We start from the raw sequence: 57,671 nt of genomic DNA on the forward strand, positions 1-57,671 counted from the left end.
GCGGGCTCTGCCGCTCGGGCTGAGTGGAGTGGGATATCGGTATCACCGGACTCACCATCCTCGGGATCACGATTGCGGCCCGGTCTACCCTGCCCAGTCTGCTACGGAGCATGCGGGGACGCTCCGCAAATATCGGGTGAACGTTCGTTTCCGCAGGTCAGGGGTGTGGCGATCGGGTGAATCCGGGATTCCGGGCGGTTCGCGGCAGGCCCGCGGCAGGCCCGTGACGGGCTGCGCGCCGGGTTTCGCGCCGGGGTTCACGGCAGGTCCGCGACGGGTTTCGCGCCGGGTCCGCGTTGGGGCTCCCGGCCGCTCACAGGCGGTCCAGCCGCTCCAGCACCTCGTCCAGCACCGGCCCCGGCAACGCGTAGTTCAGCCGCAGCGAGCCCTGCCCGCCCGTGCCGAACTCGGCGCCGTCCGAGGCCTCCAGGCCGCAGCGCTCCAGCAGTGCCCGCCGGGCCCCCTCGGGCGGCAGGCCGAGGGCGGCGGCGTCCAGCCAGAGCAGGTAGGAGGCCTGCGGCGCCGACCGGACGGCCGGGCCGAGCCGCTCGGTCAGCCGGGCGCGGGCGGCCGCCAGGTGGGCGAGCAGCGCGTCCAGCCACGGGCCGCCCTCGCGCAGCGCCGCCTCCTGCACCGTCTGCTCCAGCAGACCGCCCTCCCAGAGCCCGAACCCGGCCAGGGTGTCGGTGAAGCGGGCGCGCAGTGCCGGGTCCGGGACGAGCGCGAAGGCGGACGGGATCCCGGAGCAGTTGAAGGTCTTGCCGACCGAGTTGAGCGAGACGACGTGCCGCCGGTCCCAGGGGTGGGCGGTGGTGACGGCCACCGGGTGGTGCCGGCCCGGATGGGTGAGGTCGCCGTGCACCTCGTCCGAGACCAGCAGGGCCCCGCACCGCGCCGCCCAGGCGGCCAGGCCGCGCACCGCGGCGCCCGGCCACACCCGGGCGGACGGATTGTGCGGGCTGCTCAGCAGCAGGGCCGAGGCGGGGCGCGGGAGCTGGCCGGCCTCAGGCAACCGGTAGCCGTCGCCGGTGACGGTCAGGGCGAGCTCCCGGTACGCCACCCCGGCGGCCCGGCAGATCTGCGCGAAACCGCCCCACTCCGGCGTCGGGAACAGCACCGGCGCCTGTGGCCGGACGGTCTCCAGCAGCAGGCGCAGCGCGGTGCGCGGGCCGCAGGGCAGCAGCAGGACCCAGTCCGGATCCACCTCGACGTCGTGCCGCTCCCGGTACCAGCGGGCCACCAGGGCCCGACCGGCCGGGTCGCACACCGTGTACCCGTACGCCCGGTGAGCGGCCCGGCTCCGCAGGGCCGCGGCCACGGCCGGCGGGCCGGGCAGGTCCATGTCCGCCAGACCCATCGCGATCACCCCCGGTGCCCCGGCGCGGGCCCATTTGCTGCTGCCCGTCCCGGCCCGGTCGAAGGGGGCGTCGAAGCCGAAGTCCTCGGGCGGGGCGGTGCTCATGGCGGACCTCCGGTGGGGTGGGGCGCGGCCGGCGTCGGGGCCGGACTCCTGGATTCTGTCGGGCCCGGCGGAGATCCGGGGCGATTCCCGCCCGGCGGCGGCGCCGCGTCCCACGGTTCGGGCGCGGCGGACGGCAACGGCGGGCCGCCCGTAGGCTGCCCGGCGGCTCGCGACCGGGGGAGCCGGACCGGCCCGCGCACGGCGGAGCCGCACGGGGAGAAGGGTGCAGGCATGGCGACGACGGCACGGGGGACGGCCATCGGGCAGGCCGAGGAGCACGACGAGGTGACGCTGTTCGTGGCGCGCCGCGTGGAGCCGGGCTACGAGGAGACGTTCGAGGTCTGGGCGAAGAACATCCTCGCCGCCGCCTCCGCGCACGACGGCAACCTGGGGACGGGGCTGCTGCGCCCGGCCGGGCCGGACGAGCCCTGGCACCTGCTGCTGCACTTCCGGGACGCGGCGGCCTTCCGGTCCTGGCAGTCCTCCCCGGCCCGGGCGGCCTGCTTCGAGAAGGCGGACGGCCACCACCACGAGGTGCACCGGCACGAGATCCTCGGCATGGAGGGCTGGTTCGCCACCACCCCGGGTGCGGCGCAGCGCCGGCCGCCGGTCCGCTGGCGGATGGCGGTCGCCTCCACCGTCGCCATCGCCCCGCTGACGGTGGCCTCCGCGGTGTGGCTCGGCCCGCACCTTGCGGCGCTGCCGGTGGCCGTCCGGCCGCTGGTCACCGCACCGCTGATCAGCGGGCTGATGACGTACGCGGCGCTGCCGCTGGTGACGCGGCTGCTGCGGCGGTGGCTGTTCCCGCGGGGGGACGGCAGGTAGCGGCCGACGGCTGACGACCGATGGCGAACAGATGACGGCGAACAGATGACAGCCGACAGATAACAGATGACAGATAACAGATTTCGAAATCTGTCAGCTGTCATCTGTTCGCTGTTCGCCGTTCGCCCCGCCCGCCGCCAGGTACGCCGCCAGTCCGCGCCGGCCCCGGCGCATCATCACCGCGTGGTTGGCGCGGAAGAGCGGGTGCAGCGGGAGGGCGAGGCGGCGCAGCAGGGGCCGGCCGGGCCGGGCGTCCTCCTCGAAGAGCACCCGGGTGCCGTCGCCGACGGCGGTGACGGTGAACCGCGACCGCCCGTCGAGGTCGCCCCGCATGGTGGCCTCCAGCACCCCGGCGGCCGGGTCCCGCCGCCGCGCCTCCAGGTGGATCACCAGCCGGTACGGCAGCAGCGCGCGCACCACGACCTCCCCGGACCGCTCGTCGACGGGCCGCACGTCGAGCACCTCCGGCCACCACCGAGGGTAGCTCCGCACGTCCTCCAGCGCCGCGTACACGGCCGGCGCCGGCGCCGCGAGCCGCCACACGCCGCGGAACCGGTAGTGGTTGGGGTCCACGCGCAAACCTTAGCGGTGCCCCGCCGCTACCGTCCCCGGGTCGACTCGGCCAGGGTGAAGGCGGTGTTGACCAGGGCCACGTGACTGAACGCCTGTGGGGTGTTGCCGAGTTGGCGTCCGGCGTGCGGGTCCCACTGTTCGGCGAGCAGCCCCAGGTCGTTGGCGAGCGCGACCACCCGGGCGAACAGGGCGCGGGCCTCGTCGACCCGCCCGGTGGCGGCGAGCGCGTCGGCGAGCCAGAACGAGCAGGCCAGGAAGGCCCCTTCGCCGCCCGGCAGGCCGTCGCCGTGCGGCCCGGCCCGGTAGCGGAGCACGAGTCCGCCGTGGTCGAGTCCGTCCCGGACGGCGTCCACGGTGCGCACCACCCGGGGGTCGTCCGGGGGCAGGAAGCCGCTCTTCACCACGAACAGCGTGGCCGCGTCGAGGCCGCGCCCGCCGTAGTGCTGGACGAAGACGCCGCGGCGCCGGTCGTAGCCGTTGGCGCAGACGTCCGCGTGCACGGCGTCCCGCAGGGCCCGCCAGCGGTCGACCGGGGCGGGCAGCCCGGTGCTCTCGGCCAGCCGGACGGCACGGTCGGCGGCGACCCAGCTCATCACCTTGGAGTGCACGAAGTGCTGCCGCCCGCCGCGTACCTCCCACAGCCCCTCGTCCGGTTCGCGCCAGTGCTGTTCGAGGTGGTCCATCAGCGCGCGCAGCAGGGTCCAGACGTGCCGCTCCATCGGCAGTCCGGCCTCGACGGCGAGGTGCAGGGTGTCCACCACCTCGCCGTAGACGTCGAGTTGGAGCTGGTCGACGGCGGCGTTGCCGAACCGGACGGGACGCGAGCCCTCGTACCCGGGGAGCCAGTCGGCGGTGGTCTCGCCGAGCACCCGCTCCCCGGCGACCCCGTACACCGCCTGGAGGTCGCCGCGCCCGCCGGCGATGGCGCGCAGCAGCCAGCGGCGCCAGGCGGCGGCCTCCTCGCGGAAGCCGCCGCGCAGCAGGGCGGAGAGCGTCATGGAGGAGTCGCGCAGCCAGCAGAAGCGGTAGTCCCAGTTGCGGGCCCCGCCGATCCGCTCGGGCAGGGAGGCGGTGGGTGCGGCGACGATGCCGCCGGTGGGCGCGTAGGCGAGGGCCTTGAGGGTGATCAGCGAGCGCAGGACGGCGGCCCGCCACTCGCCGCGGTAGCGGCAGTCGGAGGCCCAGGTCTGCCACCGGGCGACGGTGGCGAGCAGGGCCTGTTCGGGGTCGGCGCGCGGGGTGGTGGTGAGGTGGGAGGGCTGCCAGGTGAGGACGAAGGGGACGCGCAGCCCGGCGGTCACGGTGAAGTCCGAGACGGTGACGCCGTCCAGGCCGTAGGTGTGGACCCCGGCGGGCACCCGTAACCAGGCCGAGTCGGGCCCGGCGACGGCGACCCGGTGGTGTCCGGTGCGGCGGACCCACGGGTCGATGCGGCCGTAGTTGAAGCGCAGCCGCAGCGTGCCGCGCATCGGGACGGTGCCCTCCAGGCCCTCGACGATCCGGATCAGCTGCGGGTCGCGGTGCCCGCCCGGGCCGGGGCGGCCGTCCTGCTCGCCGTGGTGCACCGGGCCGGGGCGTCCGCCGGGGCTGCGCTGCGGCATGAAGTCGATGATCCGGACCTTCCCGCCGGCGGTCTGCCATTCGCTCTCCAGGACGAGGCTGTCGCCCCGGTAGCGGCGGGCGTGGCACTCGGCGGCGCCCGCGGGGGCGATCCGCCAGGCGCCGTGGCGCTGGTCGCCGAGCAGTCCGGCGAAGCAGCTGGGGGAGTCGAACCTGGGCAGGCAGAGCCAGTCGACCGATCCGTCCCGGCCCACCAGGGCGGCGGTCTGCAAGTCACCGATGAGGGCGTAGTCCTCGATGCCTCCGGCCATCACGTCCATTCTGGGCCGGGAACCGGTGGTTCGGCAGGACGAGGGGCGAACAGGGTGCGAACGCCGCGTGCCGGGAAGGGGGCACTCCGCTTGCACCCGTTCGGGGTGCAGAGGAGGATCTTCTGTGCTTGTAGTCTCAGCTGTCACAGCAGTCGTCGTGAGGCGCTGCAGCCCCACAACCGGAGTGAAGGAGTCACAGGCATGCGGCGACCGAGCTGGGTACCGGAGGGCACGGACCTGGACAAACCGAACGCCGCGCGGGTCTACGACTACTACCTGGGGGGTTCGCACAACTTCGAGGTCGACCGCGAGATGGCCCGCCGGGCCATGGAGCTGTGGCCCGAACTGCCGCAGATCATGCGCTCCAACCGCGCCTTCCTGCGCCGCGCGGTCTCCTTCCTCGCCGAGCGCGGCGTGACCCGTTTCCTGGACATCGGCTCCGGCATCCCGACCTTCGGCGCGGTGCACGAGGTCGCCCGGGCGATCCGGCCCGGGGCGGAGGTCGTCTACGTGGACCGCGACCCGGTGGCCGTGGCGCACAGCCGCCTGCTGCTGGCGGACGACCCGGAGTGCTCCGTCGTCCAGGCCGACCTGCGCGACGTCGACGACCTGCTGGGCCGCCCCGAGGTGGCCGGACTGCTGTCGGCGGGCGAGCCGGTGGCCGTGCTGCTGGTGGCCGTCGCGCACTTCGTCACCGACGACGAGGACCCGTGGAAGCTGATCCGCACCATCCGCGACGTGCTGCCGTCCGGCAGCGCGCTGGTCCTCTCGCACGCCTCCCTGGAGGGGCGCCCGGACCAGGCGGAGGACCACCAGAAGCTGTACCGGATGACGCCGACCCCGCTGACCATGCGCACGCACGAGCAGATCACCGCGATGTTCGACGGCTTCGAGCTGGTCGAACCGGGCGTGGTCTACCTCCCGCAGTGGCGCCCGGACCAGCCGGAGGCGGTCGGCGAGCACCCCGAGCGGATGACCGGGGTGGCAGGCATGGGGTTCCGCCCTTGAGCGGACGGACCGGACGAGGAGCCGACGGTCGCGGAGCGGGCACAGCGGCCGCCGGTCGCACCGGTCCGCACGCGGCCCCGCCGGCCGCGGGCCCCGCGCGTCCCGCCCCGCCGGTCACCGCCGCACCCACCGCCGCTCCCGCCATCGCGCCCGCCATCGCGCCCGCCATCGCGCCCGTCATCGCTCCGGTACCCCCCGCCTCGCCCACCCGGGTGGACCGATGAGCGCCGCCCCGGTGTCCGACAGCGCCGAGCGCTTCCACGAGGCCTGGGCGCGGCTGCTCTCCGCCGACCACGGGATCGCCATCCACCCCGGGCTGCTCGGCCGGCTGGTGGCCCGGACGGCGGGGCTGCTGCACCGCGCCCAGCAGGAGGAGCCGTTCGAGCCCCGGCTGGCCGCGCAGGCCGGCGCGGAGCTGGTCGACGCGCACTTCACCGACCCGGTGCTGCTGGCCCGGGCGGTGGAGCTGCTGCAGGCGCAGCCGTCCGGGGACGAGCGCGGCCCGGCGCTGACCGGAGCCTTCGCGGCCGGCTGGGCCGCGGCCCTGCGCGAGCGCACGCTGCGTGAGCAGGAGGCGATCCGCACCGCCGCCGACGCGGCCCGCAAGGAGGCCGAGCGGGCGCTGCGCGCCTCCGAGGCGCGGTTCCGCGCGCTGTTCGAGAGCGCGGCGATCGGGATCGGCATCGGGGACACCGACGGCAACATCCTGGCCGTCAACAAGGCGCTGCAGGAGCTGTTCGGCGCGGGGCCGGAGGACATGACCGGCCGCCGGGTCGGCGACCTCGTGCACCCCGAGGACACCCCGGGCGTCTGGGAGGCGTACGAGGACCTGATCAGCGGCCGGCGGGAGTACTTCCAGATCGACAAGCCGTACTACCGCCAGGACGGCGAGGTGGTCTGGACGCACCTGACCGTCTCACTGATCCGGGACGACGACGGCGTCCCGCAGTACCAGGTGGCGATGCTGGAGGACATCACCGACCGCTACCGGCTGCAGGAGCGGCTGCGCCACCAGGCCACCCACGACCCGCTGACCGGCCTGCCCAACCGGGCGGCGTTCTTCGAGCGGCTGGAGAAGCTGTTCGAGGAGCCGGAGCCGGGCGCCAGGTTCGGCCTCTGCTACGTCGACCTGGACGGCTTCAAGGTGGTCAACGACAGCCTCGGCCACGACACCGGCGACCAGTTGCTGGCCGCGGTGGCCGCCCGGCTGAAGGCCGCGCTCACCCCGCTCGGCCACCTGGTGGCCCGGCTCGGCGGCGACGAGTTCGTGGTGCTGCTGGAGAACTGCCGGGGCGAGCAGGAGGCCGTCGCGGCCGCGAAGACGGTGCTCAAGGCGCTGGCCGGGCCGGTGCTGATCGGCGATCACAAGCTGGCGGTGGGCGCTAGCGTCGGCGTGCTGGAGCGGCGGGTCTCCACCACCACCCCGGGCGCCGCCGTCCGGGCCGCGGACCTGACGCTGTACCGGGCCAAGGAGGCCGGCCGCGGCCGCTGGACGCTGTTCGACCCCAAGGAGAACGCCCGCGCGGTCAGCCGCTACGCGGTGTCGGTGCGGATGCCGGCGGCGCTGGACCGCGGCGAGTTCTTCATCGACTACCAGCCGCTGTACGCGCTCGCGGACGGCCGGCTGGCCGCGGTGGAGGCGCTGGTGCGCTGGCGCCACCCGCAGCTGGGCGTGCTCGGCCCGGACGAGTTCGTGACCACCGCCGAGGAGACCGGGCTGATCATGCCGCTCGGCCGCTGGGTGCTGGAGCAGGCCTGTGGTCAGGCCGCGGACTGGATCAAGCGGTTCGGCGACGCCGCCCCGCAGCTGAACGTCAACCTGGCGGTCCGTCAGGCGCGCAGCGCGGCGCTGGTCACCGACCTCGCCCGGATCCTGGACGGCACCGGGCTGGACCCGGCCAGGCTGCAGCTGGAGATCACCGAGTCGACGGTCGTCGGGCCGGAGGACGAGGCGCTGCGCACCCTGCACGGGCTGGTCGACCTCGGCGTGTCGCTGGCCGTGGACGACTTCGGCACCGGGTGGTCCAACCTGGCGTACCTGCGGGACCTCCCGGTCTCCGGGCTGAAGATCGCCGGGTCCTTCGTGGGCGATCTGCACGATCCGGCGAAGGACGAGTCCACCGGGTGGCGGATCGTCAGCGGCCTGGTGTCGATGTCGCACGCGCTCGGACTGACCGTCACCGCCGAGGGTGTGGAGACCTTGAAGGACGCCGAGCGCCTGCGCACCATCGGCTGCGACTGGGCGCAGGGCTGGCACTTCGGACGGCCGGTGCGGCCGGGCGAGATCGCCCGCCGGATCGCGGAGGAGCCGCAGGGCCGCCCGGTGCAGGGTCGTCCGCTGCGCGGCCGTCCGGTGCAGGGCTGACGGGCGCGAGGCTGGCGGATGCGGGGCCGACGGGCGCCGGGCGGGCCCGCGCCGCCGGGGGCGCCGGGCGGCCTGGTCGCGCCGCGTGACGGCGCAGGATCGGGTCCGGTGACTCGGTGTCACCACGGGTCATGGGAAGTTACGGTAAAAAGCGGACAAAGCCCCCTTGACGTGACTGTCCGTGCCGACGGACGATGAGGCCCTGGCACACTCCGCACCCGAAGGTGCGGTGGTTCATAGGCCAGTTCGTACGACCGGCGCCGCAGGCGCCGGGGAGGGCCCGGGCGGTGCGCACCCCCATCCGGCCGCCACGGAGCCCCTCCCTCGTTTCGGCAGCCCCGAGGCCTCCCCGAGGTCCTCGCTCCGGGCTTCCCCACCGGGCCCCGCCCGCGCGTATCCGTCCGCGCCCAAGGCCCGTTCGCCACCGTTAGGGGCCCGCGCCGTGCCCGGCGTCCGCCCGTCGCCTCCCTCCCGAGAGGCCGCCCCCGATGAGCACCACCCTGCCCTCCACCAACCACGCCTCCGTGGCCCAGGACCCCGCCGTGCCCGCCGTGGCACCGCCGTCCGCCGGGCCGCCGTCCGAGACCAGGCCGTCCGATAGCAGGACCTCCGAGACCAGCCCCTCCGAGACCAGGCCCTCCGAGACCAGCCCGTCCGAGAACGGACGGCACGAAGACCGGCGGTCCGAGACCAGGCGGTCCGAGGACCGGCCGTCCGAGCGGCCCTACCAACCGCCCGTCGACCGGCCCGTCAACGGCGAGGCCCACCCGCAGCGCCGGGCCACCGACCGCGCCACCGCGCACCACCCGATGCGCCGTGCCGACGACCCGCCCGCCACCGCCCGCTCCGCCCGCCCGGCCGCCCAGGCCCAGGTGGCCGCCCGGCACTCGGTGAGCCTGGTCGTCCCGGCCCACAACGAGGCCCGCAACATCGCCTGGGTCTTCGAGCAGATCCCGTCCTGCGTCGACGAGGTCATCCTGGTCGACGGAGCGTCCAGTGACGCCACCGTCCCGATGGCCCGGCACTGCCTGCCCACCGTCCGCAGCGTCCAGCAGAGCGGCCCCGGCAAGGGCAACGCCCTGCGCACCGGCTTCGCGGCCGCCACCGGCGAGTACGTCGTGATGATGGACGCCGACGGCTCCATGTGGCCCGGCGAGATCCCGCACTACCTGCACTTCCTGGACAACGGGTTCGACTTCGTCAAGGGCTCGCGCTGCATCGCCGGCGGCGGCTCGCTCGACCTCACCCGGATCCGCTCGCTCGGCAACCGGGCCCTGCTCGCCGTCGTCAACCGCCTCTACGACGCGAGCCTCACCGACCTGTGCTACGGCTACTGCGCCTTCCGCCGCTCCTTCCTGAGCGCCCTCGACCTCCGCTCCACCGGATTCGAGATCGAGGCCGAGATGATCGCGCACGCGCTTCGCTCCGGACTGCGGATCGCCGAGGTGCCGAGCCTGGAACTCCCCCGCCGCAGCGGTCGCTCCCACCTGCACGCCGTCTCCGACGGCCGCCGGGTGCTGAGGACCCTGATCGCCGAGCGTCCCGGCGCCCGGTCCCCGGCGACCGCCTCCGTGGGGGAGCACTGATGAATGGCACCGACCGGCGCACCGCAGCAGCCTGCCCGCGCCCCGCCGCCCGTGACTCGCTCCACACCCCCGTCCGCGTCGTCGAGCTGGACCTGGACGAACCGAGCGGGCTGCGCTCGCCCGGCGGTCTCGGTGCCGTCGACCCGGCCGGACGCGTGTTGGCGTTGGTGCGGCTGCACGGACACCCGCTCGGCTTGGTCACGGCCACCGGAGCAGCCGGCGGGAGCGCCGAACTGCGCCGGGCGCTGGTCGACGCCGCCCACCGGGAACTGCGCGTTCCCGCACTGTCCACCGCGACACCCGCGGCGCGTCCCGGTCGGGTCGGCCGCGCCCGGGTGCCCGCGGGCCCGGTCACGGTCAGCGTGGTCGTCGCCACCCACAACCGGGCGGGCCTGCTGCGACCCTGCCTCGACTCCCTGCTGCGGAACGGCTATCCGCGCACCGAGGTCATCGTCGTGGACAACGCCCCCGCCGACGACGCCGCCGAACGGCTGATCCGGGACCGGTACCGGGGCCGGGTCCGCTACCTGCGCGAGCCGGTGGCGGGCCTGGCCCGGGCCCACAACGCCGGGCTCGCCGCCGCGACCGGGGAGATCACCGCCTTCACCGACGACGACACCCTCGCCGACCCGGACTGGATCGGCGCCCTCGCCCGGACCTTCGCCGAGGACGAGCGGATCGGCTGCGTCACCGGCCTGATCCTGCCCGCCGAACTCGACACCCCCGCCCAGGTCGCGCTGGAGAACCACGGCGGCTTCGCCAAGGGCTTCGCCGCCCGCACCTGGAGCCTCGCCGACCGCCTCGGCGACCCGCTCTTCCCCTTCGCCGCCGGCCGCTTCGGCTCCGGCGCCAACATGGCCTTCCGCACCGCCCCGCTGCGCGCCCTCGGCGGCTTCGACCCCGCCACCGGCACCGGCACCCCCGCCCGCGGCGGCGACGACCTGCTCGCCTTCTTCCGCATCCTGGTCGCCGGCCACGCCCTCGCCTACGCGCCCGACGCCATCATCTGGCACCGCCACCGGCGCACCATGGACGCCCTGCCCGCCCAGGCCTTCGGCTACGGCGCAGGCTTCGGCGCCTACCTCGCCGCCGCGCTGCACCACGAACCCGCCATGCTGCCCGCCCTGTTGCGCCGCCTCCCCGGCGGCCTCCGTTACGCGGCCCGCCGCGCACGCACCCGGCCGGACCCGGGCGCGGCGGGCCGCCGCCCCAGCTGGCACCTCGCCCGGCTGGAGCTGCAGGGCATGCTGTACGGACCGCTCGGGTACGTGCGCAGCGTCCACCGGGACCGGGCCACCGCCCGGGCGACGGGGTGACGGGCCGTGTTCGCGCGGACCGCGGCCGCCGCCGCCCCCGCCCGGGGGCGCGGGACCTGCTCCTGCCCGCTGCCGCTGCCCTGCGAGTGCTCGTACCCCGCCCTGTTGCGGGCCCGGCTGCGGGCCGCCGTGGTGGCCGGTGGACGGCTGCTGCGCAACGGGCGCGTGCCGGCCGCCCCCGGCCGCACCGCCCCCGGTCGCACCGTCGGTCGCCGCTCCGCCCTCGGCCTCACCGTCGCCGGCCGCACCGCCCCCGGTCGCACCGTCGGTCGCCGCTCCGCCCTCGGCCTCACCGTCGCCGGCCTCACCGTCGCCGGTCTGACCGCCGCCGGCCTGACCGCCTGGCTGCTGTCGGCGATCGGCCTCGCCGACGCCGCCCTCGCCTGGGCGACCGCCGCCACCGCCCTCGCCGTGCCACTGCTGTGCACCCTGCCGCGGTGGCTCCCGACACACGAACGGAGACGGCCGTGAACCCCCCGGGCCTGTCCGTCATCGTCTGCGCCTACACCCTCGACCGCTGGGACGACCTGCGCGCCGCGATCGGCTCGCTGCACGGCCAGCACCGGCCGCCCGACGAGGTCCTGCTGGTCGTCGACCACTGCCCGGAGCTGGTGCGCCGGGCCGGGGCGGAGTTCCCCGGCGTCCTGGTGCTGCCCAACCACGAGCGGCAGGGCCTGTCCGGCGCCCGCAACTCCGGCGTGGCCGCCGCCTCCCAGGAGGTGGTCGCCTTCCTCGACGACGACGCCGCCGCGGAGCCCGGCTGGACCGGCCACCTCCTCGCCCCCTACCGGGACCCGCGGGTCCAGGGCGTCGGCGGCCTCGTCCTGCCGCGGTGGGACGGCGGGCGCCCGTCCTGGTTCCCCGCCGAGTTCGACTGGGTGGTCGGCTGCTCCTACCGCGGCCTGCCCACCCGCCGCAGCGCCGTGCGCAACTTCATCGGCGCCAACATGTCCTTCCGCCGCGCCGAGGTGCTCGCCGCCGGCGGCTTCCGCACCGACCTCGGCCGGGTCGGCACCCGCCCGCTCGGCTGCGAGGAGACCGAGCTGTGCCTGCGGCTGGCCGAACGCGACCCCCGGGGCCTGCTGCTCCACGAACCCGCCGCGGTGGTCCGCCACCACGTGCCGGCCGGCCGGTCCACCTGGGCCTACTTCCGCGCCCGCTGCTTCGCGGAGGGCCGCTCCAAGGCCGCCGTGGCCCGCAAGCGCGGCAGCCGCGCCGCCCTCGCGAGCGAGCGCCGCTACCTCACCGCGACCATCCCGGCCGCGCTCGCCCGCTCCCTGCGGGCCGCCGGCGCCGATCCGCGCCGGGCCGCCGCGCTGCTCGCCGGCGTGTCCGTCACCGTGCTCGGCTACGCCGCCGGCCGGATCGCCGCCGCCCTGCCCGGCCGCCCGGCAACCGCCCCGGACGCGCCGGTGCGCGCCGTCCCCGCGGAGCGCGCGTCATGACCGCCGTGCCCGTGCTGCTCTACCACTCGGTCTCCGACGACCCTCCCGGCTGGATCGCCCCGTACACCGTGTCGCCGCGGGTGTTCGCCCGGCAGCTCGACGCGCTGGTGGAGGGCGGGCGCCGGATCGTCCCGCTGCGCCGGCTGGTGTCGGCCCTGCGCGGCGGCCCCCCGCTGCCCGAGCACTGCGCGGTGCTCACCTTCGACGACGGGTTCGCCGACTTCTACTGGACGGTCGCCCCGATGCTCAGCGACCGGGACCTGCCGGCCACCCTGTTCGTCACCACCGGCGCCGTGCACATCCCCGGGCACGCGGGCGAGGGCACCCTGCTGCCGCCCGCCGAGATGCTCACCTGGCGCCAGGTCGCCACGCTGGACGCGCTCGGCGTCGAGATCGGCGGCCACACCCGCACCCACCCCCAGCTGGACACCGTGCGCGGCCGGCAGGCATGGGACGAGATCCGGGGCTGCAAGCACGAACTGGAGGACGCGGTGGGCCACCAGGCCGCCTCGTTCGCCTACCCGCACGGCTACTCGAGCGCCGCCGTCCGGCAGAAGGTCCAGGCGTCCGGCTGGACGTCGGCGTGCGCGGTCGGCAACGCGTTCAGCTCGGACGGGGACGAGCCGCTGCGGATCTCCCGGCTGATGCTCCGGGCGGACACCCCGGCGGCGGAGTTCCGGCGCTGGGTGCAGGGCGTCGGCGCCCCGGTGGCGCCGTACCCGGAGCGGATGCGGACCAGGGGCTGGCGGGCGTACCGCCGGGGCCGGGCGCTGCTCGGCCGCCCGGCGGGCGGGCCGCCCCGGGCCTGACGGGTGCGGCCTCCCGGGGCGGCCCCGGGGGGCTCAGTGCTGCCAGACCCGCACCCAGTCCACCGTCATCCGCGCCGAGGAGACGTTCTGCGGCGGCGAGCTCGGGTACCCGACGGCCAGGTTGAGCAGCAGCTCCATCGGCTCGTCCGGGATCTTCGACGGGTCGGTGACCCGGTAGCGCTGGACGCCGTCGACGTACCAGGTGAGCGAGTCGCTCTCCCAGTCGAGCGCGAACACGTGGTCGCCCGCGGGGAAGTCCTGCGGGCCCCAGCGCTGCCACTGGTCCCTGGGGCTGCCGTCCGGCCCGGTGAAGTGCACGGTCATCTGCACGTACTGGGTGGTGGAGATGAACTCGGCGACGTCGAGTTCGGGCGGGGTGGTGCGGGAGGCCGGCAGGAGCCAGAAGGCGGGGAACATGCCGGCCTCCGGGGGGATGCGCACCGCCGCGGCGAAGTAGCCGCGGGTGAAGGTGTGCCGCGGTTGCGCGTTCCAGGAGTCCCGGCCGGTCGAGACCATGCCCGAGGTCCACGGGTAGTCCTTGCCGTCGCTCCCGCGGGTGTCCGAGCGGTCGGCGCTCAGGGTCAGCCGGCCGTCGCCCACGCCGACCTGCTGCGGGAGGTACCACTGCAGCTCGTGGTTGCCGGCGTTGGTGCAGCCGTCCTGGTTCCAGTCGTAGCAGGTGGCCCACTTCGCGTGGTCGAGCGTCGTGCCGTCGAAGTCGTCCTGGAAGGCCAGGTGCCAGGCGCCGGGGGCCGCCGGGGCGGTCGGGCCGGCGGTGGGGCTGCTCGCCCCGGCGCCGCTCGGCGGGGTGGACACCGTCACCGTGGCGGCCGGGCCGCCCCCGGCGCACGCGGCGACCAGCAGCAGCGCCGCCGCGCCCGCGCCGGCCCCGCCGACGCGCTTGCGCCACCGCCATCGTCGGCGCCGCCTTCCGGCCGTGCGGTCGCCGTCCGTGCCGCCGCCCTGGTCGTCCGGGTCGCCCTGGTCGCGTGCGGGTGTGCCGCGTCCGCCCCGGTCGGGGTCGCCCGGACCGCCGTCGCCGTCCGGGCCGTCCGGGCCGTCCGGGGGAGGTCTGCGGCCGCGCGGGCGGCACTGCGGCAGCGCCAGCAGCGTGGTGGCGGCGGCCACCGCCCCCAGCGCCCAGCCGCTGATGAGCCCGCCGGCCAGGTAGAACCCCACGATGATCACCGTGTCGACGGCCAGGCTCAGCGCCACCGCCAGCACCCAGTACTCCAGCGGGTCCATCGGCGCACCGCGCGCGGCCAGCGCCGGCCGGGCCGACCGCACCGCGGCCAGGCCCGGGCACAGCAGCAGGAACGCGCCGGCCACGGCCACCCGGACGGGGTCGGCGTCGGCGAGCGCGTAGACGGTCAGGGCCGCCCACCCGGACAGCGCCAGGGCCCACCCGGCCCGGGCGGCGGTTGCGGACGAGGTGCCGTTCACGGCCCGCCTCCTGGCTGGGGGACGGCACCGCCCGGGAGCTGCGGGGCCGGCGACGGGCCCGCAGCCGGCTCCTGGCCGGGCAGCGGGTTGGGGACGAAGCGGTACACCACGGCGTCCTGGTTCTGGTACACCAGGTCGAACCCGGGGGTCCGGGACACCACCTCCGCGAGCCGGTCCTCCAGGTCCGCCGGGCAGATGCCGGTCAGCCGGCACTCGGCGGCCTGCGCCCGGCTGAGGACCAGGTACGCGGGCACACCGGGGTGGGTGAAGCCCACCGCGGCCTCCAACCCGCCCAGCGGGTCCTGGTTCAGCAGCTCCCGGGTCTGCGGGGTCGTCTCGGCCAGCCGCACCCCGGGGTGCTGGTCGTAGCCCTCGTAGATGCCCGGCACGCTGCCGGTCATCGACACCACCACCGAGTACGGTGGCGCGGCCTTGAGGAGCTGTTCGGTCGCGGCGACCTCGCGGTCGTCGTACCAGTTCATCCGCTCCTTGCTGTCGTAGCCGAAGAAGAGCCCGCCGAGCAGGGCCAGGAACAGGACCAGCGAGCAGGCCGCGCGCAGCCGGGGCCGCGGGGAGGGCCGCAGCACGAGCGCCGCCAGCATGAACGCGCAGGCGGGCAGCGCGAACAGGTAGGTGCGGAAGATCATCTCCCCGCCGTAGCTGTTCGCGGCAAGCAAGGGCACCGGGGCCAGCGCCAGGTAGGGCAGCGGGGTGCGCCGCAGCCACGGCCGGCGGACGAAGGCGATCACGGCCAGCAGGACGACCGTCGCGGACAGCCCGCGGTCGATCCAGTCGACCGTGACCTGCTGCGGCGCGGCGATCCCGAGGTTGGCCAGACCGGCGCTGATGTTGGAGTCCGGTGTGGTGAGCGCCTTGGTGAACTGGCCCAGGTTCGCGGACAGGTACGGGCGCGCCACGGTGGCGTCCCACACCACGGTCATCGCCACGGCGGCCGCCAGGGCGGGCAGCACCACCCGGCGGTTGCGGCGGGGGATCGCGAGCGCGGCGAGCGAGCTGATCAGCATCAGCGGGGTCAGCTGGTGCGAGCAGACGATCGCGGCCTCCAGCACCAGGACCATCAGGAACCGGATCGGCATCCACCCGTCGCCCGCGGCCGTGCCGGCCGCGCCGGCCGCAAGCCCCGTCGCCGGTGCCGGGGCGGCCGACCGGTGCGAGCCGCCCGGTGGCGCGGGGCCGGGCGCCCGGCCCGCCCGGTCCGTCCGGTCGGGCAACTGGCGGACCACCACGGCGATCACCGCGAGGAAGAGCACCAGGGCGAAGGCCTGGGGCGAGAAGTAGTCCTGCCCCACCCAGGAGCAGGAGTAGTAGACCCAGGCCGCGCCCCACACCAGCGTCCGGTCGGTGCTGATCGCCCGGTAGAGCAGCAGCAGCGGGGCGAGCAGCAGCGCGTTGAACAGCGGCGGGCCCCAACTCGCGTACCCGAGCGCCGAGTGCAGGCCGGTGAGCCGCAGCAGCAGCCCGTTCAGCACGAAGAAGCCCGGCCACTGGTTGTACGGGTCCAGCGTCCCGGCCTGCGGGACGGGGCCGCCGTGGCGCAGCATCGCGTCGATCACGGCGACGTGCTTCCACGCCCAGGAGTACCGCAGGTTGGCGTAGAGCAGCGTGGGCGTCGCGTGGACGACGGCGATCAGGGCCAGGACGTACCCGGCGAGCCACCACTGGCGGAGCCGGCGGTCGCGCAGCACGAGCAGGAAGCCCGCGGTCAGCAGGCCGGCCGCCGTCCAGTACAGGACCGGCAGCACCTGCAGCAGGCCGAGGTCGCCCATCCGCTCCAGGTGGACGTGGCGCAGCGAGAGCAGCCACAGCAGCAGCGAGACCGGCAGCAGCGCGCGGCCCGTCAGCGAGGGCAGCCGGCCGAACCGGCGGGGGCGGCGCTGCGTCGCCCCGGCGGCGGGCGGCCGCCCGGGCGCCGACACCGGCGTCACGGCCGGGTCGCCCGCCATGTGGCGGCCTCCTCCAGGAGCGGGGTCACGTTGCGCGAGACCCACCAGTGGCTGCGCGCGTAGCGGGGGGACTTGGTCACGTTCGAGACGACGTGCCACAGCCAGGTCAGCAGGGGCAGCACCGCGTCGTCCGGCGGTCCGGCCGGGCCGCTGCGGCGCAGGTCCACCAGGTCGTCGCGGGTGCCGTCGATCAGGGCGAGGTCCGGCCCGGGCAGTGCGCCGTGGCGCACCATCTCCCGGACGGCGCTGCCGAGCTGGCGGCCCTCCCGGCGGCAGGCCAGGGCTATCACGAAGGTGTAGGCGTCGATGGCGCAGGGGCCGTCCGGGCGGGCGCCGCCCCAGTCGAGGATCCCGGTGACCCGGCTGCCCCGGCCGTCGAACAGGACGTTGCCGGCGTGGAAGTCGCCGTGGGTCCAGGCGACGGTGGTCTCGGCGCCCGCGAGGCCGGCCCGCAGCCGGTGGCGCAGGGCCGCCAGCCCGGCGGCCCCCTTCCCGGTGCGGCACCAGGGGATGTCGGTGCCGAGCACGCCCAGCGGTTCGTCGACCCAGGCCACCAGCCGGCCGGTGGCGGTCTCGGTGCGCCCGGTGGCCCGGTGCAGCTCGGCCACGGCGGTGAGCGCGCGCTCGGCGACCCCGTCGTCCGCGCCGGGGGCGGCCAGCAGCTCGTCGGCGGTGGTCCCGGGCAGCCAGCTCTCGGTGATCAGCGGCAGCGGCCCGGTCAGCTCCTGGTGGACGGGCACGGGGACGAGGGCGCGCCAGCCGCCGAGCCGGGCGTCGGCGGCCAGGGTCTCCAGCACCCGCCACTCGTGGTCGAGGGAGGCCACCGCGTGGCCGGTGCGGGCGTGCTTGACCGCCAGCCGCTCCCGGCCGGGGGCGTCGAGGGAGAGCACCAGGACGTCGGCCAGCCCCGGGGGCCCGGGCCGCAGGGTGCAGGTGCCGTCCAGGCCCAGCCGGCGGGCGATCCTGCGGGACTTCCAGTGGTCGGTGACGCGGTAGACCAGCCGGGCCCGGCGCAGCGGAAGCAGCGCCCGGGGGGAGGACCGCAGCCGGGGGGCGTGCCCGCCCGCGCCCGGGTGCCCGGGCGGCAGTCGGCGGGCCCGGCGCAGCACCAGTTCCGCGGCGAGTGCGCACTGCGCGGCCAGCACGGACCGGGCCCGTGCCCGGTACGGCTGCGGGGCGCGGCGCAGGCGCTGGACCGCCGGGCTCATCCGGCCCGGCCCGGGCGGTTCGGCGCGGCCGGTGCGGCCGCGGCAGGGGGTGCGGTCCGGCCGGCCCGGGCGGGCGGCGCGGTGCGGGTGGTCCGGGGGGCCCCGGCGGCCCGGACGGTCCGGGTGGCCGGCGTCGTGCGCGCGGCCGCCACGGCCAGCCGGGCCAGCCGCAGCGGCGCGCCGGAGCGGCCCGCCTCCGGCACGGCGAGCACCGCCAGCAGGGCGCGGGCGTCGGCGGGCGGGCGCGGAGCCCGGCACAGCGGGCAGCCGCCGGGCCGGTGCCCGATCAGCCGGCCCACCGCCTCGGCGAGGCCGGCCTGGTAGGCGCGCCGCGTCACCGGGACGCCGGCCGCCCGGACGGCCCGCTCCGCGTTCGCCGGGGCCGCGCCGCGCCCCGCCCAGCCCAGCAGCTCCACGTCGGCGACGCCGTCGCCGACCGCCAGCGCGGGCGGCCCGTCCGCCCCGAGCCGGGCCAGCAGGGCCCGCGCCCCGGGGGCCTTCCCGCAGCCGCGCGGGACGAAGTCGGTCTGGGCCTGGCCGGGCACCGTCGTGAACAGCCGGCCGAACGGCTCCTCGGCGAGCAGGGCTGCGACGGCCTGCGGCGCTGGCGCGTGCCGCCGGCCGTCCCGGGGCGAGCGGACGGAGGCCCGGACGCACCAGCGGGAGAGCGGGTCGGCGGCGGCGGGCTGGTCGAGGGCGGCCAGCCGGGCGCGCAGCCCGCCGTCGCCGGCCCGGCGGCGCTCGTGGTCGAGCAGGACCTCGGTGCTGCCGGACACCGCGTCCACCAGGACCGCCCCGTACTCGGCCACCCCGCCGTCCAGCCGGTAGGCGGCGCAGCGGTCGGCGACTTCGGGGCCGGAGCGCCCGGTGGCGAGCACCGTGCGGTAGCCGTGCGCCCGCAGCGCGCGCAGCGCCAGCGCGCCGGCGGGGGAGGAGGCGGGGAAGCCGAGCACGTCGGACTCCAGCACCCCGTCCACGTCGAGGACGCAGCACGGCCCCCGCGGCTCGGTGTCCAGGTCCGCCAGGTAGACGGCGGAGAGGAAGCGCTGCACGGCGCGCGCCTGGGCCCGCCGGGCGTCGGCCCGGGTCCGTTCGGAGGGCGGCAGGCCGTCCTGCACGGCGGCGTGCCGGGCCTGGACCAGCCGCAGCAGGCACCAGCGGGCGTCCGACACGTCCTCGCCGGTGAGGCGGCGGTACTCGGCGAGCAGCTCGGCGTCGTCGTCCGCGGGGCGGTCGGGGGCCTGGTCCGCGGGGGTGTCCGTCGTGGTGTCCCTCGTGGCGTCCGCGGGGGTGTCCGGGGCGGCGTCCCGGGCGGGGCCCGGGGCCGGGGCGGGGTCCGTGGTGCCGGGCGCGGGGCGGTGCGCGGCGCCGGCGAGGTCGTAGACGGCGTCGTAGCTCGCCAGGTTGAGGTGGCCGAAGGCGCCGTCGGCGTAGGCGGTCTTGCGCCAGCCGCCGCCGCTCCCGTGCCCGCTGCTGCCACCTCCGCTGCCTGCGCCGTCCGCGCCGTCCGCCGTCCAGCGGTGGCGCGCGGTCAGGCCGTCGGTCACGCAGGGGCGGGCCGGGGTCAGCAGGGTGCGGGTCAGCCGGTCCAGCAGCAGCGGACGGAGCAGCGTGTGCAGCCGGCCGACCACCGGCGCCAGCTGGCGGGCGGAGGCCTCCCAGACCGGGTCGCGACCGGCCAGCAGCAGGCTCCGGTCGGCGGGTACGGCCAGCAGCCGCTGCCGGGCGGCGACGTAGCGGGCGACCTCGGCGGGCGGCACGCCGTGCCGGTCGGCCGGCCGGTGCTCCGGCCGGGGGCGGACCAGCACGCCGTCGGCGATCCCGAGCGGCTCCGGGACCAGTCCGGCGAGCGCACCGGCCACCGTCGCCGCGTACGACCCGAAGTAGCCGACCCCGGCCCACTCGGCGAGCAGCGGCAGGCTGCGCACACCGCCGTCCGGGTCGACCACGCGGGCCGAGCAGGGCACCGCCAGGTGCGCGCGGCGGGAGAGCGGCCCCGGGGCGTCGGCCGTCAGGTCCAGCAGGCGCCGGCCGGGCGGCAGCAGCCGGGCGACCGCCGCGGCCAGTGCGGTGGGCCCGAGCAGCGTCCGGACGTGCCAGTCGCGGCCCGGGAGGGTCACGCAGGGCAGGCCGCGCAGGGCGGGCGGCAGGGCGCCCGCGTCGTCGAAGGACGCCAGGACGGGGACGACCGAGTCCGGTGCGAAACCGCCGCGGACGGCCAGACCGGCGAGGCCCGCCAGGGAGCCGCCGGTCACCGGCGGGTCGTCGACCAGCAGCACCAGCCCCGACCTGCGGCGCAGCTCGCGCACCAGCGCCGCCCGGCCCGGCAGCAGGGCTGCGCCCGGACGGGTGGTGCCGACCACCACCTCCCGGTGGCCGAGGCCGCGCAGCGCCGCCGCGAGCAGCGGAGCCAGGTGACTGCCGGAGGTGCGTACGCCCAGGACGAGCAGGGGGCGGTGACGGTCCGGGTGACGCGCGGTGACCAGCCGGGCCAGGGCGACGCAGTCCTGCGGGTGCTGGTCGAAGCTGCGGAAGCAGGCGGGCGGGCGCTGCACCGCCCCGGCGAGCAGCCGCCGGGCGCCGGGCAGTCGGCCCAACGCGGCCACCGCGGCGCGCAGTTCCGCCACCAGGTCGACGGCGTCCGGGCCGACGGCGTCCGGGCCGACGGCGTCCGGGTCGGCGGTGTCCGGGTCGGCGGCGTCCGGGCGGGTGGGGCCGGGGTCGGCGCCGTCCGGGCCCTCCCCGTGCGGCCAGCCGGTGGCCGCCCCGTCCTGGAGCGCCAGTTCGGCGAGCCGGTCGCGCAGCGTCGCGAACCGCCCGCACCAGGCGCGCAGTCCACGGGCGGGCGGTACGGCCAGCCAGAGCCCCGTGGCCCCGCGCAGTCCGGCCCGGGCCGCCCCGACCGCGCCCGGCCGGGCGCCCTTCGCCAGGTGGTCCAGCAGCCGGCGGGGCCGCCACGCGGTGCCCTCCAGCACGTCCTCGACCACCTGGACCACACCGGCGCTCAGCAGGAAGGCGTCGAGCCACTGCCCGTCGGCGGCGCATCCGAGGAGACGGCCGGTCAGCTCCGGCACCGTCAGGTGCAGGTCCACCGGTGCCGGTGCACCGTCGGCCGCCGCGGTCCGCACATCGTTCATTCGTGGACTCCCGTAAGCTCCCGAAAGCGGGGAAGCGCCCTCGGGACCGTGCAGGCGCTGTGCCTATCCACTCTAGGCACCAGGCGTCCAGGCTGCCCCCTCAGTCACCCCTCGCGGCCGCGCGCGGCCGCCGCCGGACCGGTCGGGGCGCCCCCGCCCCCGGGCGGCGGAGCGGGGAGCCACCAGGAGCGCCGCCACAGCAGCACGGCCGCCACCAGGGTCTGCCCGATCAGCCAGGCCGCGCCCGCGCCGTCGATGCCGAGCACCGGCAGCAGCAGCGCGGTCAGCGCCAGCACCGTGACCGAGAGCGACGCCAGCACGCCCACCACCACGCTCATCCGGCGCCGGGCCCGGGACAGGGCGACGACGGTGGTGGTGAGCAGGTTCGGCAGCGCGGAGAGCGCGAGCAGCCAGAGCACGACCGTGCCGTGGCGGGCGTAGTCCGCGCCGAACACCCGCAGCGCCCACGGCCCGACGGCGATCAGCAGCACCACCGCCGCCACCAGCACCCGACCGGAGTGGCGCAGCACCCGCCGGTAGTCGTCGAGCCGGGTGATGTCCCGGGCGGACTCCACGACCAGCGAGTAGCCCATGTTGGAGCTGAAGCAGTACAGCGCGAAGGGCGCCGTCCAGGCCAGCGAGAAGTACGCGCTGTCGGCGGCGCCGAGGCGGTTGAGCACCATCACGGGCGGCAGGTTGACCGCCGCCAGCCAGCACATCGCACCGGCGTAGTCCGCGGCCAGGTAGCCGAAGGTCGGTCTCGAGGTGTCCGCGGCGGCCTGCGGTGCGGCGCGCTGGTGCCGGGGCAGGGCGCGGCGGAAGACGAAGGCGTTCGTCACCACGAGGGCGAGCGCGAGGCCGGCCATCCAGGACACCAGGATCCCGTTCTCCGCGCCGAAGGCGACGAGGACGGCCAGCAGTCCGATCTTCTCGACCGCGAACAGCCCGTTCTCCAGGGCCACCCAGTCCGCCCGCCGCAGGCCGGTCAGGACGCCGTCCTGCAGGTTGAACACGGCGTAGCCGGCGGTCGCCACGACGAAGAACAGCCCCAGGCCCCAGCTGTGCAGGAAGTCCAGCCCGGGCGAGAGCCAGGGGATCAGCAGCACGAACCCGGCGGCGAGCACCAGGGTGACCGACGAGGCCACGGCGTAGGCCAGCCCCACGAGGCGCCCGGCGCGCCGGCCGGCGGAGGGCACGAAGCGCACCATCGCGTTGGCGAGGTTCAGTTGGCCGATTCCGCCGAGGAACATCATGGCCGAGACGGCGGCGACGTTGCGGCCGACGGTGGCCGCGTCGTACCAGTGGGCGGCCAGCGCCCAGTACAGGGCGCCGAAGGCCGAGGTCAGGAGTGAACTGACGGTCAGCAGATGGGCGTTGCGCAGCAGCGGGTCGTAGTTCCTGGCGGCGGTGAGGACGGCCCTGCCCCGCGACCGCAGGGACCGGGTGGCGGCGGGCGGGCCGCCGGATCCGTTGCTCACCACCAGCAGCTCCCGTCCTCGGCCTCCCCGGCCCGGTCGCGGCGCTCTGCCGGTACGGCCGGCCTGCCCATCCTATGACCGGGGGCCCGGCCGCCGCCCGGCCGCCGCCCGGCCACCGTGCTCCCCCGGGGGCGGGTTCGGGGGCGAGGAGCGGGCGGACCGGCGGGAACGCCCGGACGTCCCTAGCCTGGGAGGCGGGACCCCGGCCCGACGACCGGAGAGGAGCCCCCGTGCCATGCCCAGGAATCCGCCCGCCGGTGTGCGGGTGACCAGCCCGGTGCCGCGCGCCCTGTGGTGGGAGCTGCTCGGGCGGGACGGCGGCGCACTGGTGACGCAGACCCCGACGTGGCTCGACTGCCTCTGCGAGGCCTGGCCGCTGGAGGACGCGAGCCGGCTGTACCGCTTCGACGGCGGCCGCCGGATCCTCGTCCCGCTGGTGCGTCACCGGCGCCGGGGCACCCGGCTGCTGGCGGAGGAGTCCTGGCCCGGCTGGGGCGTCGGCGGGGCCCTCGTGCCGGACGGGGCACCGGACCTGCGGGAGGCCAGGGCCGTCCTGGAGGACCTCGCGCACCGGCCGGCCGTCCGGGTCGCCGTGCGGTTCAGCCCCCGGGCCTCCCCGGTCTGGGGCGAGGCCGCCCCCGGCGCCTTCGCGGCCTACGACCGCACCACCTTCCTGCTCGACCTCGACGGCGGGTTCGAGGAGGTCTGGGCCCGCCGCTTCCACGCCCGGGTCCGCCGGGGCGTGCGGCAGGCCGAGCGCGCGGGGGTGGAGGTGGAGGTCGACCGGACCGGCCGGCTGGTTCCGCTCTTCCAGCGCCTCTACCGGGAGTCGGTCGAGCGGTGGGCGGCGCAGCAGCACGAGCCGCCCGCCCTGGCCCGGTGGCGCCACCGCCGGGAGGAGCCGCCGCGCCTGCTGGAGGCGGTCGCCGAACGCTTCGGCCCCTCCTGCGCGATCTGGCTGGCGCGCTGCGGCGGGGAGCCGGCCGCCGCGATCGTCGTCCTGCGGCACGGGGACCACACCAAGTACTGGCGGGGCGCGATGGACCGGGCCCTGGCCAACCCGGTCCGCGCCAACCACCTGCTGCACCGCCTCGCCGTCGAGGACGCCTGCGCGGCCGGGAGCCGCTGCTACGACATGGGCGACGCCCGGCCGGACTCCTCGCTGGCCGAGTTCAAGGAGAGCTTCGGCGCCCGCGCGGTGCGCAACCCGGCGTACTACCGCGAGCGCCTGCCGCTGACGGCGGCCGACCGGCGGGTGCGCGGCGCGGTCAAGCGCGTCATCGGCTTCAGGGACGCCTGAGGCCCGGGCGGTTCGGCGGTGCCGGAGGAGCTCCGCCGGGCGGCAGCGCTTGCCGCGCCCGCCGGGGGCGACCAGGCTGGAGAGGTGATCCGGGCGGTGCCGCGGGCCGCCGGCCGGCGCCGCCGAACGGGCGGGGCCGTCGGCGCGGCCGCCGCCGCCCTGCTGCTGGCGGGCTGCGCGGCCACCGTCTCCCCGTCGGCCACCGTCTCCCCGTCGGCCACCGTCTCCTCGCCGGCCACCGTCTCCTCGTCGGGCCCGGGCGCCGCCCCGGGCGCGGCGGCCCCGTCGGGCGCCGGGGGCGCGGTGCCCCGCCCCGACCACGTCGTGGTCGTGATGGAGGAGAACCGGTCCTACCCCGACGTCATCGGCCGGACCGACCAGGCGCCCTTCATCAACGCGCTCGCCGACCGCGGCGCCCTGTTCACCGGCTCCTTCGCCGTGGCGCACCCCAGCCAGCCCAACTACCTGGCGCTCTTCTCCGGTTCGGTGCAGGGCGTCACCGACGACTCCTGCCCGCAGACCTTCGGCGGCGCGAACCTCGGTTCCGCGCTGCGCACCGCCGGACTGTCCTTCGCCGGCTACTCCGAGGGCCTGCCGGCCGCCGGCTCCACCGTCTGCGACAGCGGCGGCTACGCCCGCAGGCACAACCCGTGGGTGGACTTCGCCGACCTGCCGTCCGAGGTCAACCAGCCGTTCTCCGCGTTCCCGCACGACTACGCGGCGCTGCCGACGGTGTCCTTCGTCGTCCCGGACCTCACCCACGACATGCACGACGGCACCGTCCGGCAGGGCGACGACTGGCTCCGGGACAACCTGGCCGGCTACGCCGACTGGGCCGCCACCCACAACAGCCTGCTGGTGGTCACCTGGGACGAGGACGACGGGAGCCCGGCCAACCACATCCCCACCGTCGTGGTGGGCGGGCCGGTCGCCCCCGGGCACTACGGCGAGCGGATCGACCACTACCGGCTGCTGCGCACGCTGGAGGACGCCTACGGCCTGCCGCCGACCGGCGCCGCCGCGGCCACCGCCCCCATCGGCGACGTCTGGCGCCACGGCGGCGCGTAACGGCTTGGCCACAGGCCCGGTGAAAAGCGGTAACCGCTGTCCCGAAGCCGCGACATGATGATGCGTCAAGGTTGCGGCGGCGGGCGGGAGAGTGGCGGATGGCCGATGGCGTGCCGACGGGGACGGGGACGGGCCCGCGGACGAGGGTGGACCGGCGGCCCTGGGGCGGCCGGGAGGACGGCGCACCGGACCCGCCGACCAGGCTCGGACGCTTCCGCACCCCGCCCGACGCGCCGACCAGGGTCACCCCGCCACGCGGCGCCACCCCGCCGACCGTCACCCGGCGCCCGGCCCCCGCCCGCGGCGGCCACTTCGGCGGGGCCTTCCCCGCGGCCCTGCTCAACCGCTACGAGCCCTACGAGGTCGCCGGATCGGGCACCGAGGGGACGGTCTGGCACGTACGGCGCACCGACGGCGGCGGCGACGCCGCGGTGAAGGTCACCCGGGCCGGGCAGGGCATGGACGCCGAGCTGCTGGAGCACCTGCGCGACCCGGCCCACCGGCGGCACGTGCCCGAGATCGTCGACTACGGCCAGGTCGAGCACGCCGGGGTGGGCTGCGCCTGGGTGGCCATGGAGTACCTGCCGGTCACCCTGGCCGACCACGTCGCCGAGCTGCACCGGCAGGGCCGGCACACCGACGGGCGGGAGACCGACCGCATCGTCCGCGAGCTCGTGGACATGCTGGACTTCTGGCAGCGCCGGATCGAGCGCAACCCGGTGGACTTCAAGCCCTCCAACATCCTGGTCCGGCCCGGCGGCGTGGGCCCCGGGGAGTTCGTGATCGCGGACTTCGGCGGCATCGCCCGGCTCACCGCCAGCCGCAGCTTCACCCCCGAGATGCAGGTGACCGTCGCCTACATGGCGCCCGAACAGCTCGCCGGCGCCAACCACCCCGCCGGGCCCTGGTGGGGCCTGGGCAACGTGCTGTACGAGCTGTACTCCGGCCGGCCCCACTACCTCGACGCGGACGGCCTGCTGGTGAGCGACGAGGTGCTCCAGTACGACCTGGTCTTCGGCGAGGGGACGGACCTGTCCGCCGTCGCCGATCCGCGCCGGCTGCTGCTGCTCCAGGGCCTGCTGACCAGGAACCCGGCGCACCGCTGGCGGGCCCCGCAGGTCACCCGCTGGCTGGCGGGCGAGAGCCCGGTGGTGGTGCGGCCCCAGCGGCCCGCCCCGGGCCCCGGCGGCGGCCCCGCGCACCGCCCGGTGACCTTCCTCGGCGACCCGTACCACGCCCCGTCCGTCCTGGCCCGGAGCATGCTGAACCGCTCCGGGGAGGCGGCGGAGTGGCTCGTCGACGGCGGCGCGCAGCAGCTGCTGGCCTGGCTGCGCGACGAGGTCCGGGACACCCTCTTCGACCTGCACTACCTGCGGGCGGTCGACACCGCCCGCGGTGCGCGCCGGGCGGCGGCGGCCGCGCTCGCCGTCCTCGCCTTCGGCGCCGCCTTCGCGCCGTCCGCCGTCCCGGTCTACCGCGAGCGGCCGGTCGACGCGGACGGCCTCACCCGGATCGCCGCCGGGCCCGACGGCGTCGCCTTCGTCGACGAGCTGCTCGCCGCCTCGGTGCCGGCCGTCGCCGCCCGCTACGACTGCGACCACGCCGAGTGCTCCGGCGAGCACTGCGGGCGGCTGCTCGGGCTCGGCCGGGTCCCTCAGGTGGTGGCCGAGGCGGACCGCGCCGCCCACGAGCTCGGCGGCGGCCGGCGCAGCGGCGACGGCCTCGGCGCGGACGAGCGGGCCGAGGCGTACCGGCTCGCCGTCTGGCTGACCGTCCAGCCCCAGGAGCACGCCCGGCTGCTGGCCCGGCTCTCCCCGCTGCCCGGCGCGCTGCACCGGCTGCCCCTGCCGGGCCGGCTCTCCGTGCTGCTGGCCGTGGTCGCGGCCGCCGTGGCGGACGCCGTGCTGGCCGCCTGGACGGCGGTGCGCGGCGGGCGGGCGGACGACGTGCGGCGCCGCTGGTCGCTGCTGCGCCGGCGCGCCGTGGCGGCGGACCCGGGGGAGGTGTCCGGATGCGCGGCCCTGGTCGCCGCCGAGGCGCTGCGGGCCCGGCGCGGCACGGTCGGGGCGGGCGCGCCCGGGCCGGCCGGCGCGACCGAACGCGGCGCAGCGGCGACCCGCACGGGCGGAGCGACCCGGACCGACCGGGCGGCGGCCGCCGCCCGCCGGCTCCGAGACCGGGCGGCCCCGCGGGTCCGCGCCTGGTGGGCGGACGCCCGCTCCGGCCTGCCCCGCCGGGCCGCCGCGGCCCTGCTGCTGCTCGTCGCCCTCGCCCTGCTGCTCTGGGCGGGCGCGCTGGCACGGCTCAGCGTGGACGCCGGGAACCAGCTGAAGGTCTTCCCGAACAGCCTCTTCGGCGGCCACCTGCGCACCGCCGGCGACCACGCGGCCCGGTCGGTGGCCCCGCAGCTGGGCGCGGCGCTCGCCGCGGCCCTCATCCTGGTCGCCTTCCCCGCCCGGGTCGGCCGGGGCACGGTCGCGCTGGTCGCCGCCGGGGCCGCGGCGATCGGCTACCTGCGGTTGGGGCCGCCGATGACGGTGCTCAAGCCGCCGCCGGCGGTGGTCGACCGGGTGGTGACCTTCGAGGGCGGGATGGGGAGCTGGGCCGGGGTGGCGGCCACCGTCGGCGTCGTGCTGGCGCTGGTGCTGGCCGAACGTGCCACCCGGCTGATGCGGGCGGCCCGGACCGCCCGGGACGACGGCGCCGGGCGGGCGCCGGGGCGGGCCCCCCGTCCGTCCGGCGCGACGGGCGGGGCGACGGGACGGGCGACGGGCGGGGCGGCGAGTGGCGCGCCTCGCGGCGCGGGGGGTGGCGGCGGGGGCGCCGCCGGCCGGCCGGCGGCCTCCCGGGACTGGCGGCCAGGCCCGGCCGGGGTGCGCGACCGCGTCCGGTTCGCGCTCGGCGGCACGGTGGTCCTGGTGCTCCTGCTCGGGTCGGCCGTCGAGGTGCGGCTGGCCGCCGTCGGGCACCACACCACCCCGGCGTCCTGGGGAACCGGCCAGGTCGGCGCCGCCTACCAGGCCGGCTTCACCCTGCTGCTGGCCGCGGTGTCGATCGCGTCCACCCTCGCCCGCGCCCGGACGGCCCGTTGGCTCTTCGCCCTCTGGGTGCTCGGCACGCTGCTGCTCGGGGCGCTGCCCCCGCCGCTCGGACCGATGGAGGCCCTGCGCATCCCGGTGGCCGGGCCGCTGTACCGGTCCGTCGCGGAGCTCTGGGGGCACGGCGCGTTCTGGGCGGCCGTCCTGGTCGCGCTCCCGCTCGCCTGCCTCGGCATCCAGCGGGCGGTGCTGCGTACGGGGCGCTGACGGCGGTTGCGGTCCTCGGGCCGGCGCCGCTGCGGGGGTGCTTCCCGGGGACGCTTCCCGGGTGGGGGTCCGGGCGGGTCCGGGCGGGGGGCCGGGCGGGTCGGGTCCGGGCGGGGGGCCGGGCGGGTCGGGTCCGGGCGGGGCCGCGGGGTCAGCCGACCAGCAGGGAGAGCTCGATCGAGTGCCCGGTCCGCTCCGCCTTGGCCCGCAGGTAGCGGACGTTGCTGGCGTTCTGGTGCACGCCGGTCGGCACCCGGTGCCGGACGGTGACGCCGAGGTCGGCCAGCTGGGCGGCCTTGTCCGGGTTGTTGCTCAGCAGGTCGACGGTTGCGGCGCCGAGCGCGGCGAGCATCTGGGCCGCCGCGGTGTAGTCACGGCCGTCCTCGGGCAGGCCGAGCGCGGTGTTGGCGTCGTAGGTGTCCAGGCCGGAGTCCTGCAGGGCGTAGGCGTCGAGCTTGTTGTAGAGGCCGATGCCCCGGCCCTCCTGCCGCAGGTACAGCAGGAACCCGCCCGCCTCGGCGATCCGCTCGACGGACTCGCGCAGCTGCGGGCCGCAGTCGCAGCGGTCGGAGCCGAAGACGTCCCCGGTCAGGCACTCCGAGTGCAGGCGCACCAGCGGGGTGCCGCCCTCCGGCACCTCGCCGAACGCGAGCGCCAGGTGCTCGGCGCCGTCGGCGAGGCCGTGGAAGGTGAAGACCTCCGCCTCGGCGCGGTAGCCGTCGGGGAAGGACAGCGGGATGCGCACGCGCGAGCGCACCGTGGCGGGGCCGGGCTGCGGCATGGGTGGGCCTCCGTCGATGAGGGGTGGACCGGGCGGCTCCGGGTGAGCCGGGTGTCGACCGTACTCGGTTGTTCCAATTTGAACAACTGGGTACCGTCCGTGCCCACCGGGTGCACGCAGGCGCACAACAGCGCCCGCGCCCCACCTGTTCCCGACCTGTTCGCGACCCGTTCCCGTCGGCGTGAGCCCTTCCCGGACGCCGGGGTTCAGCCGGGCTCCATGCGGACCCGAGGGCGCTGCCGGATCGTACGGTCCGCGAGGTGAGGGGGTTTCAGCATGTGGATGTCCCGGGAGCCGGGTCCTGGACACTGCGAGACTTCCCCCGTTTCCTGGGCACGGGAACGCCTCGCGCACGACCACCGACGACCACGGAAGGTCCTGATCTGATGCCCACCAACCCTCACGCCGCCGCCTCCCCGCACCCCTTCGACGCCGAACAGCGCGTCATCGAGGCGCTCTACGCGGAGGTCGTCCGCCGGAACAGGGGCGAAGCGGAGTTCCACCAGGCCGTCCACGAGGTCCTGGAGACCCTCGGCCCGGTCCTCGCCCAGCGCCCCGAGCTCGTCGACGCCCGGATCATCGAGCGGATCTGCGAACCCGAGCGGCAGCTCATGTTCCGGGTGCCGTGGACGGACGACTCCGGCGCCGTCCACGTCAACCGCGGCTTCCGGGTCGAGTTCAGCAGCGCCCTCGGCCCCTACAAAGGCGGGCTGCGCTTCCACGCCTCCGTGAACCTCGGCATCGTCAAGTTCCTGGGCTTCGAGCAGATCTTCAAGAACGCGCTCACCGGGCTCGCCATCGGCGGCGGCAAGGGCGGCTCCGACTTCGACCCCAAGGGCCGCTCGGACGCCGAGATCATGCGGTTCTGCCAGTCCTTCATGACCGAGCTGCACCGCCACCTGGGCGAGCACACCGACGTCCCGGCGGGGGACATCGGCGTCGGCGGCCGGGAGATCGGCTACCTCTTCGGCCAGTACAAGCGGATCACCAACCGTTACGAGAGCGGCGTCCTCACCGGCAAGGGCCTCGGCTGGGGCGGCGCACAGGTCCGGACCGAGGCGACCGGCTACGGCTGCGTGATGTTCACCGCCGAGATGCTGCGCAGCCGCGGCGAGGGCCTGGACGGGCGGCGGGTCGCCGTCTCCGGCTCCGGCAACGTGGCCGTCTACGCCATCGAGAAGGCGCAGCAGCTCGGCGCGACGGTGCTCACCTGCTCCGATTCCTCCGGCTACGTGGTGGACGAGAAGGGCATCGACCTCGACCTGCTCAAGGAGGTCAAGGAGGTCCGGCGCGGCCGTGTCGCCGACTACGCCCGGCTGCGCGGCGGGCACGTCCGGTTCGTCGAGGGCCCGGGCGTGTGGAGCGTGCCCTGCGACGTCGCGCTGCCCTGCGCCACCCAGAACGAGCTGACCGAGGCGGACGCGCTGGCCCTGGTCCGCAACGGCGTGCAGGCGGTCGCCGAGGGCGCCAACATGCCCACCACGCCGGAGGCGGTGCGGGTGTTCCAGGCGGCCGGAGTGGCCTTCGGCCCCGGCAAGGCGGCCAACGCGGGCGGCGTGGCGACCAGCGCGCTGGAGATGCAGCAGAACGCGTCGCGCGACTCCTGGACCTTCGCCGCCACGGAGGAGCGACTCGCCGGGATCATGAAGCACATCCACGACTCCTGCTTCACCACCGCCGAGCGCTACGGCCACCCGGGCGACTACGTGGTGGGCGCCAACATCGCCGGCTTCGAGCTGGTCGCGGACGCGATGCTGGCCCAGGGCCTGGTCTGAGCCACCCCGCCGCACTGCTGCCGCTCCGGTCGGGTCCTGCCGTACCCGACCGGAGCGGGCACCGATCGTCGGGTACGGCAGGGTGGGTCCTTCCTACGGTGGAGATCAGCAAGGGAAGGACGGGGGCAGGAGTGCTCGAACACCTCAACCGGGCGATGGACGAGATCGACCGGAACCTGGACCGCGAGATCGACGTGGGCGCCCTGGCGCGGATCGCGATGACGTCGGAGTACCACTTCCGGCGGCTGTTCTCGATGCTCGCCGGGATGCCGCTATCGGAGTACGTCCGCCGTCGGCGACTCACCGTCGCCGGGGCGGAAGTCCTCGACGGCGAAAGGACGTTGCTCGACATCGCGGTCAGGTACGGCTACACCTCGGGCGAGGCGTTCGCCCGGGCCTTCCGGGCGATGCACGGGGTCGGCCCCGGCGAGGCCCGGCGCAGCGGTGCGGTGCTCACCTCCCAGCCCCGGATGTCCTTCCGACTCGTCGTGGAGGGAAGCAGCAGCATGGAATACCGGATCGTCGAGAAGCCGGACTTCCGGATCGTCGGCAGGAAGGCCCGGGTCACCCTGATCTACCAGGGCGTCAACCCGGGGATCGCCGAGTTCATCAGGGGGCTCGGCAAGGACACCGTCGAGCGGATCGCGGAGCTCACCGGCCGGGATCCGGTCGGCATCGTGTCGGTGAGCGACGACTTCTCCGCCAACCGGGAGGAGGGCTCCGAACTCGACTACTGGCACGCGGTGGTGGCGCGCGAGGACGCCGTCGTCCCGGACGACCTGGACGTCCTGCACGTCCCGGCCGGGATGTGGGCCGTGTTCACCAACAGCGGGCCGTTCCCGCAGGCCCTGCAGGAGATGTGGGGGGACGTGGCCGCGCAGTGGTTCCCGTCCAACCCGTACGAGGCCCGGCCGGGCCCGGAGATCCTGCAGACCCGTTTCGTCCCGGGGTCGCCCGACGCCGAGGCGGAGCTGTGGATCCCCGTGGCCCGGGCCGTACGGAGCTGACGGCCGGCGGGTGCGGGTGCGGGTGCGGGTCGGCCGACAGCTGACGGATAACAGGTAACAGATGACAGCAGACAGCGGACAGATGACAGATTTCGAAATCTGTTATCTGTCTGCTGTCATCTGTTCGCCGTCTCGGCCCCTGCCCCCGGCTCGCGCCCGCGGCCCCCGTTCGGCCCACCAGCGCCCGCCCCCGCCCCGCCCGCCCCCGCATGCTGGCCTGGGGCCCCGGGGGAGCAGGAGCCGCGACCGAGGAATGGGATCAGCGATGGCCAAGGCGTTCGGCTTCGTCGACTACGGCGGGCCGGAGACACAGGAGTTCATGGAGCGCCCGGTCCTGGAGGCCGGCCCCGGACAGCTGGCGATCGCGGTCCGCGCCGCGGGCGTGAACCCGGTGGACTGGAAGATCCGCCGCGGCCTGCTCGGCCGGGAGCGGACCCTTCCGGCCGTCATGGGCCAGGAGGCCTCCGGGGTGGTGCAACAGGTCGGCCCGGGCGTCACCGGGTTCACCCCCGGCGACGAGGTGTTCGGCCTCGCGGCCGCCGGCGCGTTCGCCGAGCAGACGCTGCTGCGCGCCGACGCGAGCGCGCTCAAACCCGGCGGCGTCGGCTTCGACCGGGCCGCCGTACTGTCCGTCTCGGTGGCCACGGCGGACGACGCCGTGCGCGACCTCGGCCTCGGGGCGGGCCGGACGGTGCTCATCCTCGGCATCGCCGGTGGCGTCGGCAGCGCGGCCGCCCAGATCGCCCGCAGTCGCGGCCTGACCGTCATCGGCACGGCGAGCGACGCCAACCGGCAGCACGTGGAGTCCCTCGGTGCGGTCCAGGTGCGCTACGGCGAGGGTGTCGCCGAGCGGATCGCCGCTGCCGCGCCCGACGGCGTCGACGGCGTCCTGGACCTGGTCGGCGGTGTCGCCCTCCGGGAGGCCGCCGGCCCGCTCAAGGGCCGGGTGGAGCTGGTCAGTACGGCTGACCCGGTCACCGTCGCGGAGCTCGGCGGCCGTTACGTCACCCGCTCGACCACCCCGGAGACCCTCGCCGATCTGGCCGCCCTGGTCGCCGCCGGCGAGCTGGACCCGCACGTCACCGGCCGCTATCCGCTGGACCGGGCGGTCGAGGCGGTCTCCGCCGTCGAATCCGGGCACGCCCGGGGCAAGGTCGTTCTTGAAATCGCTTGAAACACAAGATTCGTGACGATTCATCAGATCCCGTCGAAGAACGTTCAGAGAGAGTCGAGAGTAGAGGCCATGAAGCAGAATTCAGTGACCATGGACGGCCCCTGCTGGGTCGAGCTGGGCACCTCGGACCCGGCCGCCGCCAAGGCCTTCTACCGCGAGCTGTTCGGCTGGCGTGCCGAGACCGACCCCCGGCCCGAGGCCGGCGGCTACACCCAGATGTTCCTCGGCGACGCCCCGGCCGCCGGACTCACCCCGCTGTTCACGCCGGACCAGCCCACCGCCTGGACGGTGTCCTTCGCCGTGCCCGACACCGACGTCGTCGTCGCCCTGGTCAAGGACGCGGGCGGCCGGGTCCTGATGGAGCCGGCCGAGGTGTTCGACCTGGGCCGGTTCGCGGTGGCAGCGGACCCGTCCGGGGCGGTCTTCTCGCTCTGGCAGGCCCGCGCCTTCCAGGGCGCCGGGGTGCTCAACGAGCCCGGTGCGCTCGGCTGGGTGGAGCTGCTCACCCGCGATCCGGTGACCTCCGCGGCGTTCTACCCGGAGGTGTTCGGCTGGTCCGTGAGCCGCTCCGACCAGTACACCCAATGGGGCGTGCACGGTGGGGACTTCGGCGGCATGCTGGTGATGGACGACCGCTTCCCGCCGGAGGTGCCGCCGCACTGGCTGCCGTACTTCTCGGTCGCGGACGTCGACAACACCGTCACCCGGGCGAGCGGCCTCGGCGCGGACGTGCTGATGCCCGCCACCGCCGTACCGGAGGGCCCGCGGATCGCGGTGCTGCGCGATCCGCAGGGCGCGGCGTTCGGGGTCTACCTGGCCGGCACCGAGGGCTGAGCCGGCCCCGAGGGCCGATTCGGCTCCTAGGGTCGATTCGGCTCCTAGGCCCGGACGGGCGCGCGGGGCGGCCGTACCGCGCACCGCCCCGCGCGCCGGGCGCCCAGGCGGCGCCGGGCTCGCCGGCGGCCCGGCGCCCACCGGGGCGGCCCGGTTCACCGGCGGCTCAGGGCCTACCGGCGCCGCCGCCGGGGAGAGGAGCGCCACACGCCCACCGCGGCCGCCGCCGTGACCAGCAGCGCTGCCGCCGGCACCACGTCGCCGACCCGGTCGTACCAGGTCAGCGTCCCGGGCTCGGTGAGCGGCACCCGGACGGTCAGCGCACCGGTGCCGTCGGTGCCGAGCCGGGCGAGTTCCCGCCCCTGGGCGTCGAAGGCCGCCGACACGCCGGTCAGCGAGGCCTGCACGGCCGGCCGGCCGGTCTCGGCGGCCCGGATCGCCGCGAGGGAGACGTGCTGCTCGGGTGCCCAGGTGTCCTGGAAGGTCGAGGTCGAGGACTGGTAGACGAGCATCCGGGCGCCGTCCCGCGCGGCCGTGCGGGCCATGTCGGGGAAGGCGGACTCGAAGCAGATCAGCGCGCCGACCGGCAGTGGGGCGCCCGTCCGGTCGGTGGCGGGCAGCAGGTGGAAGGCGGTGCCGGGGGCCCGGTTCTCGCCGGCCGCGCGACTGACCCCGGCGATCCAGCCGAGCAGCGGCCGCAGCGGGATGTACTCGCCGAACGGCACCAGCCGGATCTTGCGGTAGCGGTCCACCACACCCGCCGGGGAGACCAGCACCGCGTCCTTGGAGATCCGCCCGTCCGCCTTGCGGGCGTCCTCCCCGGCGATGACCGGGGCGCCGGTGGCGGCGGCGAGGCCGCGCAGCCGGTCGAGGGCGGCCGGGTCGCGGTCGAGGTCGGCGGTGGTGCTGCTCTCGCCCCAGACGACGAGGTCCACCGGGTGGCCGCCGAGGGCCGCGGTGTCCCGGGCGCCGGCCTCGAAGCGGGCCTGCGGATCCTCTACGACGCCGGGCTGGATCAGTGCCACGGTGACGGCCCCGGTCCGGGCGGGGGCGTCGCGCAGCGCGAACAGCAGCGGTCCGGCGGCCAGCACCAGGACGGTGGCCAGCGCCGCCAGCGCGCGCGGGCGCCACTGCGCGGCGGTCAGCACGATCAGCACCCCGGTGTTGACGGCCGCCACCGCGGCGCTGACCAGCCAGATCCCGCCGGCCGAGGCCAGTCCGAGGATCGCCGGGTGCTGCCACTGGGTCGCGCCGAGCAGCGCCCACGGCCCGCCGAGGGCGTGCCAGGACCGCGCGTACTCGGTGGCCACCCACACCGCGGGGACGACGACGAGGGCGAGCAGCGCCCGACGGGCGGTCAACGGCGGGTGCAGCAGCCGGTGCACGGCGTAGCCGACGGCGCCCTGCAGCGCCCCGACCAGCACGGCCAGCACCGGCAGTCCCGGCCCGATGGAGGGGATCAGCCAGTACATGGCCGTCAGGATGAACCCGGCCCCGAACCACCAGCCGCGCACCGCCGCCTCCCGTCCGTCGGGGGCCCGTTGCATCAGCAGCAGCCCGGGGACGAGCGCGATCCACGCCAGCCACGCCTGCCCGGGCGCGGGGAACGCCAGGACCGGCACCGCCCCGGCGGCCAGTGCGCCGAACCGGGCGCGGTAGCGGTGTGGTCTGCGAGGCCGCTCCGGGGCGTGCCGGTGGGCGCTGTGCCCGGGGTGCGGCGTGCGCGGGGCGGGGCTGGGGGGCGCGGGGCGGCGGGACATGCCCCGTATTGTCCGCTCGGACGGAGCGCGCCACCAGTATTCCTGTCACCCGAACGGGCTAATGGGACACCGGTGGCGCGGACTCCTGCCGTGCGAAGTCCGGTGGCGGGGAAGCCCGGTGGCGCGACGCCGGTCGGAAGTCCGCCAACCGTCCGCCAACCGCCCGCCAACCGTCCGCAGGCCGGCCGGCCTGCGGACGGTCGCCGAAGGACGCCGGAGGTCCGCCGTCCGGTGGCCGCCCGCCCCGCCCCGGCCGACTCAGCCCTCGTCGCCCTCCAGGTCCCCCTCCGTCTCCAGGAACGCGGCCTGCAGCTGCTCGATCAGCTCCGGGTCCGGCTGCTCCCACAGCCCGCGGCTCGCCGCCTCCAGCAGCCGCTCGCTGATCCCGTGCAGCGCCCACGGGTTGGCGCCGGCCAGGAACTCCCGGTTGACCGGGTCGAGCACGTACTCCTGGGTGAGCTTCTCGTACATCCAGTCCGCGACCACGCCGGTGGTGGCGTCGTAGCCGAACAGGTAGTCCACGGTCGCGGCCATCTCGAACGCGCCCTTGTACCCGTGGCGGCGCATCGCCTCGATCCAGCGCGGGTTGACCACGCGGGCGCGGAAGACGCGGGCGGCCTCCTCGGTCAGCGTCCGGGTGCGGACCGTCTCCGGGCGGGTCGAGTCGCCGATGTAGGCGGTCGGCGCCTTGCCGGTGAGCGCCCGGACGGTGGCCACCATGCCGCCGTGGTACTGGAAGTAGTCGTCCGAGTCGGCGATGTCGTGCTCGCGGGTGTCGGTGTTCTTGGCGGCGACGGTGATCCGCTTGTAGGCGGTCTCCATCTCCTCGCGGGCGGGCCGGCCGTCCAGGCCGCGCCCGTACGCGTAGCCGCCCCAGACCGTGTACACCTCGGCGAGGTCGGCGTCGGTGCGCCAGTCCCGGCTGTCGATCAGCTGGAGCAGGCCGGCGCCGTAGGTGCCGGGGCGGGAGCCGAACACGCGGACGGTGGCCTTGCGCTCGTCGCCGTGCACGGCCACGTCCGCCTGGACGTGGGCGCGCACGAAGTTCTGCTCCGCGGGCTCCTCCTGGGCGGCGGCCAGGCGCACGGCGTCGTCCAGCAGGGCGACGACGTGCGGGAAGGCGTCGCGGAAGAAGCCGGAGATGCGCAGCGTCACGTCGATGCGCGGGCGGCCCAGCTCCTCCAGGGAGATCGGCTCCAGACCGGTGACCCGGCGCGAGGCGTCGTCCCAGACCGGCCGGACGCCGAGCAGGGCGAAGGCCTCGGCGATGTCGTCGCCGGCGGTGCGCATCGCGCTGGTACCCCAGAGCGAGAGGCCGACGGAGGGCGGGTAGGCGCCGTCGTTGTCGGCGGTGTACCGCTCGACCAGCGAGGCGGCGAGCGCCTGCCCGGTCTCCCAGGCGAGCTTGCTGGGGACGGCCTTGGGGTCGACGGAGTAGAAGTTGCGGCCGGTCGGCAGCACGTTGACCAGGCCGCGCAGCGGGGAGCCGGACGGACCGGCGGGGACGAAGCCGCCCTGCAGCGCGTGCAGCACGGCGTCCAGTTCGTCGGTGGTGGCGGCCAGGCGCGGCACCACCTGGGTGGCGGCGAAGGTCAGCACCTCGCCGACGGCCTCCGGCAGCCCGGCGGCGACCTTCTCCACCGCCTCGACCGCCCAGTCCTGCTCCTCCATCGCCTCGACCAGCGCGCGGGCCTTGGCCTCGGCCGCGTCGGTGGCGCCGAGGGTCAGCGCGGCCTCGTCCAGGCCCAGCGCCTCGCGCAGACCGGGCAGCGCGCTGACACCGCCCCAGATCTGGCGGGCGCGGAGGATGGCGAGCACGATGTTGACCCGGTCGGTGCCGGCCGGCGCCTGGCCGAGGACGTGCAGGCCGTCGCGGATCTGGGCGTCCTTGATCTCGCAGAGCCAGCCGTCGACGTGCAGCAGGAAGTCGTCGAAGCCGTCGTCCTCGGGGCGCTCGTCCAGGCCGAGGTCGTGGTCCAGCTTGGCGGCCTGGATGAGCGTCCAGATCTGGGCGCGGATCGTGGGCAGCTTGGCCGGGTCCATGGCGGCGATGTTGGAGTGCTCGTCGAGCAGCTGCTCCAGCCGGGCGATGTCGCCGTAGGAGTCGGCGCGGGCCATCGGCGGCACCAGGTGGTCGACGAGGGTGGCGTGGGCCCGGCGCTTGGCCTGGGTGCCCTCGCCCGGGTCGTTGACCAGGAACGGGTAGATCAGCGGCAGGTCGCCGAGGACGGCGTCCGGGCCGCACTCGGCGGACAGCGCGGCGGTCTTGCCGGGCAGCCACTCCAGGTTGCCGTGCTTGCCGAGGTGGATGACGGCGTGCGCGCCGAAGCCGCCGTCGGCCTGGGCGGCCTCGATCCAGCGGTAGGCGGCCAGGTAGTGGTGGCTCGGCGGCAGGTCCGGGTCGTGGTAGATGGCGACCGGGTTCTCGCCGAAGCCGCGCGGCGGCTGGATGAGCACCAGCAGGTTCCCGGAGCGGATCGCGGCCAGCACGATGTCGCCGTCCGGGTTCTGCGAGCGGTCGACGTACAGCTCGCCGGGGGCGGGGCCCCAGTGCTCCTCGACCTGCTCGCGAAGCGCCTGCGGCAGCGTGGCGTACCAGCGGCGGTAGTCGGCGGCCGGGATGCGCACCGGGTTGCGGGCCAGCTGGTCCTCGGTGAGCCAGTCCTGGTCGTAGCCGCCGGCCGCGATCAGGGCGTGGATGATCGCGTCGCCCTCGTGCCCCTCCTCGGCGCCGTCGTCCAGGCCGGGCAGCTCGTTCCCGAGGTCCATGCCCTCCTCGCGCAGCCGGTGCAGCAGTCGCACGGCGCTGGCCGGGGTGTCCAGGCCGACGGCGTTGCCGACCCGGGCGTGCTTGGTCGGGTACGCGGACAGCACCAGCGCCAGGCGGCGCTCGGCCGCCGGGACGTGCCGCAGCGCGGCGTGCCGGACGGCGGTGCCGGCCACCCGGGCGGCGCGCTCCGGGTCGGCGGCGTAGACGGTCAGGCCGTCCTCGTCCAGCTCCTTGAAGGAGAAGGGGACGCTGATCAGGCGGCCGTCGAACTCCGGCACCGCGATCTGGGTGGCGGTGTCCAGCGGGGAGAGGCCGTCGTCGCTGGCCTCCCACTGGGCGCGCGACCAGGTCAGGCAGAGCGCCTGCAGGATCGGGCGGTCCAGCGCGGCGAGCGCTCCGGCGTCCCAGGCCTCCTCGTCGCCGCCGGCCTGGGCGTCGGCCGGGCGGGTGCCGCCGGCGGCGAGCACGGTGGTGACGATCGCGTCGGCCTCGCCGAGCGCGGCCAGCAGCTCGGGCTCGGCGCCGCGCAGCGAGGCGCAGTAGTAGGCGCGCGCCCGGGCGCCGCGGTCCTCGATCGCCCGGCAGAGCGTCTCGACGAAGGCGGTGTTGCCGCTCATGTGGTGGGCCCGGTAGTAGAGCACGGCGACGGTCGGGCCGTCGCCGTCGCGGGCCTCGCGCTCCAGCGGGCCCCAGGCGGGCGCGGAGGCGGGCGGGGCGAAGCCGTGGCCGGTGAGCAGCACGGTGTCGGAGAGGAAGGCGCCGAGCTCGGCCAGGTTGCCGGCGCCGCCGTGGGCGAGGTAGGCGTGCGCCTCGGCGGCGATGCCGGCCGGGACGGTGGACAGCTCCATCAGCTGGGCGTCGGGCGCCTGTTCGCCGGTCAGCACGATGACCGGGCGGGGGCCGGCGAGCAGCGAGTCCAGGCCCTCCTGCCAGGCGCGGCGGCCGCCGAGCAGACGGACCACCACGAGGTCGGTGCCCTCCAGCAGGGCGGGCAGCTCCTCGGGGGTGAGCCGGGCCGGGTTGCCGAGCCGGAACGGAACGGGGCCCTCGCTGGCGCGGGCGCTGAGCAGGTCGGTGTCGGAGGTCGACAGCAGCAGGATCATGCGAAGGCCCTCCCGGCCTCGGAGCCGCCCCGAGCCGAAGGGCGCGCCGGCGTTGAAAGTGACGAGTGACAGGCGTGGCTGACGTGACGGGCGCGGCCGTCACGGAGGGTGCGGTGGGCCGGGCCGGCCCGGTGGGCGCGCCCGGGGTGACGGGCGGCGGGTGCCGTGGCGGGTACCGGAGTGCGGGGGCACCGCCCGGCGGGCGGGTCGGCGGCGGGCGTCGACCGCGGGTGCGGGTGCGGGTGCCCGGGGGCCGGCCGCGGGCCGGGTCGACGGAGGCCGCCCGGGGACGCGTGCGGGCGTGGACCGCCTGCCGACGCGTGCGCGGGCATGCGACAGCGCTGGTGCATTTCTGCCTTCCTCGGGGTCCGCGCCCCGGGCCGGTGGAGGACGGCAGGAGTTCCTGGCTCCCGCGGCGGCCCGGTGTCCCGGTGAACCGCGGTCACAGTGGCGGGACCGCACCGGGCTTGCACCGGTTTCCTCCCCTGCGCCGTCGCTGGCGTTCGGACGGCCCGCTGGGACCGCCCGCGAGCATCGTACGGGGTGCGGCTGACCTGGGGGAGGGGCGATCGGCGGCGGCCGTCCGGAGCGGCCGGGGTGTGATGCAACGGACGGAGGCAAGCGATCGGATCATCTGTATGCTCGCGGCCATGCCACCGACACCCGACGCCACCGCGCCGGGCGCCGCGGTGCCCGACCGGGGGCGCGCGGACGCCTGCCCAGGGGCCCTTCGTCTGCACCAGGCCGACGACGGCGCCCTGGCCCGGGTCCGTCTGCCCGGGGGCCTGCTGACGGATCGTCAGGTGCTGGCGCTGGCCGAGGCGGCCGAGGCGCTCGGCGACGGCGAACTGGAGACCACCTCCCGCGGCAACGTCCAACTCCGCGGCCTCGCTTCGCACTGCGGGGCGGAGCTCGCCGACCGGCTGCGCGCGGTCGGACTGCTGCCCTCGGACACCCACGAGCGGGTGCGCAACATCGTCGCCTCGCCGCTTGCCGGGCTCACCGGCCCCGCCGCGGACGGCACCGGCACCGGCGTCGGCACCGCCCCGGGCACCGCCCCCGGCGCCGACGTGCAGGCCTGGGTGCGGGAGCTGGACGCGCGGCTGTGCGCGAGCGACTGGGCGGCCGGGCTCTCCGGCAAGTTCCTCTTCGCGCTGGACGACGGGCGGGGCGACGTCGCCGCGCTCGACGCCGATGTGACATTGATCGCAGGCGGGCCCGGCACCGCCGGCGGCGCGGGCCCGGCCTCGGCTGCGCCGGCACTGCTGCGCCTCGGACGCGCCGACCACGGACACCCGGTACCGCGGGGGCAGGAGGTGGCGGCCGTGCTGGACGCGGCCCGCGCCTTCCTGGACGCGCTGCGGGCGAACGGGCGCCGGGCCTGGCACCTGCGCGAGGCGCCCGACCTGCTCCCGGCCGGCACGGTGACGCTGCCCGCCCTCCCCGGGACTCCGCCCGCCGTGGGCGCGCTGCCCGGCGGGCTGTCCGTGGGGATGCGCTTCGGCCGGGCGGGCGCCGCCCAGTGGCGCGCGCTCGCCGCCGCCTGCGCCGGGGAGGTCCGGCTGACCCCCTGGCGCGGCGCGGTGCTGCCGGGTGCGTCCGCCGACCGGCTGTCCGCCCTGGCCTCGGCCGGGTTCAGGACCGCGCCCGGCTCGGCCTGGGAGCGGGCCACCGCCTGCACCGGGCTGCCGGGCTGCGCCAGGTCGCTCGCCGACGTCCGGGCCGAGGCGGCCCGGGCGCTGGACGCGGCCGACGGTGCCGACGGTGCCGACGGTGCCGAGGGTGCCGACGCAGGACTTCCGGTGCTTCCGGTGCACTGGTCGGGGTGTGCACGGCGCTGCGGCCATCCGGCCGGGCGGTGGGTGGACGTGCTCGCCACCGGGCAGGGCTACCGGGTGACGGTGAACGGTCCGGCAGCCGCCGGGGCGGCCGTGGACGTGACGAACGAGGAGATGGCCGAGGCGGTCGCCGAGGCCAGGAGGACCACGAAGTGATCGAGTACGAGAAGGACGGCGCGTCCATCTACCGCCAGTCCTTTGCCACCATCCGCGCGGAGGCCGATCTGGCCGCCCTCCCGGCGGACGTCTCCCGGGTCGCGGTGCGGATGATCCACGCCTGCGGCATGGTCGACCTGGTCGAGGACCTGGCGTACTCGCCCGGCGTGGTCGCCTCCGCGCGCGCCGCGCTGAACGCCGGGGCGCCGATCCTGTGCGACGTCAACATGGTCGCCAGCGGCGTCACGCGCAAGCGCCTGCCCGCCGACAACGAGGTGGTCTGCACCCTCACCGACCCCTCGGTGCCCGAACTCGCCCGGAAGACGGGCAACACCCGCAGCGCCGCCGCCATGGAGCTGTGGCTGCCCCGGCTGGAGGGCGCGGTGGTGGCCGTCGGCAACGCGCCGACCTCGCTCTTCCGGCTGCTGGAGATGATCGAGGCGGGCGCCCCCCGCCCGGCCGCGGTGATCGGCGTCCCGGTCGGCTTCATCGGCGCGGCAGAGTCCAAGCAGGCCCTGGCCGAGCACCCGTCCGGGCTGGAGCACCTGGTGGTGCGCGGCCGGCGCGGCGGCAGCGCGATGGCCGCCGCCGCCATCAACGCGATTGCGAGCGAGGAAGAGTGACGGATCGTCAGACCACCGGCAGCGGGCGGCTCTACGGCGTCGGGCTCGGCCCGGGGGACCCGTCGCTGGTCACCGTCCGCGCCGCCGAACTCATCGGCAAGGCCGACGTGGTGGCCTACCACAGCGCTCGGCACGGCCGCTCCATCGCCCGCTCCATCGCCGAGCGGTACCTGACGGGTGGTCAGATCGAGGAGAAGCTGGTCTACCCGATCACGGTCGAGACCACCGACCACCCCGGCGGCTACCGGGGCGCGCTGGACGACTTCTACGAGGAGGCCGCCGCGCGGCTGGCCGCCCACCTCGACGCCGGACGCGACGTCGTCGTCCTCGCCGAGGGCGACCCGCTGTTCTACGGCTCCTACCAGCACATGCACAAGCGCCTCGCGCACCGCTACCCGACCGAGGTGGTGCCCGGCGTCACCTCCGTCAGCGCCGCGGCCGCCCGCCTCGGGCAGCCCCTCACCGAGGCCGAGGAGACGCTCACCGTCATCCCCGGGACCCTGCCCGAGGAGGAGCTGACGGCCCGGATCGCCGCCGCCGACTCCGCAGTGATCATGAAGCTGGGCCGCACCTTCCCCGCCGTCCGCCGTGCGCTGGAGCGGGCCGGGCGACTGGCGGACGCCCAGTACGTCGAGCGCGCCTTCATGGAGGGGGAGCGCATCGCGCCGCTGGCCGAGGTCGAGGGCGAGACCGTCCCGTACTTCTCGGTGGCCGTGCTGCCCAGCAAGGTCGCGCCGCTCGGGACGTCCGCGACGCCCGAGCCGCTCGAGCCGGAGGCCCGGCGGGCGGACGGCCCGGGCGCGGTGACCGTCATCGGCACCGGGCCGGCCGGACCGCTCTGGCTCACCCCCGAGGCGCGCGGCGCCCTCGCCGAGGCCACCGACCTGGTCGGCTACACCACCTACCTGGACCGGGTGCCCGAGCGCCCGGGGCAGCGGCGGCACGGCTCGGACAACAAGGTGGAGTCCGAGCGCGCCGAGTACGCCCTCGAACTGGCCCGGCGCGGGCACCGGGTCGCGGTGGTCTCCTCGGGTGACCCGGGGGTGTTCGCGATGGCCACCGCCGTGCTCGAGGTCGCCTGCGAGGAGGCCTACCGGGACGTCCCGGTGCGCATCGTCCCCGGTATGACCGCGGCCCACGCGGCGGCCTCCCGGGCGGGCGCCCCGCTCGGGCACGACTACGCGGTCGTCTCGCTGTCGGACCGGCTCAAGCCCTGGGGGGTGGTGGCCGACCGGCTGCGCGCCGCCGCGGCGGCGGACCTGGTGCTCGCGCTCTACAACCCGGGCTCGAAGTCGCGGACCACGCAGGTCGGCCTCGCCCGGGACGTGCTGCTGGAGTACCGCGAGCCGGGGACGCCGGTGGTGATGGCGCGCGACGTCGGCGGCCCGACGGAGCGGGTCCGGATCGTCCGGCTCGGCGAGCTGGACCCGGCCCTGGTCGACATGCGGACCATCCTGCTGATCGGCTCCTCGCAGACCCGGGCGGTCGAGCGGGGCGGCGGTGTGGAGGTCGTCTGGACGCCCCGGCGCTATCCGGAGGTCTCGGAGGGTGCGGACGCCGCGGACGCCGTGGAGGGGTGACGGCGAACGAATGACAGATGACAGCTGACAGATGATGAAATCTGTCAGCTGTCATCTGTTCGCCGTCTTCCGTCACCGGTCACCGGACCGGTCAGACGTCGGCAGTCGGCGGGCGGCCTCGGCTGTCCGGCCGGCCGCCCGCCGACGGTCGTCACCGGGTCGGCTTGGTGATCAGCAGCTCGGTGTTGTGGTCCTCGCCCGAGCCCAGCAGCGAGGTGACCCGCCCGTTCGGGTCGTTGTAGGACAGCTCGCGGTACAGGGCGGCGAGGTTGCCGTCCGAGGTGCTGCCGAAGTCCGTCCCGTACGGTGCGGACGACTCGATCAGCGTCGTGAACAGCGAGAGCGTGCCGTCCCCGTTGTCCGCGATCTCGATGATGCGGCCGTGCTGCGGGTAGTCGATGTGCGAGGCGGTGTTGATCTCCCAGAACGCCCGCTCCGGCACGGCGTGGCCATGCGGAGTGATCTTGTTCATGTGGGTGTGCCCGTTCACCCACGCGACCACGTTCGGGTAGCGCTGGATCAGCGCCACCAGCTCGTTGCCGTCGTGCCGCCGCTCGAAGATGTTGCGCGGGTCGGGCAGCAGGTTGCCCATGGTGGTGCTGGTGTGGTGGCTGAAGAGCAGGATCACGTCGTCCGTGCTGCCGCCCGCCACCCGGCGGCCGTCGGCGTCGTACCAGTGACCGCTGTGCGCCTTCAACTGCTGCTCCAGCCAGCGCAGTTGCGCAGTGCCGAGGGAGCCGTCGGCGAACCCGGCCTGGTTGGTGGTGTCCAGGCTGATGCCGACCACCTTCTCGGAGATCCGGAAGGTGTAGTAGAGCTTGCCGCTGCCCACCATGTCCGAGGTGAAGCCGTGGCCGTACGGGCCGGCGCCGGTGCGCGCCGGGTCCAGGTGGGCCTTGGCGAACTCCTTGAGCGTGAACGGCCGCCGGCGCTCGTCCGGGGTGATCCGGCGCACGGCGTCGCCGCTCGCGATCAGCTTGGCGAGCAGCAGCGCGGCACCCGCCGGGTCGCGCCGCAGCGAGTCCATCAGCTGGGCGGCGTCGGCGTCGTTGCAGCCCTCCAGCTTGTACTGGCCGGTGTAGACGTCGTTCAGCAGTCCGAGGTCGGGCAGCGTGCCCTCGAGGCTGTCGTCGTGGTTGCCCACCGTCGTGTACCAGGGCGTCCGCAGGCCCGGCGCGTCGAAGGGGCGTCCGGCGGCGTCGAGGAAGCCGGGTATCTGCGGGAACCCCTTCGTCTTGTAGCCGTCGCTGTAGGCGAGTTCGGGGTTCCAGTAGGCCGCGTTGCCGGAGTTCTGCACGCCCTCGTAGCGGTTGGGGTCACCGGTGCTCTGGGCCATCCGTCCGCCGCCCATGACGGTGAGGTACCAGTCGAGTTCGGCGTGCTCGTGGTTGTCGGTGTTGTCGCCGGTGGCCATCACCATGCTGAACGGCATCCCGGTGTAGGGGCCACCGTCGAGCGCGTTGACCCGCTCGACGAGCGCGGAGACGCCGCGGGCGTTGAGGGTCTCCTGGGGCCGGTACGCGCTGCCGTTCCAGCGGGCCAGGTACTCGAAGCGGAACGGGGACTCGGTGTCCACCAGGTGCAGGTCGCTGAACTGGACGAAGCTGGCCAGGCCGGTCCGGCGGTCGTCGCGCCCGCCGCCCGGCGCCGCCAGGTCGCCGCGCACCATCAGGGGCCAGCCCGGGCCCGCCGTCAGTCTCTTGTACGCGCCGGTGCCGCTCGGCGTGGCCACCTGGTCGAGCGTGGTCCCGGTGACCTTGACGGCCCGCGCGGCGGTGGTCGCCAGTGCGCGCTCCCGCTCAGCCGCCGAGGCGAACTGTGCGCCGCCCAGCGACAAGGCCGTCCAGGCGGCGGCCACCGACGTACCGGTGAGGAACGTACGCCGATTCATCCCTGCCACAAAAACCCCCACATTCTGATGGCCCGGCCGGACTTCCGGCCGTCGGCCCCCGTGTCATGAACCCGCCTCTGGCGGACCGCCAGATTACTCACTGGTAGGGGCGGGGGGCGAGGGCCGTGCGGCGAACTCTTCGGGAACGCGCGGCGGTGTTCCTCCCCGGCGCCCCCGCAACCCGCCCGGACCCGCCCCGGCCCTCCCGTCGCCGGGCGCCCGCGACCCACCGTCCGGCGCCCAGTGACCCGCCTGCCGCCTCCCGGTGCCCGCCCGCCCCGCCGGCCGGGCGGAGGCGCCGCGGACACCGCCCCCCGGCCCCGGTCGGGGCGTGACCAGGCGAATGGGGGAAAATCGGCACCGACGGCCGGTGCGGCCGCACGTCGACCCAGCCGGAAGCGAGACGCAGGTGGCCACAACGGGAGCCGGTAGCGGGTCCGGACCGGGAAACGGAGCCGGATCGGGGGCCGGATCCGGCGCCGGGGCGGGCGGACGGGCCGGCCAGCTGAAGAGCAGCGGTCTGCGCCACGGCTGGACGACGGGGGCCTGCGCCACCGCCGCGACCAAGGCCGCCTACACCGCGCTGCTCACCGGCGAGTTCCCCGACCCGGTCGTCATCACCCTCCCCAAGGGCCAGCAGCCCGCCTTCGCCCTGGCGGCCGAGTCGCTGCTGACCGAGCCGGCGACGGGCTCCCGGGCGGTCGGCGCGCCGCCCCGGCCCCCGGCGGCGGCTCGCTCGACCGTCGGCGCCATGGCCGGGGTGGTCAAGGACGCGGGGGACGACCCCGACGTCACCCACGGCGCGCTGATCCGTTCGACGGTCCGCCCCGGCGAGCCCGGTGCCGGAGTGGTGTTCCGGGCTGGCCCCGGCGTCGGCACCGTCACCAAGGCCGGTCTGCCGCTGCCCGTCGGCGAGCCCGCGATCAACCCGGTGCCCCGGCAGATGATCCGCGACGCCGTGGCGGAGGTCGCCGCCGAGCACGGCGGCAGCGGGGACGTCGTGGTGGAGATCTCGGTGGACCACGGCGAGGAGATCGCCCGCTCCACCTGGAACCCCCGGCTCGGCATCCTCGGCGGCCTGTCCATCCTCGGCACCACCGGCATCGTCGTCCCCTACTCCTGCTCCGCGTGGATCGACTCGATCCGCCGTGGCGTGGACGTCGCCCGGGCGGCGGGGCGCACCCACGTGGCCGGGTGCACCGGCTCGACCTCCGAGAAGGTCGCGGTCGCCGTGCACGGGCTGCCGGAGGACGCCCTGCTCGACATGGGCGACTTCGCCGGCGCCGTCCTCAAGTACCTCAAGCGCCACCCGGTGCCCAGGCTGACCATCGCGGGGGGCTTCGCCAAGCTGTCCAAGCTGGCGGCGGGCCACCTCGACCTGCACTCGGCGCGCTCCCAGGTCGACAAGGGCTACCTGGCCGACCTGGCCCGGCGCGGTGGGGCGGACGAGGAGCTGGCCGGGGCGGTGGCGGCGGCCAACACGGGCCTGGAGGCGGTGCAGTTGTGCCGGGCGGCGGGCGTGCCGCTCGGCGACCTGGTCGCCGAGGCGGCGCGGGCGACGGCGCTCGGCGTGCTGGTCGGCTCGCCGGTGGCGGTGGACGTCATCTGCATCGACCGGGCCGGCACCATCGTCGGCCGGGCGGAGCCGCTCGGCCCGTGACACTGTCACAGAGATGCGACAACATCACCTGGTGATGTGAAGATCTGACGTCCATACGAGGAAAGAAATGGACAAAAGGAGCGTCGCTCCCTGCCCTGGCGCTGGTGCCATCTCAACCATGAGATATGGTCTGGCGAGTGACAGGCGACTACCTCACCCGCATCGGCACCCTCATCCGCACCGCGCGTCAGCACCGCGGCTGGTCCCAGGCGCAGCTCGGCGAAGCCCTCGGCACCAGCCAGAGCGCCGTCAACCGCATCGAGCAGGGCAAGCAGAACGTCAGCCTTGAGATGATCGCCCGCATCGGCGAAGCCCTCGACAGCGAGATCGTCTCCCTCGGCTACTCCGGCCCGATGCACCTGCGGGTCGCCGGCGGCACCCGCCTCTCCGGCGCCATCGACGTCCGCAGCAGCAAGAACGCCTGCGTCGCGATCCTGTGCGCCTCGCTGCTGACGACCGGCCGCACCACCCTGCGCAGCGTCGCCCGGATCGAAGAGGTCTACCGCATCCTCGAGGTGCTCACCAGCATCGGCGTCAAGAGCCGCTGGATCAACGAGGGCCGCGACCTCGAGCTCACCCCGCCCGCCGAGCTCGACCTCGCCGCGATGGACGTCGAGGCGGCCCGCCGCACCCGCAGCGTGCTGATGTTCCTCGGCCCGCTGATGCACCGCGCCAGCCGCTTCGCCATCCCCTACGCGGGCGGCTGCGACCTCGGCACCCGCACCGTCGAGCCGCACCTGACCGCGCTGCGCCGCTTCGGCCTGGAGGTCGCCACCACCGGCGGCGCCTACCACGCCTCGGTCGAGCCCGGCGTCCCGCTGGACCGCCCGATCGTGCTGACCGAGCGCGGGGACACCGTCACCGAGAACGCCCTGCTGGCCGCCGCCCGGCACGACGGCGTCAGCGTCATCCGCAACGCCTCGCCCAACTACATGGTCCAGGACCTCTGCTTCTTCCTGGAGAAGCTGGGCGTGCGGATCGAGGGCGTCGGCACCACCACGCTCACCGTCCACGGCGTCCCGGAGATCACCTGCGACGTCGACTACACCCCGGCCGAGGACCCGGTGGAGGCGATGAGCCTGCTCGCCGCCGCCGTCGTCACCTCCTCCGAGCTGACGATCCGCCGGGTGCCGATCGAGTTCCTGGAGATCGAACTCGCGGTGCTGGAGGGCATGGGCCTCGACTACGACCGCACCGCCGAGTACCGGGCCCACAACGGTCACACCCGTCTGGTCGACCTCACCGTGCGCCCGTCCAAGCTGACCGCGCCGATCGACACCATCCACCCGATGCCGTTCCCCGGCATCAACATCGACAACGTGCCGTTCTTCGCCGCCATCGCCGCGGCCGCCCACGGCACCACGATGATCCACGACTGGGTGTACGACAACCGCGCGATCTACCTGACCGAGCTGACCCGCCTCGGCGCGGACGTCAAGCTCCTCGACCCGCACCGGGTCCTGGTCCAGGGCCCCACCCGCTGGCGCGCCGCCGAGATGATGTGCCCGCCGGCCCTGCGCCCGGCCGTGGTCATCCTCCTCGCCATGCTCGCCGCCCAGGGCACCTCCGTCCTGCGCAACGTGTACGTCATCAACCGCGGCTACGAGGACCTCGCCGAGCGCCTCAACTCCATCGGCGCCCAGATCGAGACCTTCCGCGACATCTGACGGATCGTCACATCACCGCTGCCGGTCGGCCTCACCCCTCGAGGCCGGCCAGCAGCATCGCCACGTCCAGCCCGGTGCCCAGGTACTCGACGAACACCGCGTTGTTCAGCGCCCACCCCGACCGCCGCCCCCGCACCACCCGAACCGCCTCGTCGGGGTCGTGCCCGAGCCCGACCAGTGTCTGTGCCACCACCAGGCCCGATCGGTTGTAGCCGGAGTGGCAGCGCACCAGCGTCCGCCGCCCCCGACGGACCGCCTCGGTGGCGATCTCGGCTGCCTCCCGGACAGCCGCGAGCTGGCCGGCGGACAGCGGCGCGTCCGGCACCTCCCGGACGACGTGCTCCACCCAGGGCGCCGGGCCGTGCCCGGGAAGCGTGAACAGGCTGACCACCAGGTCGAACTCGTCGTGGACCAGCGCGAGTTCGGGGCCACCGCCGGGCGGGGTGTAGTAGTGGCCGCCCATCCACAGCCCAGGGACGATCTCGTTCCAAGGCTCGGGCGGCCCGGGGGTCTCGCGATCCTTCTGCCGGGTGCGCATGTCTGCTCCAACGCTCGGTTGCCGGGCCGGCCGGGTTCGGGACGGCGTCCGCGGTGGGTGCCGGGTGCGGTGGGGCCAGCCTAGGGGAGCTGCTGCAGCCAGTGCGTCGCGGTCGGGACGTCCGGGGCGGCGGGGACGCCGGCGGGCAGCGGTGGGCGTTCCACCACGACCACCGGCAGGCCGAGTTCGCGGGCCGCGGTGAGCTTGGGGGCGGTGGCGGCGCCACCGCTGTCCTTGGTGACCAGGACGTCGATCCGGTGCCCGCGTAGCAGCGCCCGTTCGCCGTCGAGGGTGAACGGGCCCCGGTCCAGGAGGACTTCGAGCGCGGTCGGCAGCGGCGGCTCGGGCGGGTCGACCGAGCGGGCCAGGAAGTGCAGGCCGTCGAGGTGGGCGAAGGTGCCGATGCCCTGCCGCCCGGTGGTGAGGAAGACCCGCCGCCCGAGCGCCGGCAGCAGCTCGGCCGCCGCGGCCAGCGACGGGACGCGGTGCCAGCGGTCCCCGTCGACGGTGGCCCAGCCGGGCCGCCGCAGGACCAGCAGCGGTACGTCGGTGGCGGCGGCCGCGAGGGCCGCGTTGCGGGACATCCCGGCGGCGAAGGGGTGGGTGGCGTCGACGACCGCGGCGACCCGCTCGGTGCGCAGCCAGGCGGCCAGGCCGTCCGGACCGCCGAACCCGCCGATCCTCACCTCCCCGGCGGGCAGCCGGGGTTCGGCGACGCGGCCGGCCAGCGAACTGGTCACCCGCAGGGACGGCAGCTCGGCCAGCGCGGCCGCCAGGGCCCGGCCCTCCGTGGTGCCGCCGAGGACCAGGACGTGTCGCATCAGGCCCCGCAGGGCTCGTGCGGGCGCTCGCGGTCCGCCGAGTAGAGGTGGCTGTCGCGGAACTGCTCGGCGGCCAGGGTCCGTCCGACGATGATCACCGCGGTGCGGACCACGCCCGCGGCCTTGACCTGCTCCGCGATGTCGGCGAGGGTGCCGCGCAGCACCAGCTCGTCCGGCCGGCTGGCCATCGCGACGACGGCGGTCGGGCAGTCGGCGCCGTAGTGCGGGAGCAACTGCTCGACGACGTCGTCCACGTAGCCGGCTGCCAGGTGCAGCACCAGCAGGGCGCCGCTGCGGCCGAGGGTGGCCAGGTCCTCGCCCTCGGGCATCGGGGTGGCCCGCTTGGAGATCCGGGTGAGGATGACGGTCTGGCCGACGGTGGGCACGGTGAGTTCCCGCTTCAGCGCGGCGGCCGCGGCGGCGAATGCGGGCACCCCGGGGACCACCTCGTACGGCACGCCCTCCGCGTCGAGGCGCCGCATCTGTTCGGCGACGGCGGAGAAGACGGACGGGTCGCCGGAGTGGAGGCGGGCCACGTCCTGTCCGGCCCGGTGCGCGCGGACCAGCTCGGCGACGATCTGGTCCAGGTTGAGCTGTGCGGTGTCGATCAGGCGGGCGCCCGGCGGGCACTCGTCGAGCAGCTCGCGCGGGACCAGGCTGCCGGCGTAGAGGCAGACCTCGGCGCGGGCCAGCAGGCGCTGCCCGCGCAGGGTGATCAGGTCGGCGGCGCCCGGGCCGGCTCCGATGAAGTAGACGGTCACGAGGCTTCCTCCTGGGGGGTGTTGGGCTTGACGGCGGACCACTGGGTGACCGGCATGGCCTGCCGCCACCCGGTGAAGCCACCCACCGGGACGGCGTGCGCGACGGCGAGCCGCAGCAGTTCGCCGCCGTGGCGCCGGTACCGGTCGGTGAGCAGCGCCTCGGACTCCAGGGTCACGGTGTTGGCGACCAGTCGGCCGCCCGGGCGCAGCGCCGCCCAGCAACTGTCCAGCAGGCCGGGGGCGGTGAGCCCGCCGCCGATGAACACGGCGTCGGGGGTGGGGAGTCCGGCGAGGGCGGCCGGGGCCGGGCCGGTCACCACGCGCAGTCGGGGGACGCCCAGCGTGCCGGCGTTGCGGCTGATCCGCTCAGCCCGCACCGGGTCGCGCTCGATGCTGATCGCCTGGCAGTCGCGGTGGGCGCGCAGCCACTCGACGGCGATCGAGCCGGAGCCGCCGCCGACGTCCCACAGCAGTTCACCGGGGGTGGGGGCGAGCGTGGCGAGGGTGGCTGCGCGGACGTGCCGCTTGGTGAGCTGGCCGTCGCTCTCGTACGCCGCGTCGGGCAGTCCGGGGACGAGCGAGCCGCGGGGTCCGTCGCCGAGCTCGACCGCGATGACGTTCAGCGGATCGCCGGGCGGGTGCGGCCAGCCGTCCGCGGGGCCGTCGAGGCGGCGCTCGGCTGCGCCGCCCAGCTGTTCGAGGACGTGCAGCCGGGCGCTGCCGTGGCCGCGGGCGGTGAGCAGGGCGGCGACGGCGGCCGGGGTCGCGGCGTCGGCGCTGAGCACCAGCAGGCGGCGTCCCGGGTGCAGGGCGAGGGAGAGGGTTTCCAGGGGGCGCCCGACCAGGCTGACCACCTCGGTGGACTCCAGCGGCCAGCCGAGCCGGGCGCAGGCGTAGGAGACGGAGGAGGGGTGCGGCAGGATGCGCAGCCGGTCGGCGCCGACCGTCTCGGCGAGGGTGCGGCCGATGCCGTAGAACATCGGGTCGCCGCTGGCCAGGACGGCCACCCGGCGGTCGGCGTGGTCCGCGAGCAGGCCGGGTACGGCGGGGCGCAGCGGGGACGGCCAGGGGACGCGCCGGGCGGTGACCTCGTCCGGGGGGAGGAGGTCGAGCTGGCGGGGGCCGCCGACGATCACCTCGGCCGCCGCGAGTGCGGCCCGGGAGGCGGTGGCGAGGCCGGGCCAGCCGTCGGCCCCGATCCCGACGACGGTGATCGGGGGTGGCAGCTCGGGCACCGGGGGCTCCTCGTCGTTCGGCGGGGGCGGACGTCTGGTCGTGTGCGCGCCGACGGGCCGGAAAGCACGCGGCCGGGGCAGCCTACCTGGCGGTATCCGGCCGTCCGACGGCCGGAGGACCGCTGCGGGCCACGGCTGGTGGCCGGCAGTTGTGGCCCGCCGGCAGGTGACCGTCGACCGCCGACAGAGAACAGATGACGGAAGACAGATAACAGACTCTGAAATCTGAAATCTGAAAGTTGTCAGCTGTCACCCGTCAGCCGCCCGCCCCGTCCCCCCGCTCCGTCCAGTCGCCCGAGTCGATCAGCGCCGGTCGTGTCCGCAGCCTGGCCGCGACGGCCGGTCCGGCGAGGTACACCCAGGCCTCCCGCAGCTCACCCGGGCCCGTCTCCGCCCCGCCGACTGTTCCCACCGCTCCGACTGGCCCCGCTGCTCCGGCCGTCGCCTCCCCTGCCCCGGCCTCCGTCCGCACCGTGAGCCGTCGCCGCACGTAGAGGCCCGTCCCGTCCGCCCGGCACCCCTCCAGCAGGTCGAGGGCGGTGAGCGCACCGGCGTACGCGCCCGGGCGGATCGTGACCAGCTCACCCACGATGCGGCGTCCGGGCGTCGCGTCCGGCACCGCGTACGGGTAGCCGGGTCCGTCGTGCAGCGCGGCTCCGTCCAGGACCGCCGGCCGGATGTCGGCGCAGCGGCCCGCGAGGTGGGCGGCGTGGTTGCAGCCACCGCTGCGCAGGGTGCCGTAGACGAAGAACGGCAGGGCCTCGTCGGACGCGGACACGGGTTCGACCTCCTGGCTGCGGGGAGCGCCCACCGTACGTCCTCGCGCCCACTTCGTGATACCCACTGGCGGACTGGCCGCTGATGCGCTCTCATGGCAAGGTTCGGCCAGTACCGTCCTAGGGGGAGACACATGACAGCACCCACCGAGCCCAGGCCGGCCGAAGCCTCCGGGATCGAGGCTTCCGGGGTCGAGGCCTCCGGGTCCGGGACCTCGCTCACCAAGAGCCCGGCGGGCGGCGCGGTCGCCCCCGTCGAGGACGCCCGTCCGGCCTCCCGGCCGAGCAGCGGTGCGGTCTGGCTGGCGCTCGCCGTGGTGTACGTCGTGTGGGGTTCGACCTACCTGGCGATCAGGATGACCGTCGAGACGATGCCCTCCTTCCTCTCCGCGTCCGCACGCTTCCTCACCGCGGGTCTCCTGCTGGCGGGCTACCTGCTGGTGCGCCAGGGCCCGGCCGCGCTGCGGGTGAGCCCGCGCGAGTTCGGCTCCGCCGCCCTGGTGGGCGTGCTGCTGCTGACCGGGGGCAACGGGCTGGTGGTGCTGGGGGAGACCTCCGTCCCGTCCGGCCTGGCCGCGCTGCTGGTGGCGGCGGTCCCGCTGTGGATGGTCCTCCTGACGGCGGCCGGCGGCGAGCGCCCCCGGCGCGCCGAGCTCGCCGGGGTGCTGCTCGGCCTGGTCGGCCTGGGGGTGCTCTCCGCCCCCGCGATCGGCGGGGACATCGCGCCCGCCGGCGTGGTCCTGATCGTCTGCGCCACGCTGTGCTGGGCGTCCGGCTCGTTCGCCAGCAAGCGGATCACCATGCCGCGCAACGTGCTCGCCGCGAGCGCCTACCAGATGCTCGCGGGCGGGCTCGCCGACCTGCTGATCGGACTGGTGCGCGGGGAGCACCAGGGGCTGGACCTCGGGGCCGTCTCGGGCCGGTCCTGGCTGTCCCTCGCCTACCTGGTGCTGTTCGGTTCGCTGCTCGCCTTCACCGCGTACGCGTGGCTGTTGCGCTCCGCGCCGCTGACCCTGGTCGCCACCTACGCGTACGTGAACCCGGTGGTGGCGGTGCTGCTGGGCTGGATGATCCTGGCCGAGCCGCTGACCGGGTCGACGCTCGCGGGCGGGGCGATCGTGGTGGCGGGGGTCTGCCTGGTGGTGAGCGTCAGTCGGAGCCCGGGGCGGTCCGGTCGTAGGTGAGGATGACGTTGCCGCGTTCGAAGACGCGGCAGTCGGCGAGCGTGAAGGCGTGCGGGGCGAAGTCCGCGCCGAACAGCGGGACGCCGGATCCGGCCACCACCGGGTACTGCTTGACGATCAGCTCGTCGATCTCGGGTAGCAGCCGGCCGGCCAGTTCGCCGCCGCCGCAGAGCCAGATGCCGAGACCGTCCTCCTGCTTGAGGCGGCGGACGAGGGTCAGCGGGTCCTCCGCGGTGACCTCGACGGCCGGGTCCGGGCTGGTGTCGAGGGTGCGGGAGAAGACGATCTGCCGCAGGTGGGCGTAGGGGTCGGTGAGGCCGATGTCCGCCCCCAGGCCGTAGGTGCTGCGGCCCATGAGCACGGTGTCGAAGCGCTTGTTGGGCGCGTCGGCGATGCCGTTCCCGGCGCGGCCGGGGGTGGGGATGGTCTCCGGGTACTCGGAGAAGAGCGTCGGTGCGAAGTCCTCGGTGACGTGCGCCATGAGGAAGTCGAAGCCGCCGTCCGGGTCGGCGATGAAGCCGTCGATGCTGGCGCCGACGAAGTAGCTGAGCTTGCGCATTCAGGTCCTCGGGGTAGGGGGATCGGCGGGTCGGGTGGCCCGTCCGGGTTAACCACTGCGGATATAGTACTCCGGTCGTAGTGGTTGGCAAGGGGTATTGTGCTGCCCCTCCCCGGCGCCCGGGCCTGCTCGCCTGTTCGCCGGCCTGGTCGCCCGCCCGCCGACCAGCCGACCGGCCCGCCCGCACCCGCCCGGCGCCGCGCAGCGCCCGAGGGGCACAATCGCCGCATGGTCCAGAATCCCGCCCGCCGTACCGCCCTCGCCGACGCCGCCATCGAGGTCCTCGCCCGGGAGGGCGCCCGCGGCCTCACCTTCCGTGCGGTCGACGTGCAGGCCGGCGTCCCGAACGGCACGGCCTCCAACTACTTCGCCAACCGCGACCACCTGCTCCACCAGACCGCCCGGCACATCCACCACCGGCTCACCCCCGACCCGGAGGTCGTCGCCGACCTGCTGCGCGCCCCGCGTGACCGCGCTCTGGTGACGGCCCTGATGCACGACCTGATCCGCCGCATCTCCGCCGACCGCGCGGGCTACCTCGCCATGCTCGAACTGCGCCTGGAGGCCACCCGTCGGCCCGAGTTGCGCGCCCAGCTCACCGGCACCGTCCGGGAGGAGCTGGAGGCCAACATCGCCTACCACCTCGACGGCGGGTTCCCCGGGGACCGCGAGACGGTGCTGGTCCTCTACCTGGCGATGACCGGGCTGATCGTCGAACACCTCACCCTTCCGGGGGTGTTGAGCGCCAAGGTGGCGGACTCGGAGACGGCGGACTCGGAGACGACGGACTTGGGAACGGCGGGCGCCGACGCGCTCGCCGCGCTGATCGACACCATCGTCGAGCGCATCGTCCCGGCGGGGTGACCGGGCCGACCGGGGTGACCGGGGCTGGCCGGGCCGCCGCTGCACGACCGACCCCTGGCGGGACGGGCCGTGCCGGGCGGCCGCCGCCCTCGCGGTTCCGGCGCGTGAGGGCCGCCGCCGCCCGGTCCGGCCCGGTGCCTCAGAAGGCGTGCGGCGGCTTGCCCGTCCACCAGTTGCCCGGGGCGTCCGGGTCGCGGCTGGTCCAGAACTCGATGATCGCGCTGGTGAACTCGGCCGCGGACAGCGTGCCGTCGCCGTCCCGGTCGAGGTGGCGGAAGGCCTCGTCGGAGTCGTCGCGGGAGAGGCCGACGAAGTGGCCGCGCTGGAAGACGAAGAACTCGCCGGCGTCGACGGTCCCGCTGCGGTCGGCGTCGGCGACGGCGAGGAAGGCCTCGGCGAGCGCGCCGATGCTGGCCCGCGCGGCCTCCGGGTCGTCGGCGAGCGAGCCGGTGGAGGCGACGAACTGGGCCCGGGTGATCGCCTCGGTGCCGGTGGGCAGCCTGGCGAGGTGCAGGTCGTGCCAGATCGTCAGATAGGCGCGGACGATGACGGCCTCCGCCTCCGAGCCCTCCTGGTGTCCGAGCGACCGCGCCACCGAGTGGCCCATGAGGACGTGGTCCCGCTCGGTGAGGAGGCCGTCGCCGTCGGCGTCGAGGTGGTCGAATCCGTGGTTGATCTTTGCGATGAGCAGGTCGTCCGACAATGTGCCCCCTTGATTGGCGAGGTCGGTGGCCGGCGATCCCCACCACGCGACGCCAGCACGCTAACCCCTTGAGCCGCGCTCGCGCAGCCGAACGACCGGCGAACGGCCGCACGCCGGCCGCAGGTCGACCGCACGCCCCGTCCTCCCTGGTCGCACCCGCTAGCACCGGTACCCGGGCGGCCCCTGGTGCACCGCGGCCAGCAGCTCCCTGGTGTAGTCCGTGTGCGGGGCGTCGAACAGCCGGTCGCGGTCGGTGGACTCGACCAGCCGGCCGCGGTGCATCACGGCCACCCGGTCGCAGAAGTGCCGCACGACCGCGAGGTCGTGGGAGACGAACAGGAAGGCCACGCCCAGGCGTTCGCGCAGCTCCATGAGCAGGTTGAGCACCTGGGCCTGCACCGAGACGTCGAGCGCCGACACCGGCTCGTCGGCGATGATCAGGCGCGGTCGCGGGGCGAGGGCCCGGGCGATGCCGATCCGCTGGCGCTGGCCGCCGGAGAACTCGTGCGGGTAGCGGTCCAGGTGTGCGGCGGACAGTCCGACCTGCTCCAGCAGTTCGGCCGAGCGCTCCCGCCGCTGCGCCGCGTCGAGCTCGGTGTGCAGGCGCAGCGGGGTGTCCAGGGTCCGGGCGACGGTGCGGCGCGGGTTGAGCGAGGCGTACGGGTCCTGGAAGACGAGCTGGACCTCCCGGCTGAGCCTGCGCCGCAGCTCCCGGTCCGGGCGGGTGGCGTCCTGGCCGTCGTAGCGGACCCGGCCCGCGGTGGGCCGCTGGAGGCCGGCCAGGACCCGTGCGGTCGTGGACTTGCCGGATCCGGACTCGCCCACCAGTCCGAGCGTCTCACCGGGGGCGATGCGCAGACCGACGCCCTCGACGGCCCGGACGGGCTCGGCGCGCAGCGAGCCGAGGCGGCGCCGGCCGGGGAAGCGGACGGCGAGGTCCGTCACCTCGATCAGCGGGTGCGCGGTTTGTGCGGGGTGCTCGACCGTGCGGGGGGCGAAGCGCCGTGCTTTCGGTGACGGATCGTCAACTGTCGGGAGTGGGGCGCCCGGTACGGAGTCCAGGGTCAGCGCGGCGCCCACCAGGGCGCGGGTGTACGGTTCGCGCGGCGCGGCCAGCAGTGCGGCGGTCGGCGCGGACTCGACCTCGGCGCCGCCGCGCATCACCAGGGTGCGGTCCGTGGTGCCCGCGACGACACCGAGGTCGTGGCTGACCAGCAGCACCGCCGTCCCGTGCTCGCGCTGCAACTCGCCGAGCAGGTCGAGGACCTGCCGCTGGACGCGGGCGTCGAGGGCGGTGGTCGGCTCGTCGGCGATCAGCACCTGCGGATCGTTCATCAGGGCCATGGCGATCATCACGCGCTGGCGCATCCCGCCGGAGAACTGGTGCGGGTAGTCGCGCACCCGGGCGGCCGGGATGCCGACCCGGTCGAGCATCTCGGCGGCCCGGC

At 75.6% G+C, this 57,671-nt stretch carries 43 protein-coding genes and 1 riboswitch (2 of these 44 only partly in view); of the genes, 22 read left to right on the top strand and 21 right to left on the bottom strand.

Annotated features, from left to right (window positions below):
• Together egtA and ACFYUY_RS02865 are read right to left on the bottom strand one after the other, a co-directional pair.
• Positions 1-46, bottom strand: partial view of an ergothioneine biosynthesis glutamate--cysteine ligase EgtA gene (gene egtA, locus ACFYUY_RS02860; RefSeq protein WP_387897294.1) — the beginning only. 1,307 nt of this gene lie to the left of the window's left edge; 46 of the gene's 1,353 nt are visible here — the first part of the coding sequence; its start codon is at positions 44-46; its stop codon lies beyond the left edge, outside the window.
• Positions 47-313: 267 nt separating this feature from the next.
• The gene (locus ACFYUY_RS02865) at positions 314-1,462 is read right to left on the bottom strand and encodes an aminotransferase class I/II-fold pyridoxal phosphate-dependent enzyme (RefSeq protein WP_360220701.1); all 1,149 of its coding nucleotides are present in this window, start codon (positions 1,460-1,462) and stop codon (positions 314-316) included.
• 231 nt (positions 1,463-1,693) lie between these two features.
• Here ACFYUY_RS02865 and ACFYUY_RS02870 point away from each other — a divergent pair, with 231 nt between their 5' ends.
• A complete protein-coding gene (locus ACFYUY_RS02870) occupies positions 1,694-2,287 on the top strand; it encodes an antibiotic biosynthesis monooxygenase (RefSeq protein ID WP_387897296.1) in 594 nt (197 codons plus the stop codon).
• Between the two features lie 93 nt (positions 2,288-2,380).
• Here ACFYUY_RS02870 and ACFYUY_RS02875 read toward each other — a convergent pair whose 3' ends face one another.
• Positions 2,381-2,860: an SRPBCC family protein gene (locus ACFYUY_RS02875; protein WP_387897298.1), complete on the bottom strand. Its 480-nt coding sequence runs from the start codon at positions 2,858-2,860 to the stop codon at positions 2,381-2,383.
• A gap of 26 nt (positions 2,861-2,886) precedes the next feature.
• A complete protein-coding gene (locus tag ACFYUY_RS02880; protein ID WP_387897300.1) occupies positions 2,887-4,731 on the bottom strand; it encodes a glycoside hydrolase family 15 protein in 1,845 nt (614 codons plus the stop codon).
• A gap of 201 nt (positions 4,732-4,932) precedes the next feature.
• Between ACFYUY_RS02880 and ACFYUY_RS02885 the strand changes: the two genes are divergently transcribed.
• From ACFYUY_RS02885 to ACFYUY_RS02915, 7 genes are all read left to right on the top strand, one after another.
• Complete coding sequence (locus tag ACFYUY_RS02885) at positions 4,933-5,739, top strand: SAM-dependent methyltransferase (protein WP_360220689.1); 807 nt, start codon at positions 4,933-4,935, stop codon at positions 5,737-5,739.
• Positions 5,740-5,959: 220 nt separating this feature from the next.
• Entirely contained in the window at positions 5,960-8,104 is a 2,145-nt protein-coding gene (locus ACFYUY_RS02890; RefSeq protein WP_360220686.1) for an EAL domain-containing protein, read from the top strand.
• Positions 8,105-8,592: 488 nt separating this feature from the next.
• The gene (locus ACFYUY_RS02895) at positions 8,593-9,690 is read left to right on the top strand and encodes a glycosyltransferase (protein ID WP_387897302.1); all 1,098 of its coding nucleotides are present in this window, start codon (positions 8,593-8,595) and stop codon (positions 9,688-9,690) included.
• Complete coding sequence (locus tag ACFYUY_RS02900; RefSeq protein WP_387897304.1) at positions 9,690-11,006, top strand: glycosyltransferase; 1,317 nt, start codon at positions 9,690-9,692, stop codon at positions 11,004-11,006. The genes ACFYUY_RS02895 and ACFYUY_RS02900 overlap by 1 nt, the downstream gene beginning before the upstream one ends.
• Before the next feature lie 6 nt (positions 11,007-11,012).
• Complete coding sequence (locus tag ACFYUY_RS02905) at positions 11,013-11,477, top strand: hypothetical protein (RefSeq protein ID WP_387897305.1); 465 nt, start codon at positions 11,013-11,015, stop codon at positions 11,475-11,477.
• Positions 11,474-12,451: a glycosyltransferase family 2 protein gene (locus tag ACFYUY_RS02910; protein ID WP_387897307.1), complete on the top strand. Its 978-nt coding sequence runs from the start codon at positions 11,474-11,476 to the stop codon at positions 12,449-12,451. The genes ACFYUY_RS02905 and ACFYUY_RS02910 overlap by 4 nt, the downstream gene beginning before the upstream one ends.
• Entirely contained in the window at positions 12,448-13,260 is an 813-nt protein-coding gene (locus tag ACFYUY_RS02915) for a polysaccharide deacetylase family protein (protein ID WP_387897308.1), read from the top strand. The genes ACFYUY_RS02910 and ACFYUY_RS02915 overlap by 4 nt, the downstream gene beginning before the upstream one ends.
• 33 nt (positions 13,261-13,293) lie before the next feature.
• On the opposite strand, the gene ACFYUY_RS02920 is transcribed toward ACFYUY_RS02915, so the two are convergent.
• From ACFYUY_RS02920 to ACFYUY_RS02940, 5 genes are all read right to left on the bottom strand, one after another.
• Complete coding sequence (locus tag ACFYUY_RS02920) at positions 13,294-14,703, bottom strand: family 16 glycosylhydrolase (RefSeq protein ID WP_387897311.1); 1,410 nt, start codon at positions 14,701-14,703, stop codon at positions 13,294-13,296.
• Positions 14,700-16,667, bottom strand: a complete 1,968-nt coding sequence (locus tag ACFYUY_RS02925; RefSeq protein ID WP_387897314.1) for a glycosyltransferase — start codon at positions 16,665-16,667, stop codon at positions 14,700-14,702. The genes ACFYUY_RS02920 and ACFYUY_RS02925 overlap by 4 nt, the downstream gene beginning before the upstream one ends.
• Positions 16,646-17,875 (bottom strand): aminoglycoside phosphotransferase family protein, encoded by a 1,230-nt coding sequence (locus tag ACFYUY_RS02930; protein ID WP_360220662.1) that lies wholly within the window; start codon positions 17,873-17,875, stop codon positions 16,646-16,648. Before ACFYUY_RS02930 ends, ACFYUY_RS02925 begins: the two co-directional genes overlap by 22 nt.
• Positions 17,872-21,012 (bottom strand): HAD family hydrolase, encoded by a 3,141-nt coding sequence (locus tag ACFYUY_RS02935; protein WP_387897317.1) that lies wholly within the window; start codon positions 21,010-21,012, stop codon positions 17,872-17,874. Before ACFYUY_RS02935 ends, ACFYUY_RS02930 begins: the two co-directional genes overlap by 4 nt.
• Before the next feature lie 104 nt (positions 21,013-21,116).
• Positions 21,117-22,490 carry a lipopolysaccharide biosynthesis protein gene (locus tag ACFYUY_RS02940; protein WP_387897319.1) on the bottom strand — a complete coding sequence of 458 codons (1,374 nt, stop codon included), beginning with the start codon at positions 22,488-22,490 and terminating at the stop codon, positions 21,117-21,119.
• A 235-nt stretch (positions 22,491-22,725) separates the two neighbouring features.
• Here ACFYUY_RS02940 and ACFYUY_RS02945 point away from each other — a divergent pair, with 235 nt between their 5' ends.
• The 3 genes from ACFYUY_RS02945 (at position 22,726) to ACFYUY_RS02955 (ending at position 28,163) form a co-directional block, all read left to right on the top strand.
• A complete protein-coding gene (locus tag ACFYUY_RS02945; protein ID WP_360210640.1) occupies positions 22,726-23,790 on the top strand; it encodes a GNAT family N-acetyltransferase in 1,065 nt (354 codons plus the stop codon).
• Positions 23,791-23,874: 84 nt separating this feature from the next.
• On the top strand, positions 23,875-24,858 hold the full coding sequence (locus ACFYUY_RS02950; RefSeq protein ID WP_387897322.1) for an alkaline phosphatase family protein: 984 nt from the start codon (positions 23,875-23,877) through the stop codon (positions 24,856-24,858).
• Between the two features lie 98 nt (positions 24,859-24,956).
• On the top strand, positions 24,957-28,163 hold the full coding sequence (locus ACFYUY_RS02955; RefSeq protein WP_387897325.1) for a hypothetical protein: 3,207 nt from the start codon (positions 24,957-24,959) through the stop codon (positions 28,161-28,163).
• A 151-nt stretch (positions 28,164-28,314) separates the two neighbouring features.
• On the opposite strand, the gene ribA is transcribed toward ACFYUY_RS02955, so the two are convergent.
• A complete protein-coding gene (gene ribA / locus ACFYUY_RS02960) occupies positions 28,315-28,944 on the bottom strand; it encodes a GTP cyclohydrolase II (RefSeq protein WP_360210646.1) in 630 nt (209 codons plus the stop codon).
• Between the two features lie 386 nt (positions 28,945-29,330).
• Here ribA and gdhA point away from each other — a divergent pair, with 386 nt between their 5' ends.
• The 4 genes from gdhA (at position 29,331) to ACFYUY_RS02980 (ending at position 33,734) form a co-directional block, all read left to right on the top strand.
• A complete protein-coding gene (gene gdhA / locus ACFYUY_RS02965; protein WP_360210648.1) occupies positions 29,331-30,719 on the top strand; it encodes an NADP-specific glutamate dehydrogenase in 1,389 nt (462 codons plus the stop codon).
• A gap of 131 nt (positions 30,720-30,850) precedes the next feature.
• Complete coding sequence (locus tag ACFYUY_RS02970) at positions 30,851-31,726, top strand: GyrI-like domain-containing protein (protein WP_387897328.1); 876 nt, start codon at positions 30,851-30,853, stop codon at positions 31,724-31,726.
• Between the two features lie 265 nt (positions 31,727-31,991).
• A complete protein-coding gene (locus ACFYUY_RS02975) occupies positions 31,992-32,900 on the top strand; it encodes an NADP-dependent oxidoreductase (RefSeq protein ID WP_360210652.1) in 909 nt (302 codons plus the stop codon).
• A gap of 69 nt (positions 32,901-32,969) precedes the next feature.
• A complete protein-coding gene (locus tag ACFYUY_RS02980) occupies positions 32,970-33,734 on the top strand; it encodes a VOC family protein (protein WP_387897330.1) in 765 nt (254 codons plus the stop codon).
• A gap of 173 nt (positions 33,735-33,907) precedes the next feature.
• Here the strand turns inward: ACFYUY_RS02980 and lnt are convergent, their stop codons facing one another.
• Positions 33,908-35,494 (bottom strand): apolipoprotein N-acyltransferase, encoded by a 1,587-nt coding sequence (gene lnt, locus ACFYUY_RS02985; protein ID WP_387897333.1) that lies wholly within the window; start codon positions 35,492-35,494, stop codon positions 33,908-33,910.
• 258 nt (positions 35,495-35,752) lie between these two features.
• Positions 35,753-39,367, bottom strand: coding sequence for a cobaltochelatase subunit CobN (gene cobN, locus ACFYUY_RS02990; RefSeq protein WP_387897335.1), 3,615 nt, complete (start codon positions 39,365-39,367; stop codon positions 35,753-35,755).
• Positions 39,368-39,764: 397 nt separating this feature from the next.
• A riboswitch (cobalamin riboswitch) is annotated at positions 39,765-39,850 on the bottom strand.
• A 167-nt stretch (positions 39,851-40,017) separates the two neighbouring features.
• Here cobN and ACFYUY_RS02995 point away from each other — a divergent pair.
• From ACFYUY_RS02995 to ACFYUY_RS03005, 3 genes are read left to right on the top strand one after another with little or no spacing between them, the layout of a single operon-like run.
• Entirely contained in the window at positions 40,018-41,361 is a 1,344-nt protein-coding gene (locus ACFYUY_RS02995) for a hypothetical protein (protein WP_387897337.1), read from the top strand.
• Positions 41,358-41,984 (top strand): precorrin-8X methylmutase, encoded by a 627-nt coding sequence (locus ACFYUY_RS03000; protein ID WP_387897340.1) that lies wholly within the window; start codon positions 41,358-41,360, stop codon positions 41,982-41,984. The genes ACFYUY_RS02995 and ACFYUY_RS03000 overlap by 4 nt, the downstream gene beginning before the upstream one ends.
• Complete coding sequence (locus ACFYUY_RS03005; protein WP_387897342.1) at positions 41,981-43,564, top strand: precorrin-2 C(20)-methyltransferase; 1,584 nt, start codon at positions 41,981-41,983, stop codon at positions 43,562-43,564. The genes ACFYUY_RS03000 and ACFYUY_RS03005 overlap by 4 nt, the downstream gene beginning before the upstream one ends.
• A 151-nt stretch (positions 43,565-43,715) precedes the next feature.
• Here ACFYUY_RS03005 and ACFYUY_RS03010 read toward each other — a convergent pair whose 3' ends face one another.
• The gene (locus ACFYUY_RS03010; protein ID WP_387897344.1) at positions 43,716-45,455 is read right to left on the bottom strand and encodes a TIGR03767 family metallophosphoesterase; all 1,740 of its coding nucleotides are present in this window, start codon (positions 45,453-45,455) and stop codon (positions 43,716-43,718) included.
• 409 nt (positions 45,456-45,864) lie between these two features.
• Here ACFYUY_RS03010 and ACFYUY_RS03015 point away from each other — a divergent pair, with 409 nt between their 5' ends.
• Positions 45,865-47,115, top strand: a complete 1,251-nt coding sequence (locus ACFYUY_RS03015; protein ID WP_387897347.1) for a cobalt-precorrin-5B (C(1))-methyltransferase — start codon at positions 45,865-45,867, stop codon at positions 47,113-47,115.
• 137 nt (positions 47,116-47,252) lie between these two features.
• Positions 47,253-48,782, top strand: a complete 1,530-nt coding sequence (locus ACFYUY_RS03020; protein WP_360210670.1) for a UDP-N-acetylglucosamine 1-carboxyvinyltransferase — start codon at positions 47,253-47,255, stop codon at positions 48,780-48,782.
• A 31-nt stretch (positions 48,783-48,813) separates the two neighbouring features.
• Here ACFYUY_RS03020 and ACFYUY_RS03025 read toward each other — a convergent pair whose 3' ends face one another.
• The 5 genes from ACFYUY_RS03025 to ACFYUY_RS03045 form a co-directional block, all read right to left on the bottom strand.
• Positions 48,814-49,320 (bottom strand): protein phosphatase, encoded by a 507-nt coding sequence (locus ACFYUY_RS03025; protein WP_387897351.1) that lies wholly within the window; start codon positions 49,318-49,320, stop codon positions 48,814-48,816.
• A gap of 80 nt (positions 49,321-49,400) precedes the next feature.
• Complete coding sequence (locus ACFYUY_RS03030; RefSeq protein ID WP_387897354.1) at positions 49,401-50,141, bottom strand: cobalt-precorrin-6A reductase; 741 nt, start codon at positions 50,139-50,141, stop codon at positions 49,401-49,403.
• Positions 50,141-50,902 (bottom strand): precorrin-4 C(11)-methyltransferase, encoded by a 762-nt coding sequence (gene cobM / locus ACFYUY_RS03035; RefSeq protein ID WP_387897357.1) that lies wholly within the window; start codon positions 50,900-50,902, stop codon positions 50,141-50,143. The genes ACFYUY_RS03030 and cobM overlap by 1 nt, the downstream gene beginning before the upstream one ends.
• The gene (cbiE, locus tag ACFYUY_RS03040) at positions 50,899-52,137 is read right to left on the bottom strand and encodes a precorrin-6y C5,15-methyltransferase (decarboxylating) subunit CbiE (protein WP_387897359.1); all 1,239 of its coding nucleotides are present in this window, start codon (positions 52,135-52,137) and stop codon (positions 50,899-50,901) included. Before cbiE ends, cobM begins: the two co-directional genes overlap by 4 nt.
• A gap of 256 nt (positions 52,138-52,393) precedes the next feature.
• On the bottom strand, positions 52,394-52,915 hold the full coding sequence (locus ACFYUY_RS03045) for a gamma-glutamylcyclotransferase family protein (protein WP_387897362.1): 522 nt from the start codon (positions 52,913-52,915) through the stop codon (positions 52,394-52,396).
• 132 nt (positions 52,916-53,047) lie between these two features.
• On the opposite strand from ACFYUY_RS03045, the gene ACFYUY_RS03050 reads away from it, so the two are divergent.
• Entirely contained in the window at positions 53,048-54,097 is a 1,050-nt protein-coding gene (locus ACFYUY_RS03050; RefSeq protein ID WP_387897363.1) for an EamA family transporter, read from the top strand.
• On the opposite strand, the gene ACFYUY_RS03055 is transcribed toward ACFYUY_RS03050, so the two are convergent.
• Entirely contained in the window at positions 54,063-54,656 is a 594-nt protein-coding gene (locus ACFYUY_RS03055; RefSeq protein WP_387897366.1) for a dihydrofolate reductase family protein, read from the bottom strand. The genes ACFYUY_RS03050 and ACFYUY_RS03055 overlap by 35 nt on opposite strands.
• A 228-nt stretch (positions 54,657-54,884) precedes the next feature.
• Here ACFYUY_RS03055 and ACFYUY_RS03060 point away from each other — a divergent pair, with 228 nt between their 5' ends.
• Complete coding sequence (locus ACFYUY_RS03060) at positions 54,885-55,520, top strand: TetR family transcriptional regulator (protein WP_360210684.1); 636 nt, start codon at positions 54,885-54,887, stop codon at positions 55,518-55,520.
• A 139-nt stretch (positions 55,521-55,659) separates the two neighbouring features.
• On the opposite strand, the gene ACFYUY_RS03065 is transcribed toward ACFYUY_RS03060, so the two are convergent.
• Both ACFYUY_RS03065 and ACFYUY_RS03070 read right to left on the bottom strand, forming a co-directional pair.
• Positions 55,660-56,223, bottom strand: coding sequence for an EF-hand domain-containing protein (locus tag ACFYUY_RS03065; protein WP_360210686.1), 564 nt, complete (start codon positions 56,221-56,223; stop codon positions 55,660-55,662).
• Between the two features lie 159 nt (positions 56,224-56,382).
• Positions 56,383-57,671 carry the 3' portion of a dipeptide ABC transporter ATP-binding protein gene (locus tag ACFYUY_RS03070; RefSeq protein ID WP_387897370.1) on the bottom strand. 397 nt of this gene lie beyond the right edge of the window, so only the last 1,289 of its 1,686 coding nucleotides appear in the window; its start codon lies beyond the right edge, outside the window — the gene reads right to left on this strand; its stop codon occupies positions 56,383-56,385.

Source organism: Kitasatospora sp. NPDC004745 (assembly GCF_042873275.1).
In the GTDB taxonomy this organism is placed as follows: domain Bacteria; phylum Actinomycetota; class Actinomycetes; order Streptomycetales; family Streptomycetaceae; genus Kitasatospora.

Excerpts from the sequence above, each read along its gene's own strand:
- ACFYUY_RS02995 (WP_387897337.1), top strand. The coding sequence starts at position 40,018 with ATGCCACCGACACCCGACGCCACCGCGCCGGGCGCCGCGGTGCCCGAC.
- ACFYUY_RS02870 (WP_387897296.1), top strand. The coding sequence starts at position 1,694 with ATGGCGACGACGGCACGGGGGACGGCCATCGGGCAGGCCGAGGAGCAC.
- ACFYUY_RS02895 (WP_387897302.1), top strand. The coding sequence starts at position 8,593 with ATGAGCACCACCCTGCCCTCCACCAACCACGCCTCCGTGGCCCAGGAC.
- ACFYUY_RS02935 (WP_387897317.1), bottom strand. The coding sequence starts at position 21,012 with ATGAACGATGTGCGGACCGCGGCGGCCGACGGTGCACCGGCACCGGTG.
- gdhA (WP_360210648.1), top strand. The coding sequence starts at position 29,331 with ATGCCCACCAACCCTCACGCCGCCGCCTCCCCGCACCCCTTCGACGCC.
- ACFYUY_RS02890 (WP_360220686.1), top strand. The coding sequence starts at position 5,960 with ATGAGCGCCGCCCCGGTGTCCGACAGCGCCGAGCGCTTCCACGAGGCC.
- ACFYUY_RS02885 (WP_360220689.1), top strand. The coding sequence starts at position 4,933 with ATGCGGCGACCGAGCTGGGTACCGGAGGGCACGGACCTGGACAAACCG.
- ACFYUY_RS03050 (WP_387897363.1), top strand. The coding sequence starts at position 53,048 with ATGACAGCACCCACCGAGCCCAGGCCGGCCGAAGCCTCCGGGATCGAG.
- ACFYUY_RS03025 (WP_387897351.1), bottom strand. The coding sequence starts at position 49,320 with ATGCGCACCCGGCAGAAGGATCGCGAGACCCCCGGGCCGCCCGAGCCT.
- ACFYUY_RS02930 (WP_360220662.1), bottom strand. The coding sequence starts at position 17,875 with ATGAGCCCGGCGGTCCAGCGCCTGCGCCGCGCCCCGCAGCCGTACCGG.
- ACFYUY_RS03060 (WP_360210684.1), top strand. The coding sequence starts at position 54,885 with ATGGTCCAGAATCCCGCCCGCCGTACCGCCCTCGCCGACGCCGCCATC.
- lnt (WP_387897333.1), bottom strand. The coding sequence starts at position 35,494 with ATGTCCCGCCGCCCCGCGCCCCCCAGCCCCGCCCCGCGCACGCCGCAC.
- ACFYUY_RS02955 (WP_387897325.1), top strand. The coding sequence starts at position 24,957 with ATGGCCGATGGCGTGCCGACGGGGACGGGGACGGGCCCGCGGACGAGG.
- ACFYUY_RS02915 (WP_387897308.1), top strand. The coding sequence starts at position 12,448 with ATGACCGCCGTGCCCGTGCTGCTCTACCACTCGGTCTCCGACGACCCT.
- ACFYUY_RS03010 (WP_387897344.1), bottom strand. The coding sequence starts at position 45,455 with ATGAATCGGCGTACGTTCCTCACCGGTACGTCGGTGGCCGCCGCCTGG.
- ACFYUY_RS03055 (WP_387897366.1), bottom strand. The coding sequence starts at position 54,656 with ATGCGCAAGCTCAGCTACTTCGTCGGCGCCAGCATCGACGGCTTCATC.
- ACFYUY_RS02945 (WP_360210640.1), top strand. The coding sequence starts at position 22,726 with ATGCCCAGGAATCCGCCCGCCGGTGTGCGGGTGACCAGCCCGGTGCCG.
- ACFYUY_RS02865 (WP_360220701.1), bottom strand. The coding sequence starts at position 1,462 with ATGAGCACCGCCCCGCCCGAGGACTTCGGCTTCGACGCCCCCTTCGAC.
- cobN (WP_387897335.1), bottom strand. The coding sequence starts at position 39,367 with ATGATCCTGCTGCTGTCGACCTCCGACACCGACCTGCTCAGCGCCCGC.
- ACFYUY_RS02980 (WP_387897330.1), top strand. The coding sequence starts at position 32,970 with ATGAAGCAGAATTCAGTGACCATGGACGGCCCCTGCTGGGTCGAGCTG.
- ACFYUY_RS03030 (WP_387897354.1), bottom strand. The coding sequence starts at position 50,141 with ATGCGACACGTCCTGGTCCTCGGCGGCACCACGGAGGGCCGGGCCCTG.
- ACFYUY_RS02900 (WP_387897304.1), top strand. The coding sequence starts at position 9,690 with ATGAATGGCACCGACCGGCGCACCGCAGCAGCCTGCCCGCGCCCCGCC.
- ACFYUY_RS02880 (WP_387897300.1), bottom strand. The coding sequence starts at position 4,731 with ATGGCCGGAGGCATCGAGGACTACGCCCTCATCGGTGACTTGCAGACC.
- ribA (WP_360210646.1), bottom strand. The coding sequence starts at position 28,944 with ATGCCGCAGCCCGGCCCCGCCACGGTGCGCTCGCGCGTGCGCATCCCG.
- ACFYUY_RS02975 (WP_360210652.1), top strand. The coding sequence starts at position 31,992 with ATGGCCAAGGCGTTCGGCTTCGTCGACTACGGCGGGCCGGAGACACAG.
- ACFYUY_RS02925 (WP_387897314.1), bottom strand. The coding sequence starts at position 16,667 with ATGGCGGGCGACCCGGCCGTGACGCCGGTGTCGGCGCCCGGGCGGCCG.